At 58.7% G+C, this 57,355-nt stretch carries 48 protein-coding genes, 5 tRNA genes, 3 rRNA genes and 1 riboswitch (2 of these 57 only partly in view); of the genes, 36 read left to right on the top strand and 20 right to left on the bottom strand.

Features of this window, described 5'->3' with window-relative positions; all coding sequences use genetic code 11:
* The 4 genes from astD to astE all read left to right on the top strand — a co-directional run.
* Nucleotides 1-1,059, top strand: partial view of a succinylglutamate-semialdehyde dehydrogenase gene (gene astD / locus PMA3_RS05640; RefSeq protein WP_167355129.1) — the 3' portion only. 411 nt of this gene lie to the left of the window's left edge; 1,059 of the gene's 1,470 nt are visible here — the last part of the coding sequence; its start codon lies beyond the left edge, outside the window; the stop codon is at nt 1,057-1,059.
* Between the two features lie 180 nt (nt 1,060-1,239).
* Nucleotides 1,240-2,586, top strand: coding sequence for an N-succinylarginine dihydrolase (gene astB / locus PMA3_RS05645; RefSeq protein ID WP_064676250.1), 1,347 nt, complete (start codon nt 1,240-1,242; stop codon nt 2,584-2,586).
* Between the two features lie 48 nt (nt 2,587-2,634).
* A complete protein-coding gene (locus PMA3_RS05650; RefSeq protein ID WP_033056735.1) occupies nt 2,635-2,922 on the top strand; it encodes a hypothetical protein in 288 nt (95 codons plus the stop codon).
* An 11-nt stretch (nt 2,923-2,933) separates the two neighbouring features.
* Nucleotides 2,934-3,944: a succinylglutamate desuccinylase gene (gene astE, locus PMA3_RS05655; protein WP_064676251.1), complete on the top strand. Its 1,011-nt coding sequence runs from the start codon at nt 2,934-2,936 to the stop codon at nt 3,942-3,944.
* A 143-nt stretch (nt 3,945-4,087) separates the two neighbouring features.
* Here the strand turns inward: astE and PMA3_RS05660 are convergent, their stop codons facing one another.
* Nucleotides 4,088-4,600: a 6,7-dimethyl-8-ribityllumazine synthase gene (locus PMA3_RS05660; protein ID WP_064676252.1), complete on the bottom strand. Its 513-nt coding sequence runs from the start codon at nt 4,598-4,600 to the stop codon at nt 4,088-4,090.
* Nucleotides 4,601-4,702: 102 nt separating this feature from the next.
* Nucleotides 4,703-4,874: riboswitch (FMN riboswitch) on the bottom strand.
* Nucleotides 4,875-5,073: 199 nt separating this feature from the next.
* On the opposite strand from PMA3_RS05660, the gene ltaE reads away from it, so the two are divergent.
* From ltaE to mgtE, 8 genes are all read left to right on the top strand, one after another.
* A complete protein-coding gene (gene ltaE, locus PMA3_RS05665) occupies nt 5,074-6,078 on the top strand; it encodes a low-specificity L-threonine aldolase (protein ID WP_064676253.1) in 1,005 nt (334 codons plus the stop codon).
* 146 nt (nt 6,079-6,224) lie between these two features.
* Nucleotides 6,225-8,849: an alanine--tRNA ligase gene (gene alaS / locus PMA3_RS05670; RefSeq protein WP_064676254.1), complete on the top strand. Its 2,625-nt coding sequence runs from the start codon at nt 6,225-6,227 to the stop codon at nt 8,847-8,849.
* 91 nt (nt 8,850-8,940) lie between these two features.
* A complete protein-coding gene (locus tag PMA3_RS05675) occupies nt 8,941-10,182 on the top strand; it encodes an aspartate kinase (RefSeq protein ID WP_064676255.1) in 1,242 nt (413 codons plus the stop codon).
* A 186-nt stretch (nt 10,183-10,368) separates the two neighbouring features.
* A complete protein-coding gene (csrA, locus tag PMA3_RS05680) occupies nt 10,369-10,557 on the top strand; it encodes a carbon storage regulator CsrA (protein ID WP_002554426.1) in 189 nt (62 codons plus the stop codon).
* Between the two features lie 62 nt (nt 10,558-10,619).
* Nucleotides 10,620-10,710 (top strand) — tRNA-Ser (locus PMA3_RS05685).
* A gap of 107 nt (nt 10,711-10,817) precedes the next feature.
* Nucleotides 10,818-10,894, top strand: a tRNA-Arg gene (locus PMA3_RS05690).
* A 71-nt stretch (nt 10,895-10,965) separates the two neighbouring features.
* Nucleotides 10,966-11,042 (top strand) — tRNA-Arg (locus PMA3_RS05695).
* A 530-nt stretch (nt 11,043-11,572) separates the two neighbouring features.
* On the top strand, nt 11,573-13,015 hold the full coding sequence (mgtE, locus tag PMA3_RS05700; RefSeq protein ID WP_064676256.1) for a magnesium transporter: 1,443 nt from the start codon (nt 11,573-11,575) through the stop codon (nt 13,013-13,015).
* 206 nt (nt 13,016-13,221) lie between these two features.
* Here mgtE and PMA3_RS05705 read toward each other — a convergent pair whose 3' ends face one another.
* The 3 genes from PMA3_RS05705 to PMA3_RS05715 all read right to left on the bottom strand — a co-directional run bounded on the left by PMA3_RS05705 (nt 13,222) and on the right by PMA3_RS05715 (nt 14,514).
* A complete protein-coding gene (locus PMA3_RS05705; protein ID WP_064676257.1) occupies nt 13,222-13,548 on the bottom strand; it encodes an Arc family DNA-binding protein in 327 nt (108 codons plus the stop codon).
* Between the two features lie 530 nt (nt 13,549-14,078).
* Nucleotides 14,079-14,258, bottom strand: coding sequence for a PA3371 family protein (locus PMA3_RS05710; protein WP_064676258.1), 180 nt, complete (start codon nt 14,256-14,258; stop codon nt 14,079-14,081).
* Between the two features lie 22 nt (nt 14,259-14,280).
* Entirely contained in the window at nt 14,281-14,514 is a 234-nt protein-coding gene (locus PMA3_RS05715; protein WP_064676259.1) for a hypothetical protein, read from the bottom strand.
* A gap of 288 nt (nt 14,515-14,802) precedes the next feature.
* On the opposite strand from PMA3_RS05715, the gene PMA3_RS05720 reads away from it, so the two are divergent.
* The 6 genes from PMA3_RS05720 to PMA3_RS05750 all read left to right on the top strand — a co-directional run bounded on the left by PMA3_RS05720 (nt 14,803) and on the right by PMA3_RS05750 (nt 21,675).
* Nucleotides 14,803-14,879: transfer RNA gene (locus PMA3_RS05720), tRNA-Arg, on the top strand.
* Between the two features lie 808 nt (nt 14,880-15,687).
* Nucleotides 15,688-17,226 (top strand): 16S ribosomal RNA (locus PMA3_RS05725).
* Nucleotides 17,227-17,388: 162 nt separating this feature from the next.
* Nucleotides 17,389-17,465 (top strand) — tRNA-Ile (locus PMA3_RS05730).
* 354 nt (nt 17,466-17,819) lie between these two features.
* A 23S ribosomal RNA gene (locus PMA3_RS05740) occupies nt 17,820-20,711 on the top strand.
* A 152-nt stretch (nt 20,712-20,863) separates the two neighbouring features.
* Nucleotides 20,864-20,979, top strand: a 5S ribosomal RNA gene (rrf, locus tag PMA3_RS05745).
* Together the 16S, 23S and 5S rRNA genes with 1 tRNA gene alongside form the textbook arrangement of a ribosomal RNA operon.
* A 156-nt stretch (nt 20,980-21,135) precedes the next feature.
* Entirely contained in the window at nt 21,136-21,675 is a 540-nt protein-coding gene (locus tag PMA3_RS05750) for a hypothetical protein (protein WP_064676260.1), read from the top strand.
* Between the two features lie 3 nt (nt 21,676-21,678).
* Here the strand turns inward: PMA3_RS05750 and PMA3_RS05755 are convergent, their stop codons facing one another.
* Entirely contained in the window at nt 21,679-25,815 is a 4,137-nt protein-coding gene (locus PMA3_RS05755; protein ID WP_064676261.1) for a CheR family methyltransferase, read from the bottom strand.
* A gap of 308 nt (nt 25,816-26,123) precedes the next feature.
* Between PMA3_RS05755 and PMA3_RS05760 the strand changes: the two genes are divergently transcribed.
* Together PMA3_RS05760 and PMA3_RS05765 are read left to right on the top strand one after the other, a co-directional pair.
* The gene (locus PMA3_RS05760; protein ID WP_191637786.1) at nt 26,124-27,365 is read left to right on the top strand and encodes a glutamine synthetase family protein; all 1,242 of its coding nucleotides are present in this window, start codon (nt 26,124-26,126) and stop codon (nt 27,363-27,365) included.
* Nucleotides 27,366-27,435: 70 nt separating this feature from the next.
* Nucleotides 27,436-28,818 carry an MFS transporter gene (locus PMA3_RS05765; RefSeq protein WP_064676263.1) on the top strand — a complete coding sequence of 461 codons (1,383 nt, stop codon included), beginning with the start codon at nt 27,436-27,438 and terminating at the stop codon, nt 28,816-28,818.
* 65 nt (nt 28,819-28,883) lie between these two features.
* Here PMA3_RS05765 and PMA3_RS05770 read toward each other — a convergent pair whose 3' ends face one another.
* The 4 genes from PMA3_RS05770 to flgA all read right to left on the bottom strand — a co-directional run bounded on the left by PMA3_RS05770 (nt 28,884) and on the right by flgA (nt 31,492).
* The gene (locus tag PMA3_RS05770) at nt 28,884-29,630 is read right to left on the bottom strand and encodes a flagellar brake protein (protein ID WP_064676264.1); all 747 of its coding nucleotides are present in this window, start codon (nt 29,628-29,630) and stop codon (nt 28,884-28,886) included.
* Between the two features lie 92 nt (nt 29,631-29,722).
* Entirely contained in the window at nt 29,723-30,190 is a 468-nt protein-coding gene (locus tag PMA3_RS05775; RefSeq protein WP_064676265.1) for a flagella synthesis protein FlgN, read from the bottom strand.
* A 48-nt stretch (nt 30,191-30,238) separates the two neighbouring features.
* A complete protein-coding gene (gene flgM, locus PMA3_RS05780; RefSeq protein ID WP_064676266.1) occupies nt 30,239-30,565 on the bottom strand; it encodes a flagellar biosynthesis anti-sigma factor FlgM in 327 nt (108 codons plus the stop codon).
* A 165-nt stretch (nt 30,566-30,730) separates the two neighbouring features.
* Nucleotides 30,731-31,492 (bottom strand): flagellar basal body P-ring formation chaperone FlgA, encoded by a 762-nt coding sequence (gene flgA, locus PMA3_RS05785; RefSeq protein ID WP_064676267.1) that lies wholly within the window; start codon nt 31,490-31,492, stop codon nt 30,731-30,733.
* A gap of 81 nt (nt 31,493-31,573) precedes the next feature.
* Here flgA and PMA3_RS05790 point away from each other — a divergent pair, with 81 nt between their 5' ends.
* The 6 genes from PMA3_RS05790 to flgE all read left to right on the top strand — a co-directional run bounded on the left by PMA3_RS05790 (nt 31,574) and on the right by flgE (nt 36,791).
* Nucleotides 31,574-32,506 carry a chemotaxis protein CheV gene (locus PMA3_RS05790; RefSeq protein WP_064676268.1) on the top strand — a complete coding sequence of 311 codons (933 nt, stop codon included), beginning with the start codon at nt 31,574-31,576 and terminating at the stop codon, nt 32,504-32,506.
* 46 nt (nt 32,507-32,552) lie between these two features.
* Entirely contained in the window at nt 32,553-33,380 is an 828-nt protein-coding gene (gene cheR, locus PMA3_RS05795) for a protein-glutamate O-methyltransferase CheR (RefSeq protein WP_064676269.1), read from the top strand.
* 350 nt (nt 33,381-33,730) lie between these two features.
* Nucleotides 33,731-34,138 carry a flagellar basal body rod protein FlgB gene (gene flgB / locus PMA3_RS05800; RefSeq protein WP_064676270.1) on the top strand — a complete coding sequence of 136 codons (408 nt, stop codon included), beginning with the start codon at nt 33,731-33,733 and terminating at the stop codon, nt 34,136-34,138.
* Between the two features lie 3 nt (nt 34,139-34,141).
* Nucleotides 34,142-34,585, top strand: a complete 444-nt coding sequence (flgC, locus tag PMA3_RS05805; protein WP_064676271.1) for a flagellar basal body rod protein FlgC — start codon at nt 34,142-34,144, stop codon at nt 34,583-34,585.
* Nucleotides 34,586-34,600: 15 nt separating this feature from the next.
* Nucleotides 34,601-35,323 (top strand): flagellar hook assembly protein FlgD, encoded by a 723-nt coding sequence (gene flgD / locus PMA3_RS05810; protein WP_064676272.1) that lies wholly within the window; start codon nt 34,601-34,603, stop codon nt 35,321-35,323.
* A gap of 31 nt (nt 35,324-35,354) precedes the next feature.
* Entirely contained in the window at nt 35,355-36,791 is a 1,437-nt protein-coding gene (gene flgE, locus PMA3_RS05815; RefSeq protein ID WP_064676273.1) for a flagellar hook protein FlgE, read from the top strand.
* 166 nt (nt 36,792-36,957) lie between these two features.
* On the opposite strand, the gene PMA3_RS05820 is transcribed toward flgE, so the two are convergent.
* Complete coding sequence (locus tag PMA3_RS05820; RefSeq protein WP_064676274.1) at nt 36,958-39,852, bottom strand: ribonucleoside-diphosphate reductase subunit alpha; 2,895 nt, start codon at nt 39,850-39,852, stop codon at nt 36,958-36,960.
* Between the two features lie 739 nt (nt 39,853-40,591).
* On the opposite strand from PMA3_RS05820, the gene PMA3_RS05825 reads away from it, so the two are divergent.
* Nucleotides 40,592-41,305 (top strand): response regulator, encoded by a 714-nt coding sequence (locus tag PMA3_RS05825; protein WP_064676275.1) that lies wholly within the window; start codon nt 40,592-40,594, stop codon nt 41,303-41,305.
* Complete coding sequence (locus PMA3_RS05830; RefSeq protein WP_064676276.1) at nt 41,302-42,912, top strand: ATP-binding protein; 1,611 nt, start codon at nt 41,302-41,304, stop codon at nt 42,910-42,912. Before PMA3_RS05825 ends, PMA3_RS05830 begins: the two co-directional genes overlap by 4 nt.
* A gap of 145 nt (nt 42,913-43,057) precedes the next feature.
* Here the strand turns inward: PMA3_RS05830 and PMA3_RS05835 are convergent, their stop codons facing one another.
* Nucleotides 43,058-43,783, bottom strand: a complete 726-nt coding sequence (locus tag PMA3_RS05835) for a 4'-phosphopantetheinyl transferase family protein (protein WP_064676277.1) — start codon at nt 43,781-43,783, stop codon at nt 43,058-43,060.
* A 196-nt stretch (nt 43,784-43,979) separates the two neighbouring features.
* Here PMA3_RS05835 and PMA3_RS05840 point away from each other — a divergent pair, with 196 nt between their 5' ends.
* From PMA3_RS05840 to PMA3_RS05850, 3 genes are all read left to right on the top strand, one after another.
* Nucleotides 43,980-44,582: a hypothetical protein gene (locus PMA3_RS05840; protein ID WP_064676278.1), complete on the top strand. Its 603-nt coding sequence runs from the start codon at nt 43,980-43,982 to the stop codon at nt 44,580-44,582.
* Between the two features lie 118 nt (nt 44,583-44,700).
* Entirely contained in the window at nt 44,701-45,378 is a 678-nt protein-coding gene (locus PMA3_RS05845) for a response regulator (RefSeq protein ID WP_064676279.1), read from the top strand.
* Entirely contained in the window at nt 45,375-46,721 is a 1,347-nt protein-coding gene (locus PMA3_RS05850; RefSeq protein WP_064676280.1) for an ATP-binding protein, read from the top strand. The genes PMA3_RS05845 and PMA3_RS05850 overlap by 4 nt, the downstream gene beginning before the upstream one ends.
* A gap of 163 nt (nt 46,722-46,884) precedes the next feature.
* Here PMA3_RS05850 and PMA3_RS05855 read toward each other — a convergent pair whose 3' ends face one another.
* A complete protein-coding gene (locus tag PMA3_RS05855) occupies nt 46,885-47,883 on the bottom strand; it encodes an AraC family transcriptional regulator (protein ID WP_064676281.1) in 999 nt (332 codons plus the stop codon).
* Between the two features lie 338 nt (nt 47,884-48,221).
* On the opposite strand from PMA3_RS05855, the gene PMA3_RS05860 reads away from it, so the two are divergent.
* Nucleotides 48,222-49,556, top strand: a complete 1,335-nt coding sequence (locus tag PMA3_RS05860; RefSeq protein ID WP_064676282.1) for a dicarboxylate/amino acid:cation symporter — start codon at nt 48,222-48,224, stop codon at nt 49,554-49,556.
* 163 nt (nt 49,557-49,719) lie between these two features.
* Nucleotides 49,720-50,946, top strand: coding sequence for a CaiB/BaiF CoA transferase family protein (locus tag PMA3_RS05865; protein ID WP_064676283.1), 1,227 nt, complete (start codon nt 49,720-49,722; stop codon nt 50,944-50,946).
* Here PMA3_RS05865 and PMA3_RS05870 read toward each other — a convergent pair.
* Both PMA3_RS05870 and PMA3_RS05875 read right to left on the bottom strand, forming a co-directional pair.
* Nucleotides 50,921-51,415, bottom strand: a complete 495-nt coding sequence (locus tag PMA3_RS05870) for a SprT family zinc-dependent metalloprotease (protein ID WP_064676284.1) — start codon at nt 51,413-51,415, stop codon at nt 50,921-50,923. The genes PMA3_RS05865 and PMA3_RS05870 overlap by 26 nt on opposite strands.
* Nucleotides 51,416-51,576: 161 nt before the next feature.
* Complete coding sequence (locus PMA3_RS05875) at nt 51,577-52,179, bottom strand: Yip1 family protein (protein ID WP_017340184.1); 603 nt, start codon at nt 52,177-52,179, stop codon at nt 51,577-51,579.
* A gap of 324 nt (nt 52,180-52,503) precedes the next feature.
* On the opposite strand from PMA3_RS05875, the gene ttcA reads away from it, so the two are divergent.
* Both ttcA and PMA3_RS05885 read left to right on the top strand, forming a co-directional pair.
* Nucleotides 52,504-53,328 (top strand): tRNA 2-thiocytidine(32) synthetase TtcA, encoded by an 825-nt coding sequence (gene ttcA / locus PMA3_RS05880; RefSeq protein WP_064676285.1) that lies wholly within the window; start codon nt 52,504-52,506, stop codon nt 53,326-53,328.
* 147 nt (nt 53,329-53,475) lie between these two features.
* Nucleotides 53,476-54,150 carry a DNA-3-methyladenine glycosylase I gene (locus tag PMA3_RS05885; RefSeq protein WP_064676286.1) on the top strand — a complete coding sequence of 225 codons (675 nt, stop codon included), beginning with the start codon at nt 53,476-53,478 and terminating at the stop codon, nt 54,148-54,150.
* A 105-nt stretch (nt 54,151-54,255) separates the two neighbouring features.
* Here PMA3_RS05885 and PMA3_RS05890 read toward each other — a convergent pair whose 3' ends face one another.
* Genes PMA3_RS05890 through arsC form a run of 3 tightly spaced genes read right to left on the bottom strand, consistent with a single transcriptional unit; the run spans nt 54,256 to nt 55,629 of the window.
* The gene (locus PMA3_RS05890) at nt 54,256-54,681 is read right to left on the bottom strand and encodes a DUF2069 domain-containing protein (RefSeq protein WP_064676287.1); all 426 of its coding nucleotides are present in this window, start codon (nt 54,679-54,681) and stop codon (nt 54,256-54,258) included.
* A gap of 1 nt (nt 54,682) precedes the next feature.
* On the bottom strand, nt 54,683-55,279 hold the full coding sequence (gene wrbA / locus PMA3_RS05895) for an NAD(P)H:quinone oxidoreductase (RefSeq protein ID WP_064676288.1): 597 nt from the start codon (nt 55,277-55,279) through the stop codon (nt 54,683-54,685).
* Nucleotides 55,276-55,629 (bottom strand): arsenate reductase (glutaredoxin), encoded by a 354-nt coding sequence (gene arsC / locus PMA3_RS05900; RefSeq protein WP_064676289.1) that lies wholly within the window; start codon nt 55,627-55,629, stop codon nt 55,276-55,278. Before arsC ends, wrbA begins: the two co-directional genes overlap by 4 nt.
* 114 nt (nt 55,630-55,743) lie before the next feature.
* Here arsC and PMA3_RS05905 point away from each other — a divergent pair, with 114 nt between their 5' ends.
* Nucleotides 55,744-56,211: a TlpA family protein disulfide reductase gene (locus tag PMA3_RS05905; protein WP_064676290.1), complete on the top strand. Its 468-nt coding sequence runs from the start codon at nt 55,744-55,746 to the stop codon at nt 56,209-56,211.
* Between the two features lie 169 nt (nt 56,212-56,380).
* On the opposite strand, the gene PMA3_RS05910 is transcribed toward PMA3_RS05905, so the two are convergent.
* From PMA3_RS05910 to PMA3_RS05920, 3 genes are all read right to left on the bottom strand, one after another.
* Nucleotides 56,381-56,785, bottom strand: coding sequence for an META domain-containing protein (locus PMA3_RS05910; protein WP_064676291.1), 405 nt, complete (start codon nt 56,783-56,785; stop codon nt 56,381-56,383).
* Complete coding sequence (locus tag PMA3_RS05915; RefSeq protein ID WP_064676292.1) at nt 56,785-57,219, bottom strand: hypothetical protein; 435 nt, start codon at nt 57,217-57,219, stop codon at nt 56,785-56,787. The genes PMA3_RS05910 and PMA3_RS05915 overlap by 1 nt, the downstream gene beginning before the upstream one ends.
* 77 nt (nt 57,220-57,296) lie before the next feature.
* A protein-coding gene (locus PMA3_RS05920) for a 2-hydroxyacid dehydrogenase (RefSeq protein WP_064676293.1) crosses the window boundary here: on the bottom strand, nt 57,297-57,355 show its 3' portion. The gene runs 934 nt beyond the window's last position; only the last 59 of its 993 coding nucleotides appear in the window; the start codon falls outside the window, past its right edge; its stop codon occupies nt 57,297-57,299.

Here is a 57,355-nt window from a genome sequence, read left to right on the forward strand (position 1 = left end):
GGCGTGGTGGCGGTGTTCGGGCCTTACAATTTCCCTGGTCACTTGCCCAACGGTCACATCGTGCCGGCACTGCTGGCCGGTAACAGTGTGCTGTTCAAGCCGAGCGAGTTGACGCCGAAGGTCGCCGAGCTGACGGTCAAGTGCTGGATCGAAGCCGGCCTGCCGGCGGGCGTGTTGAACCTGCTGCAAGGCGCGCGCGAAACCGGGATCGCCCTGGCGGCGAACCCGGGCATCGATGGCCTGTTCTTCACCGGTTCCAGCCGCACCGGCAATCACCTGCACCAGCAGTTTGCCGGCCGCCCGGACAAGATCCTCGCGCTGGAGATGGGCGGTAACAATCCGCTGGTGGTCGACGAGGTGGCTGATCTGGATGCCGCTGTTTATACCATCATCCAGTCGGCATTCATTTCTGCCGGCCAGCGTTGCACCTGTGCCCGGCGCTTGCTGGTGCCGCAAGGCGCCTGGGGCGACACGTTGCTGGCGCGTCTGGTGGCGGTCAGCGGGGCGATTGAGGTCGGTGCGTTCGATCAGCAACCGGCGCCGTTCATGGGCTCGGTGATTTCCCTTGGCGCGGCGAAAGCCCTGATGGAAGCGCAAGAACATCTGTTGGCCAATGGCGCCGTGGCGCTGCTGGAAATGACCCAGCCGCAGGCCCAGGCCGCTTTGCTGACCCCGGGTATCCTGGACGTCACCGCAGTGGCCGATCGTCCTGACGAAGAGCTGTTCGGCCCCTTGCTGCAAGTGATCCGCTACGCTGACTTTGAAGCGGCGATCGCTGAAGCCAACGATACCGACTACGGGCTGGCTGCCGGCTTGCTGTCTGATTCCGAAGCGCGTTATCAGCAGTTCTGGCTGGAGAGCCGCGCGGGCATCGTCAACTGGAACAAACAGCTGACCGGTGCCGCGAGCAGCGCGCCATTCGGCGGCGTCGGCGCCTCGGGCAACCACCGGGCCAGCGCCTACTATGCCGCGGATTACTGCGCGTATCCGGTGGCCTCGCTGGAAACCCCGAGCCTGACTTTGCCAGCGACCCTGACGCCCGGCGTGAAAATGGCGTAACGCCCATTCGCGGGCAAGTCGGATCGCCGCCCGCTCGCTCCTACAGGTTTTGTGTCGTTCAACGTGAGCGGCGCACACCACAAACCTGTAGGAGCGAGGCTTGCCCGCGAAGGCCGCGCCTCGGTCATATTGAATTGTTACCCGATGCCTATAACAACAGATTCCCGTGGAGCCTCGCTGATGAAATCCTATGAAGTCAATTTTGACGGTCTAGTGGGGCCGACTCATAACTACGGCGGCCTGTCCTACGGCAACGTCGCCTCCCAGAGCAACAGCCAGCAGTCTTCGAACCCGAAGGAAGCGGCGCTGCAAGGCCTGGCGAAAATGAAAGCGCTGATGGAAATGGGCTTTCAGCAAGGCGTCCTGGCACCCCAGGAACGCCCTGACGTGGCCGCCTTGCGCCGCCTGGGTTTCAGCGGCACCGACGCGCAAGTGATCGAGTACGCCGCCAGGGACGCCATGCCGCTGCTGGTTGCCAGTTGCTCGGCGTCGAGCATGTGGGTGGCCAACGCCGCCACGGTCAGCCCAAGTGCCGACACGGCAGACGGTCGCGTGCATTTCACCGCCGCCAACCTCAACTGCAAATATCACCGCAGCATCGAACACCCGACCACCAGCCGCGTGCTGGGGGCGATGTTCGCGAATCAGCAGCATTTCGCTCACCACGCCGCGTTGCCGGCCGTGGCGCAGTTCGGTGATGAAGGCGCCGCCAACCACACCCGTTTCTGCCGTGAATACGGCGAGGCCGGCGTCGAATTCTTCGTGTTCGGCCGCAGCGCGTTCGATACCCGTTACCCGGCACCGCAGAAGTACCCGGCGCGCCAGACCCTCGAAGCCTCCCAGGCGGTTGCCCGCCTGCACGGTTTGAGCGATGAAGGCGTGGTGTACGCCCAGCAGAACCCGTCCGTCATCGATCAGGGCGTGTTCCACAACGACGTGATCGCGGTGGGTAACGGCGAGGTGCTGTTCTATCACGAGGACGCGTTCCTCGACACCGAGCAGATGCTGGCCGAACTGCAGGGCAAACTCGCCAAAGTCGGTGGGAAATTTCAGTCGATCTGCGTACCGCGTTCCGCGGTCAGCGTGGAAGACGCGGTTCGCTCCTACTTGTTCAATAGCCAACTGCTGACGCGTCCTGACGGCACCATGCTCTTGATCGTGCCGGAGGAGTGCCGTGGCAACGAGCGGGTCTGGCAGTACCTGCAAGGCTTGACCGGTTCCGGTGGCCTGATCCGCGAAGTCAAGGTTTTCGATCTCAAGCAGAGCATGCAGAACGGCGGTGGCCCGGCTTGCCTGAGGTTGCGCGTCGCGCTCAACGAAACCGAACTGGCAGCCGTCAACCAAGGGGTTATCATGACGGCACCGTTGTATGGCACGTTGACCGAATGGGTCGACAAGCACTACCGCGACCGCATGACCGAAAACGATCTCGCGGACCCGCAATTGCTGCTTGAATGCCGGACGGCACTGGATGAACTGACGCAAATCCTTAAACTGGGCGCGGTTTATCCATTCCAGATCAATTGAAAGCCGGCGCTGCATGCGCCGACTCATCTCTAGAGAGCGTAAAAAAACATGAGCGATACCCTGCAGCTGATCCTTGAAGACACCGACGGCACGCAACTGGAAACGTCCTGCACCCGCGTCGCGGTCATGTGGCAAGGCAAAGAGCTGTGGATCCAGCAGGATGGCCGCGGCCAACTGCTGATCGGGGTGGACGTCGAAGAAGGTGACGCTGAATACGCCAACCTGCTGCTGCGCCCATTGGCAACTAATCTGGTAAGTCTGCAACTGGAAATGGAACCGGCCGAAGTCGGTGACGAAGACCACGTGCACGGCCCGGATTGCGCACACGACCACTAAGGAAGCCGCTTATGCTCGCCCTCGGCAAACTGCTTGAACTGACCCTCGCCGGCCGCGAACCGGCGGAGAAGACTCAACTGACTGTCGAAGGCGTGCGCATGCGCTGGTTGAGCGAGGGTGCGCTGGAAGTCCGGCCACCCGAAGCCCGCGACAATGGCCTGGACCTGCTGCTGTCAGCCGGCATCCATGGCAACGAGACAGCGCCGATCGAGCTGCTCGATCGCCTGTTGCATGACATCGCCCGCGGTGACGTCAAACCGCGCGCACGTATTCTGTTCCTGTTCGGCAATCCCGAAGCGATTCGCAAAGGCGAGCGTTTCGTCGAGCAGGACGTCAATCGGCTGTTCAACGGCCGTCATGAACAAAGCAGCGGCTCCGAAGCCCTGCGGGCGTGTGAACTGGAGCGGCTGGCGGCCAGTTTCTTCAGCCTGCCGGATCGCAACCGCCTGCACTATGACCTGCACACAGCGATTCGTGGCTCGAAAATCGAGCAGTTCGCGTTGTATCCCTGGAAAGAAGGTCGTCAGCATTCTCGCCAGGAACTGGCTCGCCTGCGCGCCGCCGGCATGGAAGCGGTGCTGCTGCAGAACAAGCCGTCCATCGTCTTCAGTTCCTATACCTACGACAAGCTCGGTGCCGAAGCCTTTACCCTTGAATTGGGCAAGGCGCGGCCGTTCGGGCAGAACGACGGGGTCAACGTCGACCTGCTGGAAACCCGCCTCAAGCAGATCATCGAAGGCAAAGAACCGCCGGCGAGCGAAGCAGCGCTGGATGGCCTGCAGTTATTCAGCGTGGCGCGGGAGATCATCAAGCACAGCGATAGCTTCCGCCTGAACCTGCCAGCGGATATCGAGAATTTTTCGGAGTTGGAAGTGGGTTATCTGCTGGCCGAAGACATTGCCCAGACGCGCTGGATCATCGAGGAAGAGGGCGCCCGGATCATCTTCCCGAACCCCAAGGTGAAGAACGGCCTGCGTGCCGGCATCCTGATCGTGCCGACCACCGACGAAAACCTGGCCTGACTACAATCTTAGGTTGAACATAAGACCCCTGTAGGAGCGAGCTTGCTCGCGATGGTCGTCAACGGTAACGCGGGGATCCTGAAACCCCGCGGCGTACCGAAGCCTATCGCGAGCAAGCTCGCTCCTACAGAGGGGCGCGGTGTTTAGACCGCCATCGCGCGGGGCTCACTACGACGCAACGCCCGCATCTTGTGCAATGTATCCGCGCACGTCTTCGCCGCTTCCTGCCCTTTATGCACGAAATGCTCGAAGAAGAACTTATGGTGCAGTTCTTCACCGGCATGGAAGTGGTGCGGGGTCAAAGACACCGAGAACACGGGCACTTCGGTTTCCAGCTGAACCTGCATCAGGCCGCTGACCACCGACTGGGCGACGAACTCGTGACGGTAGATCCCGCCATCCACCACCAGGGCTGCGGCAACGATGCCGGCATAACGTCCGGTCTTGGCGAGTAACTTGGCGTGCAGCGGCATTTCAAACGCACCGCCGACTTCGAAGAAATCGATCTCCGATTCCTGATAACCCTGCGCAATCATTTCGGCGACGAAGCCTTTACGGCTCTGATCGACGATATCCTTGTGCCAGCAGGCCTGGATGAACGCAACGCGTTCGCCGTGATGGTTTTTGCTTTTGCTATCGATTGCGGTGGGTTGCATGTTCTGATTCCTGTTTGTGTAAAAAACAGGGCTTATGAATCGAATGGGATTTAAGGGTACGTACGCTCGCACGAATGCTGGCGGGCGGCCCTTTGGCGCCAATCCCGTTCTCTCTTCATCCGGACTATGACCGTCGGCCCCGGGATCACACCGGGTCTGCTGACCTTGTTGCCAATCACCGCCGAAGCCGTGACTGTCGCCAAGCGCTCGCGGGCTATGCACGTTGCGTGCAATTACCGCCGGTGGGGAGTTGCACCCCGCCCTGAGAACGTTGTGCCGCCAGATTATTTGGCGACGCAGCGTTTTTAACACATATTTCTCAGCTGTGCATCGCTGCCATTTGATGATTGCGATCGACTTTTTTGTTGGTTCAGGCAGCCTTTTCCCGTCCAAGGGTTGATTATTAATCCGTATGACCGCAGTAATTCCGGATTGAAAGGGATTTTCCCCTGTTTATTACCGAGGCCAGATTCATGAGCGTTATCGATCTTCGCAGCGACACTGTCACCCAACCGACCGCCGGAATGCTCCACGCAATGGCCACCGCGGCCACCGGTGACGACGTTTACGGCGAAGATCCGACGGTCAATCGTCTGGAAACCGAGCTGGCAAAACGGCTGGGTTTCGCTGCCGCGCTGTTCGTGCCGACGGGCACCATGAGCAACCTGCTGGGCTTGATGGCGCACTGCGAGCGCGGTGACGAATACATTGTCGGCCAGCAAGCGCACACCTATAAATACGAAGGTGGCGGTGCGGCGGTGCTGGGGTCGATCCAGCCGCAACCTCTGGAAGTGCGGGCCGACGGTTCGCTGGACCTGTCCCAGGTAGCCGCCGCGATCAAACCGGACGACTTCCATTTCGCCCGCACTCGCTTGCTGGCGCTGGAAAACACCATGCAAGGCAAAGTGTTGCCGCTGGAGTATCTGGCCCGGGCTCGAACCTTTACCCAGGAACAAGGCCTGGCCCTGCACCTGGACGGCGCGCGGTTGTACAACGCAGCGGTCAAGCTGGGCGTGGACGCGAGGGAAATCACCCGGCATTTCGATTCCGTGTCGGTCTGTTTGTCCAAAGGCCTGGGCGCTCCGGTCGGCTCTGTACTCTGTGGTACGGTGGAGTTGATCGACAAGGCGCGACGCCTGCGCAAGATGGTGGGTGGCGGCATGCGTCAGGCCGGGATCCTGGCGGCAGCGGGGCTGTATGCGCTGGATCACAACGTTCAGCGTCTGGCCGACGATCACGCCAATGCCCAGATTCTGGCTGACGGCCTGCGAAAGGCCGGTTATGACGTGGAACCGGTACACACCAACATGGTGTACGTGCAGATGGGCGACAAGGCCGAGGCGATCAAAGCCTTCGCCGCCGAACGCGGGATCAAGCTCAGTGCGGCAGGCCGCCTGAGGATGGTCACGCACATGGACGTCAGTCGCGTCCAGATCGGGCAGGTCGTCGCGGCATTCGTCGAATTTTCGCGCAACTGACAGCGTTAGCCGTCCAATTGACCGTTTCTATCGTATAAACACGCTGTACCCCGCGCGCAGGGCCGATATAATGCGGCCCTTTGCCGTTGCTTCGTCTGTTGACGTTTTGCACAGGCCTTTGGCCGCAGCCTCCGTGGAAGAACCTAATGAAAAGCGCAGAAATCCGTGAAGCCTTCCTTCGCTTCTTCGAAGAGCAAGGCCACACCCGTGTAGCCTCCAGCTCTTTGATTCCGGGCAACGACCCAACCCTGCTGTTCACTAACGCGGGGATGAACCAGTTCAAGGACTGCTTCCTGGGCCAGGAAAAGCGCGCGTACACCCGCGCGGTAAGCAGCCAGAAATGCGTGCGCGCCGGCGGCAAGCACAACGACCTGGAAAACGTCGGTTATACCGCACGTCACCACACCTTCTTCGAAATGCTGGGTAACTTCAGCTTCGGCGATTATTTCAAGCGCGACGCGATCAGCTACGCCTGGAATTTCCTGACGTCCGAGAAGTGGCTGAACCTGCCGAAAGAAAAGCTCTGGGTCACTGTCTACGCCAGCGATGACGAGGCCTACGACATCTGGACCAAGGACATCGGCGTTCCAGCCGAACGCATGGTTCGCATCGGCGACAACAAAGGCGCGCCGTATGCGTCTGACAATTTCTGGACCATGGGCGATACCGGCCCGTGCGGTCCTTGCACCGAGATTTTCTACGATCACGGCGCCGACATCTGGGGTGGCCCGCCAGGCTCGCCGGAAGAAGACGGCGACCGTTACATCGAGATCTGGAACAACGTGTTCATGCAGTTCAACCGCACCGCCGATGGCGTGTTGCACCCGCTGCCAGCCCCGTCGGTGGACACCGGCATGGGTCTGGAGCGGATCAGTGCCGTGCTGCAGCACGTTCACTCGAACTATGAAATCGACCTGTTCCAGAGCCTGCTGAGCGCAGCGGCCAAGGCCGTCGGCTGCACCAACGACAATCAGGCTTCCCTGAAAGTGGTGGCCGACCATATCCGTTCCTGCGGTTTCCTGATTGCCGATGGCGTGCTGCCGTCCAATGAAGGCCGCGGCTATGTGCTGCGCCGTATCATCCGTCGCGCCTGCCGTCACGGCAACAAGCTGGGCGCCAAGGGCAGCTTCTTTTACCAGATCGTTGCGGCGCTGGTCGCCGAGATGGGCGAAGCCTTCCCTGAGCTGAAAACCCAGCAGGCGCACATCGAGCGCGTACTGAAAGCTGAAGAAGAGCAGTTCGCCAAGACCCTGGAGCAGGGCCTGAAAATCCTCGAGCAGGACCTGGCCGAACTCAAAGGCGACGTGGTGCCGGGCGATGTAGTGTTCAAGCTCTACGACACCTATGGCTTCCCGATGGACCTGACCGGCGACATCGCTCGCGAGCGCAGCCTGACCATCGACGAAGAAGGCTTCGAGCGCGAAATGGAAGCCCAGCGCGTCCGTGCCCGTTCCGCCAGCTCCTTCGGCATGGACTACAACAGCCTGGTCAAGGTTGACGTGGCCACCGAGTTCACGGGCTACAAAGCCACCACCGGCTCGGCGAAAATCGTTGGCCTGTATAAAAATGGCCAGTCGGTCGACGTCTTGAGTGAAGGCGAAGAGGGCGTGATCGTCCTCAACCAGACGCCGTTCTACGCCGAGGCGGGTGGTCAGATCGGTGACTGCGGCTACCTGCAGGCCGGTGCTTCACGCTTTGACGTGCGCGACACCACCAAGACCGGCGGCGCGTTCCTGCATCATGGCGTGCTGGCATCGGGCAGCCTGATCGTCGGCGCGCCGGTCGAGACGCATGTCGATGCCGACGTGCGTCACGCCACCTCGCTGAACCACTCGGCGACGCACTTGCTGCACGCCGCGTTGCGCCAGGTGCTGGGCGAGCACGTGCAACAGAAAGGCTCGTTGGTCGACAGTCAGCGCCTGCGTTTTGACTTCAGCCACTTCGAAGCCATCAAGCCCGAGCAGTTGAAGGCGCTGGAAGACATCGTCAACGCCGAGATCCGCAAGAACACCGCGGTTGAAACCGAAGAAACCGACATCGAAACCGCCAAGCAGAAAGGCGCCATGGCGCTGTTCGGCGAGAAGTACGGCGACAGCGTGCGCGTGCTGAGCATGGGCGGCGATTTCTCCGTCGAGCTGTGCGGTGGGATCCACGTCAACCGTACCGGCGACATCGGCCTGCTGAAAATCATCAGCGAAGGTGGCGTGGCCTCCGGCGTGCGCCGTATCGAGGCAGTGACTGGCGCAGCAGCGCTGGGCTACTTGAACGCGGCGGAAGAACAACTCAAGGAAGCGGCCAACCTGGTCAAGGGTAGCCGCGACAACCTGATCGACAAGCTGTCGGCTGTGCTGGAGCGCAACCGCCTGCTGGAGAAGCAACTCGAGCAGTTGCAGGCCAAGGCGGCCAGCGCGGCGGGCGACGATCTGTCGGCTTCTGCGCTGGATGTCAAAGGCGTGAAAGTGCTGGCCGTGCGTCTGGACGGTCAGGATGGCAAGGCGCTGTTGGCGCTGGTCGATCAACTGAAAAACAAACTCGGCCGCGCAGTGATCCTGCTCGGCAGTGTCCATGAGGAAAAGGTCGTGCTGGTTGCAGGCGTGACCAAGGACCTGACTGGCCAACTCAAAGCCGGTGATTTGATGAAGCAAGCCGCTGCGGCAGTGGGCGGGAAGGGCGGTGGTCGTCCAGACATGGCGCAAGGCGGTGGTACTGACGCTGGCGCACTGGATGCGGCATTGGCCCTGACTGTTCCCTTTGTAGAGCAGGGTTTATAAGGCCGTGTGTCCGGCCCGCAGTCTAGTGGCGGGCCGGCAGGCTGTTTGAGTGATTATTTGGGCGCCCTTCATGGGCAGAGGCGGCTTTGAAATGGCTTTGATCGTACAGAAATTTGGAGGCACCTCGGTCGGCACTGTCGAGAGAATCGAACAGGTCGCCGACAAGGTTAAGAAGTTCCGCGAAGCCGGCGATGACCTGGTGGTTGTGCTGTCAGCAATGAGCGGCGAAACCAACCGTCTGATCGATCTGGCCAAAAAAATCAGTGGCGATGGCCAACCGGTTCCCCGAGAGCTGGATGTGATCGTCTCCACCGGTGAGCAGGTGACGATTGCCTTGTTGGCCATGGCGCTGATCAAGCGTGGCGTGCCAGCGGTGTCCTACACCGGTAACCAGGTGCGGATCCTGACGGACAGCGCGCACAATAAAGCGCGAATCCTGCAGATCGATGACCAGAAGATTCGCGGTGACCTGAAAGCGGGCCGTGTAGTCGTTGTCGCCGGTTTCCAGGGCGTCGACGAACACGGCAACATCACCACCCTCGGTCGTGGCGGTTCCGACACCACCGGTGTGGCGCTGGCGGCAGCCCTGAAGGCTGACGAATGCCAGATCTACACCGATGTCGACGGTGTCTATACCACCGACCCGCGCGTGGTGTCCGTGGCTCAGCGCCTGGACAAGATCACCTTCGAAGAGATGCTGGAAATGGCCAGCCTCGGGTCCAAGGTGTTGCAAATCCGTGCGGTCGAGTTCGCCGGCAAGTACAACGTTCCGCTGCGCGTACTGCACAGCTTCAAGGAGGGTCCGGGCACCCTCATTACTATTGATGAAGAGGAAACCATGGAACAGCCGATCATTTCCGGTATCGCTTTCAACCGCGATGAAGCCAAGCTGACCATCCGTGGCGTGCCAGACATCCCGGGCGTTGCTTTCAAGATTCTCGGCCCTATCAGCGCCGCGAACATCGAAGTCGACATGATCGTGCAGAACGTTGCGCACGATAACACCACCGACTTCACCTTCACCGTGCACCGCAACGACTACCAGGCGGCGCAGACCGTGCTGGAAAAAACCGCTGGCGAGCTGGGTGCCCGTGAAGTCATTGGCGACACCAAGATCGCCAAGGTGTCGATCGTCGGCGTTGGCATGCGCTCCCACGCAGGCGTCGCCAGCCGCATGTTCGAAGCACTGGCCAAGGAAACAATCAACATCCAGATGATCTCGACCTCGGAAATCAAAGTCTCCGTGGTGATCGAAGAGAAGTACCTGGAACTGGCTGTGCGCGCGCTGCACACGGCTTTCGAACTGGACGCGCCGGCCCGCCAGGGCGAGTGATGCGTTTGCCAAGGGGCGCGGTCTGACCGCGCCCTTTGTTTTTTCGAATGGCGCGACTCCGAGCTGTTCTTTTGCTCGCGCTGGTCAATACTCAGGCATGTAGGGCTACGATCGCTCCGGTTGTAGGTCGGGTGCCTTTTTTTTGCAGATTGTTGTCCCTGAAATGAATTGCGTGAGGAGAAAGGTATGCTGATTCTGACTCGTCGGTGCGCAGAAAGCCTGATTATCGGTGATGGAGAAATCACCGTGACTGTGCTCGGCGTCAAAGGAAATCAAGTGCGTATCGGTGTCAACGCCCCGAAAGAGGTTGCGGTCCACCGTGAGGAAATTTACCTGCGTATAAAGAAAGAGAAGGACGAAGAACCAAGCCATTAATTTTTATCGTTTTTTATGTTTGCAAACGGGGAAAAGGTTGGTTAAGATACGCCCCGTGTTGCGGAGAGCTGGCCGAGTGGCCGAAGGCGCTCCCCTGCTAAGGGAGTACACCTCAAAAGGGTGTCGGGGGTTCGAATCCCCCGTTCTCCGCCATTATTTGCGTAGTACGTTGTAATCTGGCTTCTTCGGTAAGTTGTTGAAATTACTAGAAAAAGTGCTTGACATAGAGATTAGACGGCCTATAATGCGCGGCAACAAATGCACTCGTAGCTCAGCTGGATAGAGTACTCGGCTACGAACCGAGCGGTCACAGGTTCGAATCCTGTCGAGTGCACCATTTAAGAGTTGTTTGCAGCAATGCGAATGACTTGGCTCCAACCAGTTGTGATCTGGTATAAAAACACAAATGCACTCGTAGCTCAGCTGGATAGAGTACTCGGCTACGAACCGAGCGGTCACAGGTTCGAATCCTGTCGAGTGCACCAAACACCAAAAAGCCTGCGTCTAACGCGGGCTTTTTGCTGTCTGGGATCTGGCTTTTTCCTGTTGCATCCTATCTCCTCTAATCTGGCCTTTGCGCTACGACCTCGCCCTGGGGTTGTGATGGCTGCGCGTGTTCGAATTCATTGCCGATCTTCTCCGGTTTGCCGGGGACGCTTTTGATGTCCTGTTGTCTCATGCGGTGACGATGCGTTGGGAGATGGTCTTCCGTGAGGGCTGCTCAAGGCGATCACTGCATTTTTGACGGTAGTGTGTTTTCTTTCCAGGATAAGTCGTCGCATTTTCATGGATCAGGACAGGGCTCAGGTTTATCTCGCAACCGCTTGTTTCCAGCCGCGATTTTTTAACGTTTAAAACGGTCGGGCGGTGTATCATTGCGCCCGTCAGCCCCGCCGGGGCTTGTGGAATACCTCCATGGACTTACCCAGTAGTTACTCAGTAAACCGTTTTTCCAATCATGAATTGACTGATTGATCCTTCCGGCGCGCTCCGCTGCTGGGAGTGGAGTTCGCCTATGTCTGAAGTAGAAGTAAAGAAAACGCAAGAAAGCCTGCAGGACCGCCTCGCTCAAGTCGTTGAGCTGTTGCAGCGTCAGCGGGTGGTCGAAGACCTGACTCATCGCCAGGAAGGTCCGCATCATGAACGGGTCGAGAACCTGGTTCACCGGCAGAATCTCGTCGAGCTGCAACGCAAGCTCGATGACCTGCACTCCGCCGACGTTGCCTACATCCTTGAAGCCTTGCCGCTGGACGATCGCCTGACGCTTTGGCAGTTGGTCAAGGCCGATCGCGACGGCGACATCCTGCTCGAAGTCTCCGATTCGGTGCGTGAAACCCTGATCGCCGACATGGACGATCACGAGCTCTTGGCTGCCGCCAAGGATATGGATGCCGACGAACTTGCTGACCTGGCTTCCGAGCTGCCGCGAGACGTCGTCCATGAGCTCATGGAAACCCTGGATAACCAGCAACGTGAGCGCGTGCGATCGGCCCTTTCCTATGACGAGGAGCAGGTCGGTGCGCTGATGGACTTCGAGATGGTGACGATCCGAGAGGACGTCAGCCTCGAGGTGGTCTTGCGCTACCTGCGTCGCCTGAAGGAGCTGCCGGGCCATACCGACAAGTTATTCGTGGTCGATAATGACGGCGTGCTCAAGGGCGTGTTGCCGATCAAGCGTTTGCTGGTCAACGATCCGGAAAAACAGGTGGCTGAAGTCATGGCCAGCGATCCGGTGAGTTTCCATCCGGATGAAGATGCCTACGATGCCGCTCAGGCGTTTGAGCGTTACGACTTGATCTCGGCGCCCGTCGTCGACAAGAACGGCAAGTTGATCGGTCGTCTGACCATCGATGAAATGGTCGACCTGATCCGTGAAGAGAGCGAAAGCGAAATGCTCAACATGGCGGGTCTGCGCGAAGAAGAAGATATCTTCGCCTCGGTCTGGAAGTCCCTGCGCAACCGCTGGGCCTGGCTGGCTGTGAATCTGGTTACTGCCTTCGTCGCCTCCCGCGTGATCGGTCTGTTCGAAGGCTCCATCGAGAAACTGGTGGCGCTCGCGGCATTGATGCCGATCGTGGCGGGTATCGGTGGCAACTCCGGTAACCAGACGATCACCATGATCGTTCGCGCCATGGCGCTGGACCAGGTGAGTACGGGCAACACTTCGCGCCTGATGCGCAAGGAGTTGGCGGTAGGCCTGATCAATGGCCTGGTGTGGGGAGGTGTGATCGGTGTCGTCGCCTATCTGCTTTACGGCAGCTGGTCCCTTGGCGTGGTAATGACCGCTGCCATGACGCTCAACCTGTTGCTTGCTGCCTTGATGGGGGTATTGATCCCCATGACCCTGGCGCGGCTTGGCCGTGATCCGGCGATGGGGGCCAGCGTGATGATCACCGCCATGACCGACAGCGGCGGCTTCTTCATCTTCCTTGGGTTGGCGACGATTTTCCTGCTCTGATTTCCATTGCCTGAAATCCGCCAATCCGATTGGCGTCCCCCGTAGGGGCCAGGCTTGCCGGCGAAAGCGACCTTGGGACCGCCTTCGCCGACAAGCCTGGCTCCTACAGGAAAACCCCATAACCCGCTGTTTGGCGGGTTTTTTTACGCCCGAATTTCAGGCAAAAAAAAGCCAGCGATTACGCTGGCTTGGGGGGTTCGTATAAATCAGGACGCGTCCGCGGCCATTTCGGTGTCATGGGCAATCAGCGAAACAAGAGCGTTCTGCTGGCGGTGGGAAAGCTGACGGAAGCGTTGCAGCAGTTCGCGCTCGTGCAATGACAGCTCCGGGCTGTCCAGGCGCATGCTCAGTTCTTCGCTCAGGGCACCTTCCTGAATAAGGCTCTGCTCAAGGCGCGCGATGATTTCGGAGTTCATGCTGCGGTGATGATTGCGAGCCACCTCGGCAATGCGTTCACGCATTCCGTCTGGCAGACGTACGACAAACTTGTCAGCCGTACGGCTGGAATAAATTGCCTGTTTCAATGGGCGCATATATTTAACCGGTTAGTTCAGGGGAGCGGTTTTCGGGATTGGCCGCAGGATGTCTGATAGGACAAGCGCCCTGGCCAAATGTTCAACCTGAATTGATAGAGGCCCACATCATGCCTCAAGGTAGCCAGTTCATTGGCGTCAATTCTGTGACAAATATTGAACTGGATAAAGGCGTTCTGCCAGCACCTATTATCAGAAATGCGGACTGGTTGGAAAGTTTGACTGTCCGCATCGCTGGCCGCGTCCGGTATCCCAGCTGGTGATGTCCGTGGACGCCAGGAAGGGTATTTCATGCGGATTCGTTCAATGTTCCTTAGTAATACAGGATAGTGGCAAATGGCCGATTTGCTAGGGCGAGTCCGTACTGATAAGCAATTACAGGACGGATGGCAGCTTGGATTGTTTTTAGCGGGGGGCTGACTGAATCTTGCAAGGAGGGGCGGGTCGATTGAGCGCGAGCCTCGGTGCCCATCTAATGACGAAGGCCGCGCCGGATTGCCCGGCGGCGGTCATTGCAATAAGAGGAGTTGTCAGCGTAAAACAGGATCGAACTTGATTTTGCGCCCCGCAACCAGCGCCGCCATAAACAATGTGCCAAATACACCGCAAGCAATGAGCGGCAAGGTGAGAATCCTGTCCTCAACCAATGAAAAATGAAGAATGCCGCACAGTAAAGTCAGGACGAAAAGCCCTGCTGCTGATTTGGACATACTGTGCTCCTGACGGGGGGATTCAAAATACCAGGCGTTCTGAAGTGGGTGCCGGCAACAGGATCTTTTCCTGGCTCACGTCCTGGCCTGCAAAGCCGCGCTGATCGTTCATGACTGCCAGCTGCGGCGCTTTCTGTAGCTGGAGGTAGTGGGGCGTTCGTTGGGCAACGGGTTCAGTGCCATTCTCTGGAGCAAAATGAAAACCCAGCAGGACTGCCAAGGCGATCGCGTTCGAGAGTAAAAGGGCGCTGTTCATGAGGGCTGACCTCCGTTGTTCTATGAAAGAACTGAAGCAGCCGGCATGCCAAGACTCTATTGGTTATTAAAGTCTTTAAAATCAAATAGATAGAGTAACATCTGGTGCAAGGTGCCTTGCATTTTGCAATGATGGCTTTTTGCGGTGATGCAATTTGCACGGTCAGCGATGCCGCGCGGCCTTGAAGTATCTGCCTACACTTAAAAAGCCTACGGACGACATGACAAATGCAGGCCTGGCCGTTAACATGCTCGCCGTCCTTAGCGCCGCGAATGCGGGGCGACTTGTGTCTCAGTAGCTCAATTGGATAGAGCATCCCCCTCCTAAGGGGAAGGTTGGCAGTTCGAACCTGCCCTGGGACACCATATTCAAAGAAGCAGATGTTCATCCGTTCTCAAAAGCTCCGTGGCTGGTGGGTAGGAATTTGCTTCAGGCATGGAAAGCTCCGTTCAGGAATTCAATTCTGGCGGGGCTTTTTTGTTTTGGGCGGCAGGCATCTCGACAGCGTTGCAGGGATTGCTTTCGAGGGTTGAAGGATCCTTCTATATAGAAGGCGGTTTCCTTGCCGAATCGAGGGCTGGTTGGGCTGTTTTCCAGCCTTCGACAAGTTATTGATAGCAGAACGGAATTAACGCTTGACGGCAGAATCTGGAAGTCTATAATTCGCCCCACTTCCGGCGCAGTCGAAACGGAAAACTCCTTGGTAAACAAAGAGTTACGCAGTTTTCGACAGCGAGTTGCTTCAGGTCATCGAGGCCCAGAAGGAGTTGATAGGGCAGTGTTGTTTGGCTCTGTTGACGGTTCGATCTTCTCGGTCGAAAGCGGAGAAAAAGAGGTGTTGACAGCAGCGACTAACGCTGTAGAATTCGCCTCCCGCTGACGAGAGATCGGAAGCGCCAAGTGGTTGAAGTTACAAAGGAAACTTTGAAAACTTCTGAAAATAACCGCTTGACAGCAGCAGAGGAAAGCGTAGAATGCGCGCCTCGGTTGAGACGAAAGATCTTAACCAACCGCTCTTTAACAACTGAATCAAGCAATTCGTGTGGGTGCTTGTGGAGTCAGACTGATAGTCAACAAGATTATCAGCATCACAAGTTACTCCGCGAGAAATCAAAGATGTAACCAACGATTGCTGAGCCAAGTTTAGGGTTTCTTAAAAACCCAAAGATGTTTGAACTGAAGAGTTTGATCATGGCTCAGATTGAACGCTGGCGGCAGGCCTAACACATGCAAGTCGAGCGGCAGCACGGGTACTTGTACCTGGTGGCGAGCGGCGGACGGGTGAGTAATGCCTAGGAATCTGCCTGGTAGTGGGGGATAACGCTCGGAAACGGACGCTAATACCGCATACGTCCTACGGGAGAAAGCAGGGGACCTTCGGGCCTTGCGCTATCAGATGAGCCTAGGTCGGATTAGCTAGTTGGTGAGGTAATGGCTCACCAAGGCGACGATCCGTAACTGGTCTGAGAGGATGATCAGTCACACTGGAACTGAGACACGGTCCAGACTCCTACGGGAGGCAGCAGTGGGGAATATTGGACAATGGGCGAAAGCCTGATCCAGCCATGCCGCGTGTGTGAAGAAGGTCTTCGGATTGTAAAGCACTTTAAGTTGGGAGGAAGGGCAGTTACCTAATACGTATCTGTTTTGACGTTACCGACAGAATAAGCACCGGCTAACTCTGTGCCAGCAGCCGCGGTAATACAGAGGGTGCAAGCGTTAATCGGAATTACTGGGCGTAAAGCGCGCGTAGGTGGTTTGTTAAGTTGGATGTGAAATCCCCGGGCTCAACCTGGGAACTGCATTCAAAACTGACAAGCTAGAGTATGGTAGAGGGTGGTGGAATTTCCTGTGTAGCGGTGAAATGCGTAGATATAGGAAGGAACACCAGTGGCGAAGGCGACCACCTGGACTGATACTGACACTGAGGTGCGAAAGCGTGGGGAGCAAACAGGATTAGATACCCTGGTAGTCCACGCCGTAAACGATGTCAACTAGCCGTTGGGAGCCTTGAGCTCTTAGTGGCGCAGCTAACGCATTAAGTTGACCGCCTGGGGAGTACGGCCGCAAGGTTAAAACTCAAATGAATTGACGGGGGCCCGCACAAGCGGTGGAGCATGTGGTTTAATTCGAAGCAACGCGAAGAACCTTACCAGGCCTTGACATCCAATGAACTTTCCAGAGATGGATTGGTGCCTTCGGGAACATTGAGACAGGTGCTGCATGGCTGTCGTCAGCTCGTGTCGTGAGATGTTGGGTTAAGTCCCGTAACGAGCGCAACCCTTGTCCTTAGTTACCAGCACGTAATGGTGGGCACTCTAAGGAGACTGCCGGTGACAAACCGGAGGAAGGTGGGGATGACGTCAAGTCATCATGGCCCTTACGGCCTGGGCTACACACGTGCTACAATGGTCGGTACAGAGGGTTGCCAAGCCGCGAGGTGGAGCTAATCCCAGAAAACCGATCGTAGTCCGGATCGCAGTCTGCAACTCGACTGCGTGAAGTCGGAATCGCTAGTAATCGCGAATCAGAATGTCGCGGTGAATACGTTCCCGGGCCTTGTACACACCGCCCGTCACACCATGGGAGTGGGTTGCACCAGAAGTAGCTAGTCTAACCTTCGGGAGGACGGTTACCACGGTGTGATTCATGACTGGGGTGAAGTCGTAACAAGGTAGCCGTAGGGGAACCTGCGGCTGGATCACCTCCTTAATCGACGACATCAGCTGCTCCATAAGTTCCCACACGAATTGCTTGATTCATTGAAGAAGACGATAAAAGCAGCCCGAAATTGGTTGTAGCTTGGTTGGTTAGAGCGCACCCCATGCTTTGTGGTAAAGAGCAGGGTGAGGTCGGCCGGAACAGCTCGAAATTGGGTCTGTAGCTCAGTTGGTTAGAGCGCACCCCTGATAAGGGTGAGGTCGGCAGTTCGAATCTGCCCAGACCCACCAATTTTGCTTGTGTGGGAAACGCCTGTAGAAATATGCCATAGCTCAGCTGGAGAGCGCCTGCCTTGCACGCAGGAGGTCAACGGTTCGATCCCGTTTGCTCCACCACTATGCTTCTGTTTGTTGAAAGCTTAAATGAGCATTTCCTTCGCATGAAGGCTAAATGTTGATTTCTAGTCTTTGATTAGATCGTTCTTTAAAAATTTGGGTATGTGATAGAAAGATAGACTGAACAACACTTTCACTGGTGTTGGATCAAGCTAAGGTAAAATTTGTGAGTAGCTCTTAATTGAGAATGCATGCGAATTTTCGGCGAATGTCGTCTTCACAGTATAACCAGATTGCTTGGGGTTATATGGTCAAGTGAAGAAGCGCATACGGTGGATGCCTTGGCAGTCAGAGGCGATGAAAGACGTGGTAGCCTGCGAAAAGCTTCGGGGAGTCGGCAAACAGACTTTGATCCGGAGATGTCTGAATGGGGGAACCCACCTAACATAAGTTAGGTATCTTAAGCTGAATACATAGGCTTAAGAAGCGAACCAGGGGAACTGAAACATCTAAGTACCCTGAGGAAAAGAAATCAACCGAGATTCCCTTAGTAGTGGCGAGCGAACGGGGACTAGCCCTTAAGTGGCTTTGAGATTAGCGGAACGCTCTGGAAAGTGCGGCCATAGTGGGTGATAGCCCTGTACGCGAAAATCTCTTAGTCATGAAATCGAGTAGGACGGAGCACGAGAAACTTTGTCTGAATATGGGGGGACCATCCTCCAAGGCTAAATACTACTGACTGACCGATAGTGAACTAGTACCGTGAGGGAAAGGCGAAAAGAACCCCGGAGAGGGGAGTGAAATAGATCCTGAAACCGTATGCGTACAAGCAGTGGGAGCCTACTTTGTTAGGTGACTGCGTACCTTTTGTATAATGGGTCAGCGACTTATTTTCAGTGGCGAGCTTAACCGAATAGGGGAGGCGTAGCGAAAGCGAGTCTTAATAGGGCGTCTAGTCGCTGGGAATAGACCCGAAACCGGGCGATCTATCCATGGGCAGGTTGAAGGTTGGGTAACACTAACTGGAGGACCGAACCGACTACCGTTGAAAAGTTAGCGGATGACCTGTGGATCGGAGTGAAAGGCTAATCAAGCTCGGAGATAGCTGGTTCTCCTCGAAAGCTATTTAGGTAGCGCCTCATGTATCACTGTAGGGGGTAGAGCACTGTTTCGGCTAGGGGGTCATCCCGACTTACCAAACCGATGCAAACTCCGAATACCTACAAGTGCCGAGCATGGGAGACACACGGCGGGTGCTAACGTCCGTCGTGAAAAGGGAAACAACCCAGACCGTCAGCTAAGGTCCCAAAGTTATGGTTAAGTGGGAAACGATGTGGGAAGGCTTAGACAGCTAGGAGGTTGGCTTAGAAGCAGCCACCCTTTAAAGAAAGCGTAATAGCTCACTAGTCGAGTCGGCCTGCGCGGAAGATGTAACGGGGCTCAAACCATACACCGAAGCTACGGGTATCACTTAGGTGATGCGGTAGAGGAGCGTTCTGTAAGCCTGTGAAGGTGAGTTGAGAAGCTTGCTGGAGGTATCAGAAGTGCGAATGCTGACATGAGTAACGACAATGGGTGTGAAAAACACCCACGCCGAAAGACCAAGGTTTCCTGCGCAACGTTAATCGACGCAGGGTTAGTCGGTCCCTAAGGCGAGGCTGAAAAGCGTAGTCGATGGAAAACAGGTTAATATTCCTGTACTTCTGGTTATTGCGATGGAGGGACGGAGAAGGCTAGGCCAGCTTGGCGTTGGTTGTCCAAGTTTAAGGTGGTAGGCTGGAATCTTAGGTAAATCCGGGATTCTAAGGCCGAGAGCTGATGACGAGTGTTCTTTTAGAACACGAAGTGGTTGATGCCATGCTTCCAAGAAAAGCTTCTAAGCTTCAGGTAACCAGGAACCGTACCCCAAACCGACACAGGTGGTTGGGTAGAGAATACCAAGGCGCTTGAGAGAACTCGGGTGAAGGAACTAGGCAAAATGGCACCGTAACTTCGGGAGAAGGTGCGCCGGTGAGGGTGAAGCATTTACTGCGTAAGCCCATGCCGGTCGAAGATACCAGGCCGCTGCGACTGTTTATTAAAAACACAGCACTCTGCAAACACGAAAGTGGACGTATAGGGTGTGACGCCTGCCCGGTGCCGGAAGGTTAATTGATGGGGTTAGCTAACGCGAAGCTCTTGATCGAAGCCCCGGTAAACGGCGGCCGTAACTATAACGGTCCTAAGGTAGCGAAATTCCTTGTCGGGTAAGTTCCGACCTGCACGAATGGCGTAACGATGGCGGCGCTGTCTCCACCCGAGACTCAGTGAAATTGAAATCGCTGTGAAGATGCAGTGTATCCGCGGCTAGACGGAAAGACCCCGTGAACCTTTACTATAGCTTTGCACTGGACTTTGAATTTGCTTGTGTAGGATAGGTGGGAGGCTTTGAAGCGTGGACGCCAGTTCGCGTGGAGCCAACCTTGAAATACCACCCTGGCAACTTTGAGGTTCTAACTCAGGTCCGTTATCCGGATCGAGGACAGTGTATGGTGGGTAGTTTGACTGGGGCGGTCTCCTCCTAAAGAGTAACGGAGGAGTACGAAGGTGCGCTCAGACCGGTCGGAAATCGGTCGTAGAGTATAAAGGCAAAAGCGCGCTTGACTGCGAGACAGACACGTCGAGCAGGTACGAAAGTAGGTCTTAGTGATCCGGTGGTTCTGTATGGAAGGGCCATCGCTCAACGGATAAAAGGTACTCCGGGGATAACAGGCTGATACCGCCCAAGAGTTCATATCGACGGCGGTGTTTGGCACCTCGATGTCGGCTCATCACATCCTGGGGCTGAAGCCGGTCCCAAGGGTATGGCTGTTCGCCATTTAAAGTGGTACGCGAGCTGGGTTTAGAACGTCGTGAGACAGTTCGGTCCCTATCTGCCGTGGACGTTTGAGATTTGAGAGGGGCTGCTCCTAGTACGAGAGGACCGGAGTGGACGAACCTCTGGTGTTCCGGTTGTCACGCCAGTGGCATTGCCGGGTAGCTATGTTCGGAATAGATAACCGCTGAAAGCATCTAAGCGGGAAACTAGCCTCAAGATGAGATCTCACTGGGACCTTGAGTCCCCTGAAGGGCCGTCGAAGACTACGACGTTGATAGGTTGGGTGTGTAAGCGCTGTGAGGCGTTGAGCTAACCAATACTAATTGCCCGTGAGGCTTGACCATATAACACCCAAGCAATTTGCTTGCTCGTAAGAGCACCAGATTGCGGTGTGTGAAGACGCAATGAACCGAAAGTTCGCCAGCAACACACAAATCTATTACATACCCAATTTGCTGAAGCGAGGCCATCAGGTCACGACTCAGTACCCGAATTTCTTGACGACCATAGAGCATTGGAACCACCTGATCCCATCCCGAACTCAGCAGTGAAACGATGCATCGCCGATGGTAGTGTGGGGTTTCCCCATGTGAGAGTAGGTCATCGTCAAGATTAAATTCCGAAACCCCTATCTGCGTATGCAGGTAGGGGTTTTGTTTTTGTCCGCCAAAAATGCACCGCGATTTAAATGCAACCGCCCGACGACCTACGTGGAAAGTCTATCAGTGCTGTGCCTTAATCCAGAGGACCACTGAGGGAGGGATATAGATGCGACGTAGAGGCGCCCAATTCTGGCTATGGACCAATACAAGATTACCCCTCCACACCCATGAGGAAGTCCTCAACGATGGCGTGCACATCGAGGTGCAGGCTCGGGTCAACCACGGAGGGATTACCCAGGTTTTCGTAGGCGTCTACGGCTCGAATGGCTGGGCGATCGGCGAGGAATTTTATGACCGGCGTGTCGGGGAACATCACTGCACGGCGTTGAAATGGGGCACCCAGCGGGCACGGGAGATTGTTGCGGGTACTCAAGGATTCGTAGCGCCGCACCGGGTGCAGTTGACCCTGAGTACGGTGATCACCGATGAGTCGGTATTGGCCTTGAGGCGCATGGAGATGACCGAGCGTGAACATCTGAAGCTCAGGTCCGAGGATGCATGGACGGAGTACTGTGCCGCCAAGACCGCCATGTTGGCCCTGATGCGCTTGACCAAGGTGGATCCCGGGATGTGGGCCGATCACAAGGAGCGACTCAGGCAGGCCATCGATAGACGCGCCTGTGTACAGCGCGCCTATCTCGATTGATTTTTACCGCGGTGACTGACGCAAGGCCTCGATGGTTTCGATCAGTTCATCGTAGGACACCGGCTTTCCAATATGCTGGTCAAAGCCTGATTGCCGTGACTTCTGAATGTCGCTGTGGGCGCCGTAGCCGGTCAGGGCAATGGCCGGCACATCCTTGATCAGCGGCAACTGACGCAAGGCGCTCATCAACTCATGGCCGCTCATGACCGGCATGCCCAAGTCCGAAATGATCAGATCGAAACGGGTATTTTTGGCCGCGTCCAAAGCCGCCACCGGACGATCGAAGGCAATCACCTGCGCGTCCTCCATCTCCAGCAGCATCTTCAAGGTTTCCAGTACCTCGGCGGAGTCGTCCACCAAAAGGATCGTCAATCCGCTCAGGCGTCCCGAAACGATTTCGACCGGCTGCGCCGATTGAATCACACCAGGGGTGAGTGCCAGTGGCAGGCTCACCGTAAAGGTACAGCCCGTTCCGACGCCGCCAGAGCTGACCTCAACCGTTCCGCGTTGCGCCTCGGTCAACTGGCGGACCAAAGAAAGCCCGATACCCAGGCCTTCCCGGTGGTGGGTGGCGTGCTGCTGTTCGGCCTGACCAAAGAGGTCGAACACATGATTGAGGTTTTCGGGGGCAATGCCGGCACCGTCGTCTTTGATATCCAGCCGGGCCATACTCCCGACTTTGCTGGCAATTAACTGCACGCGGCCCTTGGGCGGGGTGAATTTCAGTGCATTGTTCACCAGATTCCAGATGATTTGCTCCAGGCGAGTCGGGTCGGCCTGGACGATCAGCGGCTCAGCGGGCACCAACAGTTCAACCGTAAGATCGTGCTGTTCATTGAGAACGACGGTGTGGATGTCGCGCAACACGCTGATCAGATCCACGGCGACCGCTTGCAGCTTGAGCTTGCCCGTGCGAACCCGTGCGACATCCAGCAGGTCATCGATGATCCGTGCCTGGCTGTTGACGGCATCGCAGATGGTATTCACGGCCTTGGTGGCCGGCGCCAGCGACTTGGTGACCGGCAAGCGCCGCAGCAGCTCCGCGTTGAGCTGGATCAGGTTCAGCGGATGCTTGAGCTCGTGGGACATGACCGCGAAAAACTCATCCTTGAGGTAATTGGTGTTGCGGGTCTCGGCCAGCTGTTGGCTTTGCTCCTCATGCTGACGTTTGTGGCCGGTCAGGTCCCGGGCAATTTTCACATAGCCCTTGAGATTCTCACCCTTGAGCAGCGACACCTCGCCGCTGCAGAAGAAGCGGCTGCCATCCTTGCGCAGGTGCCAGCGTTCATCTTCGCTGCGGCCATGGGTGCGCGCCGATAACAGTTCGTTTTCCGGCACCCCTGACGCGCGATCCTCGGCGGAGAAAATGAAGTCGTAATAAGCGCCTTCGGCCTCGGTCTTGCTGTAGCCGAAGATCAGCTCGGCGCCTTTGTTCCAGCTGGTGATGATGCCCTGTTCGTCGAGGGTGATGATCGCGTAGTCGCGGGTGCTTTCGGCGACCAGGCGCATGCGTTCTTCGCCCAGGCGCAGCTCTTCTTCGGCGGCGCGACGTTTGCTGATGTCGATGAAGGTCAGCACGGTGCCGTCGATGTGGTCTTCGCTGGAGCGATAGGGCAGCAGGCGTGCGATGTACCAGCGATTGTCGGTGCTGCTGACTTCGCGCTCGATCATGTTCAGCGACTCGAACACCTGCGCCGCATCGGCGGCCAGGTTGTCGTAGTGCAGGCGATGGGTGATGTCGAGCAACGAGCGCCCGGTATCCACCGGCAACATATTGAAGATGTCGGTGGCGCGCGGGGTGAACCACTTGATGCGCATGCTGCGGTCGACGAACACCGTGGCAATGTCGGTGGAGGCGATGAGGTTGGTCAGGTAGTCGTTGATCTTGTCGGTCTCTTCGACCTTGGTTTTCAGCTCGAAATTGACGGTCAGCAATTCTTCGTTGATCGACTGCAGTTCTTCCTTGCTGGTTTCCAGTTCTTCGGTGGCCGAGCGCAGTTCTTCGTTGATCGCCTGCATCTCTTCGTTGGAGGCCTTGAGCTCTTCGCTGGAGACTTCCGACTGTTCGATGGTGTCCTGCAGGTGCAGTTTGGTGCGTTGCAGTTCGCGCTCGAGGTTGGACAGCACCTGGCTTTCCGTTTGCAGCACGGTGGTCGCCGCCAACTCCGAAGGGTCGACCTCCACCTCCTCGAAGATCACCAGCACGTAGTCGCCGTCCGAGTCTTCATCCTTGTAGGGGTGGGCGACGAGATCGATCAGGTAGCGCCGGTCGTCGCGCTGGATCGGTACTTCGCGGGATTTGACCGGCTGGCCGCTCTGCTGGGCCTGGAACAGGGTGGTGCGGATTTCCAGGCGCAATTGCGGAAGAATCAGGGTCAGCAAATTGCGCGACAGTTCACCGCCGACATGCCGCAGGAAACGCCCGGCACTTTCGCTCATGTGCAGGATGTCGGCATTGGCATCGACAATCATGCTCGGTGGTGCGGACTGTTCCAGGGCCCGCTGATGGATATCGGCGACGGACAGCTTACGCGGCAGGCTGTTTTGGGGCGCTTGCCGGGAAACACTGGTGCGCACGTAGCCCCCGCGGGGCATGGTCGGGGTGCGACGGCTATTGGCCGTGCCGGTTTTGGCGCGGAAGATCCGGTTACGTTTGTCTACTGGGGCGAATAATTCATGGCACGCGTCCGCGCTTTCCGATGAACCGAGAAACAGAAAGCCGCCCGGACGCAGGGCAAAGTGGAACATCTGCAGGATTTCGCGCTGCACTTCTCGATCCAGATAGATCAGCAGGTTGCGGCAAACGATCAGGTCGATTTGCGAGAAGGGCGGATCGGACAACAGGCTGTGTTTGGCGAACAACACCTTTTCGCGGATTTCCTTGCGAATTCGGTAGTGGTCGTTTTCCTTGGCGAAGTAATGCCGCAATCGCGTCGGCGGTATGTCGGTAATGATCGCTTGCGGGTACAGCCCAGCCCGACCGACGCTGATGGCGCGCTCGTCGATGTCGGTGGCGAACAGCTGGAACGAGGCCGCGCTTCTGTCCAGTTGCAGTTGATCGTTCAGCAGCATCGCCAGGCTGTAGGCTTCTTCGCCCGTGGAGCAGCCAGCGGACCAGACCCGGATCTCTTCTTTCTCGGTATGCGCCGAGACGGCGGCGCTGACCAGTTGCGGCACCACATCCCGTTCCAGGGCTTCGAAGGCCTCGCGGTCGCGGAAGAAGTTGGTCACGCCGATCAGCATATCGCCCAGCAGTGCCTTGGTTTCCTCGGGGTTGCTTTGCAGAAAGCGGTAGTAGCCGGCCAGGTCCGGCTGGGCCGTCACCTGCATGCGGCGTTCGATCCGGCGCAATACGGTGGCGCGCTTGTAGTGTTTGAAATCATGGCCGGTGCCGGTGCGCAACAGGATAAGAATGTCGTGCAACAATTGTTCGGCCACCACGGCTTCGCGTTCGGAGATGGCGGCAATGGTCTGTAATTCGGGATCGTTGGCGGTAGGCAAGCTGATTTCCTGAGCGTTACGCCACAATTCCAGCAACTTTTGTGGCATCTCGACGACGGGCAATACCAGGTCCACCAGGCGAGTGTCGATGGCCGCACGGGGCATGCTGTCGAATTCGGCGTCTTCCGGTGCCTGGGCAAGGGTGACGCCGCCTTGTTCCTTGATACGGGACAAACCGACAGCACCGTCCGAACCGGAACCTGACAGCACCACACAAAAAGCACGCTCGCGGTGTACATCGGCCAGATCACGAAAGAACAGGTCGATGGACGCATGGCGCCCTTGATCCGGGTCGCAGGCGCGAACTTCAAGAACCCCGTCTTTCATCGTCAGTCGTTGCGCCGGTGAAATGACGTACACCCGGTTTTTCTCGATGGGCACCGTTTCGGTGACCTGCAGCACCGGCATACGGGTCGATTCCTGGATGATCTGGTCGGCGATGCTTTGGTGGTCGGGAGATAGATGAAGAATGATCACGAACGCCATGCCGTTGTCCTGGGGCATGTTTTCAAAGAACAGTTTGATCGCTTGCAGCCCCCCGGCCGACGCGCCAATGCCCACCACCGGAAAATCCAGGGTGCTGGGGCTCAAGGCCTTTGGCCCGGAAACGGTGTCCGAGCGTTTGGAAGTGGTGGTCATGACTTCGGCCTTTGGCAGCGACGGAAAGCGTCTTGAGTTCAAGCGACGGGCGGGGCACTTCAATGAGTCAGGATAATCCCGTTTTTCAATAACGCCTTCAAATATTTAGCTTACTATTTGTACACCGCTGCTTGAAATTCCGAACACGCGGAGCCTATTTTGTACGGGTCGCCGTTCGCGGCTCGCACAACAACAAGGATTGCGTCATGACGACCGATGGCCAGCGTTCACTCGCCCAGCGATTGACGGGCATTGATGAGATTGAATGTGTCACGCCGGACTTGAATGGCGTGCCCCGTGGCAAGGTGATGACCGCCGAAGGTTTTCTCGAAGGGCGACGTTTGCAGATGGCGCGGGGCGTGCTGCTGCAATGCATCATGGGCGGATATCCGCCAGCGCGTTTCTACGGCAGCGATGACAGCGACCTGGCGTTGGTGCCCGATCCTGCGCAGATCCACCGTTTACCCTGGAGCAAGCAACCGCGCGCTTTTGCCATTTGTGATGCGGATGAGTTGACCGGCGAGAGCTCGAATCTGTCGACCCGCGGCCAGCTCAAGGCCGTCATCGCGCGTTACGCCGCCCTCGGCCTGGCCCCGGTGGTGGCGACCGAACTGGAGTTTTTTGTCTTCGCGCCCAACACCGACCCGACTCGACCCTTCCAGCCACCGGTAGGCCTGGACGGACGTCGCGAGGACGGTCATTCGGCCTTCAGTGTCAGTTCCAACAACGGCTTGCGGCCGTTCTTCAGTGAGGTTTACGAGTGCATGGCGGCCTTGGGCTTGCCGCGCGATACCTTCATGCACGAGATGGGCGTCAGCCAGTTCGAGATCAACCTGCTGCACGGCGATCCCTTGCTGCTGGCCGACCAGACGTTGCTGTTCAAGCATCTGCTCAAGGAAGTCGCGCTCAAGCATGGCTTGGCCGTGGTTTGCATGGCCAAGCCGCTGGCGCACACGCCGGGCAGTTCGATGCACATTCACCAGAGCGTCGTCGAGATCGGCACCGGGCGTAACGTGTTCAGCGACGAGGCGGGAGAGCCCACTGCGATCTTCCGTCATTTCATCGGCGGCCAGCAGGCGGGCATGGCGGATTTCACTGCGTTGTTCGCGCCTAACGTGAACTCCTATCAGCGTTTGTGTCATCCGTTTGCGTCACCGAACAATGCCTGCTGGTCCCACGACAACCGTGCGGCCGGCTTGCGCATTCCGGCCAGTTCGCCGGTCGCCCGTCGGGTTGAAAACCGTTTGCCGGGCGCTGATGCCAATCCGTATCTGGCGATTGCCGCGAGCCTGGCTGCCGGGTTATATGGTATCGAAAACCAACTGGAGCCGAGCGAGGCGATTCAGGGCGAATTCGAGGTGCCGGATAATCTTTCATTGCCGTGTACCTTGCATGCCGCTCTCGAGCGTCTGACACGTAGTCAATTGGCGAAGGAACTGTTTGGCGAGGAATTCATCGAAGGCTACGTCGCTTCGAAGACCCTGGAGTTGACCAGCTTCCTTGATGAAATTACTCCCTGGGAGCGGCGTGTTTTAGCGGCCCAGGCCTGACGATTCGTCGACACCGGGCTATCTTTTCGGATAGTCCGTTACTCACTGCAAGGAGCCGCTCGGAACGCCGATGCGCCAAATCTGGAAACCCTTTCGAGCGCTTTATTTTGCCTCGCTGATGATGTTGATCGGCTCGGGCTTGCTGAGTACTTACCTGGCCTTGCGCCTGGCTGCCGATCATGTCGACAGCCTGTGGGTCGGTGCGTTGATGGCGGCCAACTATTTCGGCCTGGTGCTGGGTGGCAAGATCGGCCATCGGCTGATTGCCCGGGTCGGGCATATTCGCGCCTATTCGGCCTGTGCCGGGATCGTCGGTGCGGCGGTGCTGGGCCACGGCCTGGTGGACTGGCTGCCCGCGTGGCTGTTTCTGCGGGTCATCGTCGGTCTCGGCATGATGTGCCAGTACATGGTCATCGAAAGCTGGCTCAATGAGCAGGCGGAAGCCAAGCAACGGGGCATCGTGTTCAGCGGGTACATGATCGCCTCCTACCTGGGGCTGGTCTTGGGTCAGCTGATTCTGGTCATGCACCCGGGGCTGGGTCTGGAATTGCTGATGCTGGTCGCCCTGTGCTTCGCACTGTGCCTGGTACCGGTGGCCCTGACCCAGCGGATTCACCCGGCGGCGATGCACCCGGCGCCGATGGAGCCGAGGTTCTTCATCAAGCGCGTGCCGCAATCGTTGAGCACGGTGCTGGGGGCGGGGTTGATCGTCGGTTCGTTCTACGGTCTGGCGCCGCTGTACGCCTCGCAGCAAGGCTTGTCCACGGAGCAAGTCGGTTTGTTCATGGGTAGCTGCATTTTCGCCGGCCTGCTGGTGCAATGGCCGTTGGGCTGGCTGTCCGATCGTTATGACCGGGCGCTGTTGATCCGTTGTTTTGCCTTCAGCCTGGCGCTGGCTGCATTGCCGCTGGCGATCATGAAGCAGGTGCCGCTGGAGGTGTTGTTCATCGCCGGTTTCCTCTGCTCGTTGGTGCAGTTCTGCCTGTACCCGTTGGCGGTGGCGTTCTCCAATGACCATGTCGAGGGTGACCGTCGGGTGTCCCTGACTGCGATGTTGCTGGTGACCTATGGCGTCGGCGCCAGTATCGGGCCGTTGGTGGCGGGGGTGCTGATGAAACTGTTCGGCAGCCAGATGCTTTACGCCTTCTTCAGTTTCTTCGCGTTGGTGCTGGTCTGGCGGATTCGTCCGAAAGCGGTCACCAATCTGCACCAGGTGGACGATGCACCGCTGCATCACGTCGCCATGCCGGACAGTATGTCGAGTTCACCGCTGGTGGCTTGCCTTGACCCACGGGTCGATGAGCAGGTGGTGCAGGAGCAGATGCAGAATCCGGTCGAACCCGAGCCGGACCCCGAGCCTGAGCCTGAGCGTGAACCGGTGACCGAAACCGATTCGTCCGCGGATGACGAAGACCTGGGCCGTGAGCAAAGCTTTACCGAGGCCAGGCCTTAACTTCGGGCACAAAAAAAACGGGCAGTCACCGCAAGGGGCTGCCCGTTTTTTATTGGAGCGTTGTATCAGAAGTCGTCTTTGTCGAAGCGCCGCGCTTCGCGCTGAAGCTGATAGACGAACCGCTCGACCTGACGCTGCACCAATCCGCTCATGTTGTGAAAGCGTACGCCGGCGAAGGTGGTGGAGATTCTTTCTTCGAAGTGCAGGTACCGCAGCTCGACCGGTGCGGTCATTTTGCCAAAGGGCAGGGCGGCGGCGAAGCGATCGTAGACCTGGCCCAGCTGCAAGCGGCTGCTGATGTCGCCTTCGAAGCGCAACTTGCAACCGGTGGCGGAAATGTCCAGCAATTTGCCGCTGATCGGCGCCTTGAGCTTTTCACCGTCCAGATCGACGTTGACCAGTTGTGCCAGCTTCAACGCTGCGCGAAAGGCATTGCGGCGCTGGTGATAGACCACTTGATCGGGCAGCGGGCCGCGGTAGCAGCGGGTATCGCCGGACTCGTCGATGGTCAGTGGGCCGTTGCTGTCCCAGGCAATGCGCACGCCGTCGTGGAAGCCTTCGACCTTGAAGGGTTCGCCGGCCAGCAGAAAGCGTTCGCCATCACGGGGAATCATTTCATCCAGGACGATCGTTTTACGCTCACGGTCGATGTCCACCAGATAGCTCTGGAAGCGCTGACTGCGCTCGTGGAACGTGATAATCAGCGGATCATGGCTGTCTTGCAGCTGGCGCAGGTTGCCGGAGATCTCCAGAGGCGTGGTAAGCACCTTGGGTGGCTGCGGAGCATCTTCCGCATTTAAGGCATTGGACACGGTTCATCAATCTCCGGACAAAATATGACTGCGGCTGGCCAGTATTTTGCCAGCATGTTTCGCGTCTTGATAGGGCGCGCTTATCGGCAGGCTCATGCCTGACTGAGGGGGCGTGGCTTTACCAGCGTGGAGAAGGATCCGCTGGCATTGTAAAGCGCTGGCGGCTCGCCGCCGGTGAGGATTTTCAGCTGGGTGGCCGTGGCGGCCTGCTGCATCACAATCGACTGGCCATTTTTCAGGTTGGCGCTCTGGCATTGAGCCAGGAGGTCGGTCAGCACATCGCTTTGTGTCAGCAACTGTTCACCGACGCTCGATTGGCTGGCCAGTTGCTCAAGACCCTGGCGATTGATGGGCAAATTGAAACTGGCGAGGATTTCACTGCGCTTGCGGCCATGCTGCTCGAGTAGAACGATCAATGCCTGTTTCTGCGCCAGAATGTCTTCGAGCAGCGGCATGTCGCGACCGTGCAAGGCGATGGATTCGGTTTGCAGTAACTGCAGCAAGTGTTGCGCAGGCGCAAAGTCGTCGGTAATCAATTGCAGCAGATTCGTGTCGTGCATGGCTGGCCTTGGGTTTTAAGCGTCCAAAAGCCTGGCGCGGGCCGTGGCCTAGCGCTGGGCTTCGAAGTTGAGCAGTTTGCTGGCGACACGGTTGCTGTCGACTTTGTAGCTGCCATCGGCAATCGCTGCTTTCAACTCGGCCACTCGGGCTTTGTCGACGGCGGGCTGATCGCGCAGCGTGTCAGTGACCTTCTGCAACTGTTGAGCCTCATTGCTGATGTGTACCGATTCCCCGCTTTTGACGGTGCTGGCCTGTTCGGCCGGGGTATTGAGCGGCGCGGATTTGCCGGCGTCGGCGGTTTCCCTGGCGGCGGCAGTACGGGTACTGCCCATCGGTGGCGAGGAGCTGTTCAATCGGTTGAAATCGATGACCATGATAAAAAACCTCTGGGTATTTGGACGCTTGCCATGTTTTCGGCCATACCCGGGAAAACTTTAGGCCCATTTCTCAATGAGCTGCGCGCGTCAGCGCTTGCCCTGCATGCAGCACAGTTTAGGGAACAGTCGGGTGGCGCGCCACTTCCTCACACATACACTGCCCTACATGGCCACTTCCACCTGACCCGGTGCGATGACTTGCGCCTTGATGACCCGCTGGGAGTTGAGGTTTTTCACTCGAATCTGGTCACGCAGGCCGCCGTTGGACAGTGCTTCACCGGGCATGCGCACGCTGAGTGTACCGCTGCGGGCGGTAATCACCACCTGATCGCCTTTGCTGATGACTTCAGCCTGTTCCAGATGCACCAGGGTAATGACCTGGTCGGCGACCATTGGTCGGGTCAGTTTCTGTCCGATCGCCTGGTCGACCGAGGTCAGGTAACCCTGGTTGATCAGACTGATGTCCCGCTCGCGCAAGCTCACGTCCTCGGGCTCGACAATACCCATGCGGCGCAGAGGGCGGGTGGTGGTCACAATGTCGCGAAACAGGCGTACTTGAGCGGGTACGAACACTGTCCAGGGCGAGGTGCCCTCGCAGCGAACCTTGACCGTGACCCGGCCCAGTGGCCTGGCCGGGCTCTCGAGGGAGGCTGTCAATTCCTTGTCGCACATTGGCATGCGCAATCGCGGGTCGAGCGGGTTGACCTGGATCTCGTAACGGCCTTCCGTTTGACTGCTCGCCAGATAGTCTTCCACGGAGAATTCAAGAAAGCCTTGAGTGACGCCGATAAGCATGTCAGGCAAGGTGAGCGTGTCAGCAATGGCCGGGCTGCCGGCGTTGAACAGGCACACGGCCGCCAGCACGCCGCACCCTTGTCGGCAGTTGGAGGTCAGGCGTCGGAAAAATGTCGGGTCTGGGTTCATACGGGTTAAAAAGCAAGCGCCGTGCCGTTTAGTGATGAATGTGCGTCGCAACACACTTAGCGTTGGAGTAGGAGTCTGGGCATGGCTGGTGTAATGGATTCGGTAAACCAGCGCACGCAACTGGTGGGGCAGAATCGCCTTGAGCTGTTGTTGTTCCGTCTCGACGGCCAGCAACTGTATGGGATCAACGTATTCAAGGTTCGTGAGGTGCTGCAATGCCCCAAGCTGACCCTGATGCCCAAGTCCAATCCTGTCGTGTGCGGTGTGGCGAGTATTCGTGGGGCGACTATTCCGATTCTCGATCTGGCGATGGCGACCGGATCCGGTCGGTTGCGTGATCAAAGCAATCCCTTCGTGATCATCACGGAGTACAACACCAAGACCCAGGGTTTTCTGGTGCGCTCGGTGGAGCGCATCGTCAACATGAATTGGGAGGAGATTCACCCGCCGCCCAAGGGCACGGGCCGCGATCATTACCTGACGGCGGTGACCCGAGTCGACAATCAGCTGGTCGAAATCATCGATGTGGAGAAGGTGCTGGCGGAAGTGGCGCCGACCCCGGAGGCCATTTCCGTCGGCGTGGTGGATGGCGACACCCGGCACAAAGCGCTGTCCTTGCGCGTGCTGACGGTCGACGACTCGTCGGTGGCGCGCAAGCAGGTCTCGCGTTGCCTGCAAACGGTCGGCGTCGAAGTGGTGGCGCTGAACGACGGCCGGCAAGCGCTCGATTACCTGCGCAAGTTGGTCGAGGAGGGCAAGAAGCCGGAAGAAGAGTTCCTGATGATGATTTCCGATATCGAGATGCCGGAAATGGACGGGTACACCCTGACGGCCGAGATCCGCAACGACCCGCGCATGCAAAAGCTGCATATCATCCTGCATACTTCGTTGTCGGGTGTATTCAATCAGGCGATGGTCAAGAAAGTCGGTGCCGATGACTTCCTGGCCAAATTCCGTCCTGATGACCTGGCATCCCGGGTAGTCGACCGGATCAAAGCAGCAGACATCAGCTAGGGGCCTTCTGCCCCTGGCGGTCAACACGATTTAAGAGGCGGTATCTTTGTCTACGGGTAATTTGGATTTCGAACAGTTCCGGGTCTTCCTGGAAAAAGCCTGTGGCATTTTGCTCGGTGAAAACAAGCAGTACCTGGTCGCGAGCCGTCTCAACAAACTGATGGAGCAGCAAGGCATCAAGTCCCTGGGTGAGCTGGTCCAGCGCATCCAGACCCAGCCACGCAGTGGCCTGCGCGAGATGGTGGTGGATGCCATGACCACCAACGAAACCCTGTGGTTTCGTGACACCTATCCGTTTGAAGTCTTGAAGAACAAGGTGCTGCCCGAAGCGATCAAGGCCGCCCCTGGTCAGCGCCTGCGGATCTGGTCGGCGGCTTGCTCGTCGGGTCAGGAACCGTATTCGTTGTCGATGTCGATCGATGAGTTCGAGCGGGTCAACCTGGGCCAGTTGAAAATGGGGGTGCAGATCGTTGCCACCGACCTGTCCGGCACCATGCTGACCAACTGCAAGAGCGGCGAGTACGACAGCCTGGCCATCGGCCGCGGTTTGTCACCCGAGCGCCTGCAGCGATATTTCGACCCCAAGGGACCGGGGCGCTGGGCCATCAAGGCACCGATCAAGAGCCGGGTGGAGTTTCGCTCGTTCAACCTGCTGGACAGCTACGCGAGCCTCGGCAAGTTCGACATCGTGTTCTGCCGCAATGTGCTGATCTACTTCTCCGCCGAGGTGAAGAAAGACATCCTGTTGCGTATTCACGGCACGTTGAAGCGCGGCGGTTATCTGTTCCTCGGCGCGTCCGAAGCGCTGAACGGTTTGCCGGATCATTACCAGATGGTTCAGTGCAGTCCGGGGATTATTTACCAGGCGAAGTGATTCGTAGGCGGTGCCAAAAAACGGGAGTCCTCAGGGCTCCCTTTTTTATGCCTGATGATTTCCCACATACCCCTGTAGGAGCGAGCTTGCTCGCGATGGTGTGTCAGGTACACCGGTGTCGACTGATGCACCATCGCGAGCAAGCTCGCTCCTACAGGGTATGCGGCGTGCTTGCGAACGTGTGAAGCGGCAGAAAAGCGGCAGACAGCGGAAACCGGTTGCCGCTTTTCTGGCATTGCCAGCTTCCCCCTGCCCGCAAAGCCCCGGTTTACGGGCTTTTTTGAATTGGCACGACGCTTGCTTTTGTAAAAGTCAAGTTACGAAAATCAGGTCACCCGAAGGTATCCGACATGAGCATCAGCTTCGATAAAGCGCTCGGTATCCACGAACAGGCCCTGGGCTTTCGCGCCAAGCGCGCCGAAGTCCTGGCCAACAACATTGCCAACGCCGACACCCCGAACTACAAGGCTCGGGACCTGGACTTTTCGGCAGTGCTCGCCGCGCAGAACGAGAAGACCAAGGGCGGCTCTTTCGCTTTGAACATGACCAACAACCGTCATATCGAAGCCGAAGGCCTGGGTAACGGAGATGAGTCGCTGCTGTATCGCACGCCGATGCAAGCGTCGATCGACCAGAACACCGTGGACGCTCAGCTCGAGCAATCGGCCTACGCGGAAAACTCGGTCAACTTCCAGGCCAGCTTCACCCTGCTCAACAGCAAATTCAAAGGGTTGATCTCAGCCCTTCGTGGAGAATGATTCATGTCCCTCGCCAGCGTTTTCAACATTGCCGGTAGCGGTATGAGTGCCCAGACCACTCGCCTGAACACCGTCGCCAGTAACATCGCCAACGCCGAGACCGTCTCTTCGAGCATTGACCAGACCTACCGCGCGCGTCACCCGGTATTCGCCACCATGTACCAGGGTGCCCAGAGTGGCGGCGGCGATTCGCTGTTCCAGAACCAGGACGCCGCCGGCCAGGGCGTGCAAGTGCTGGGCGTCGTCGAAGACCAGAGCAATCTGGACGCACGGTACGAGCCGAACCATCCGGCAGCCGACGCCAAGGGCTACGTCTATTACCCCAACGTCAATGTGGTGGAAGAAATGGCCGACATGATCTCCGCGAGCCGTTCGTTCCAGACCAACGCCGAAATGATGAACACGGCCAAGACCATGATGCAGAAGGTCCTGACCCTGGGTCAGTGATAGGGGACGACTCAGATGAGTGTGATTGATACCACCAGTGGCTTGAACCTCAACGACATCCTGGCCAACTCCTCGATCAAGACCAATACCGCTACCGGCGGCCTGGCGTCGGCAACGGACAGCGCCACCGGCAAAAAAGCCCTGGGCAAGGATGCATTCCTGCAGTTGCTGGTCACCCAGCTGAAAAACCAGAACCCGCTGGAGCCGCAGGACAACGGCGAGTTCGTCGCGCAATTGGCGCAGTTCAGCAGTCTGGAAGGGATCACCTCGCTTAACGACACGGTGACGGGCCTCGCCAGCAACTACAACTCCTCCCAGGCATTGCAGGCGTCGTCGCTGGTGGGGCGTTCGGTCATTGCGCCGGGCGACAAAGCCGTGGTCGACACTTCAAAGAGCATGACCGGCACGGTGGTGATCCCGGATTCGGTGGCCGGTGCCACCTTGAAAATCAGCGACAAGGACGGCAAGACCGTTCGCACCATCGACCTGGGCAGTCAGTCGGCCGGCAATGCCAGCTTCATCTGGGACGGCAAGGACGATGCAGGCAAAACGGTTGAGTCAGGTACTTATAGCTTCGCCGCTGCGACCACCATCGATGATCAGGCCGTGGCACTGATCACCCATCTGCCGGCGACCGTCAACAGCGTGACCATCAGCCAGACCGGCGGTGAGTTGATGCTCAACCTGGCCGGGCTGGGCAGTGTCGCCCTGTCCAAAGTACAAACCATTGGTATGTAGAGCCGACTAACACGGCACAAAGGAGTGGATTATGTCTTTCAATATCGGCCTTAGCGGTCTCTATGCAGCCAACAAACAACTGGACGTGACCGGCAACAACATCGCCAACGTCGCGACCACCGGTTTCAAATCGTCCCGTGCCGAATTCCAGGACGTTTACTCGGCGAGCAAGCTGGGTACCGGCAGCAAGGCCGTTGGAAGCGGAGTGCGCCTGGCCAACGTCGCCCAGCAGTTCACCCAGGGCGACATCAACAACACCGGCAACGTGCTGGACATGGGCATCAACGGTTCAGGCTTCTTCGTACTGAATAACAGCGGTTCGCTGTCCTACACCCGTGCCGGTACGTTCAAGGTCGACAAGGAAGGATACGTGACCAACACTGACGGCTCTGCGCGTCTGCAGGGCTACGGTGTGGACGCCAATGGCAAGATTCAGAACGGTGTGTTGACCGACCTGCGCATCGATACTTCGAACCTGGCGCCCAAGTCCACCAGCACGATTTCGTCGACGATCAACCTGAACTCCACGTCTGATGTGATCGATCAATCGATTGCCGCCAACCGGTTCGATCCGTCCAAGCAGGCCACCTTCACCAAGCAATTCAGTACCCCGGTATTCGACAGCCAGGGTAACCAGCACGTCATGGATCAATACATGGTCAAGACGGGCCCCAATACCTGGGACACCTATACCCTGATCGATGGCCGCAACCCGGATGGCAGCGACCCTGCTGTGGTTGCTACCCCTGCTACCCCTGATATTCCTGCCATCCCGGCTGACCCTTCTATCCCAGGGGACACTGGCACCCCAGCCATCCCTGGTACCCCTGCGATCCTTGCCAACCCTGCGATCCCTTCGACCATGACGTTCGATTCGAGCGGCAAGCTGGTTTCGGTCAGCACGCCGGTGACGCCGCCGACCACGCCACCCACCGCGACAATCGGCAACGATCTGAAGATCACCGGCTGGACTCCCGGCAAGGTGACCAATGGCGTGTGGGCAGCCAACGGAGCCGCCGCCAACCCGGAGGGCTTGACCATCGCCATGGGCAGCACGACGCAGTTCAACGCCGATACCGCACGTTCGATTCCTGCGCAGGACGGTTACGCCACCGGCCAGATCACCAGCCTGAGCATCGACGGTAGCGGGGTGCTGCTGGCCAACTTCAGCAACTACCAGACCAAGGCTATCGGTCAGATCTCGCTCGCCAGCTTTACCAACGAACAAGGTTTGCAGCCTATTGGCGGCTCCAGCTGGAAAGAATCCTATGCGTCGGGCATTCCCGGCTTCGATGCGCCGCAAAGCGGTACCTTGGGGATGATCGAATCCAACTCCCTGGAAGAGTCCAACGTCAACCTGACCAACGAACTGGTCGACTTAATCAAGGGGCAGAGCAACTACCAGGCGAACGCCAAGACCATCTCCACCCAGAGCACCATTATGCAGACCATTATTCAGATGGCGTGATGGTGGAGGGTTGGTAGTGCGACACAAAGAGCCCCTCGCGAGTGGGGCTTTTGTTTGTGTGTAGGAGCAAGCTCGCTCCTACAGGCAAAAGAAAACCCCCGACAATCCAGAGGACTGATCGGGGGTTTTCCAGGTAAAGCGCCTTTCGGCGGATTACCGGCTCAGCTTATTGGCAAGCTTCGCAATCCGGCTCGTCGATGGCGCAAGCCTTCGGCACTGGAGCAGGGCCGGCAGGTGCTGCCAGGACCGAGTCGTCACCGTGGTTGCCGCCGCTGGAAACCGCGTTCAGCTTGCCGGTGTTGATGGTCGACTTCTCGGTGCTGGTCGCGGCCAGGGCACGGAGGTAGTAGGTGGTTTTCAGACCACGGTACCAGGCCATGCGGTAGGTCACGTCCAGCTTCTTGCCCGAGGCGCCAGCGATGTACAGGTTCAGCGATTGAGCCTGGTCGATCCACTTCTGACGACGGCTGGCCGCGTCAACGATCCACTTGGTGTCCACTTCGAACGCCGTCGCGTAGAGCGCTTTGAGTTCTTGCGGGATGCGCTCGATCTGTTGCACCGAACCGTCGTAGTACTTCAGGTCGTTGATCATGACCGAGTCCCACAGACCGCGAGCCTTGAGGTCGCGAACCAGGTACGGGTTGATCACGGTGAATTCGCCCGACAGGTTCGATTTCACATAGAGGTTCTGGTAGGTCGGTTCGATCGACTGCGAGACGCCAGTGATGTTGGCGATGGTCGCGGTCGGTGCGATGGCCATGATGTTGGAGTTACGAATGCCTTTCTGCACGCGGGCACGAACCGGCGCCCAGTCCAGGGATTCGTTCAGGTCAACGTCGATGTACTTCTGGCCACGTTGCTCGATCAGGATCTGTTGCGAGTCCAGCGGCAGGATGCCTTTGGACCACAGCGAACCCTGGAACGTCTCGTAGGCGCCGCGCTCGTCGGCCAGGTCGCAGGATGCCTGGATCGCGTAGTAGCTGACCGCTTCCATCGACTTGTCGGCGAATTCGACCGCGGCATCGGAACCGTAAGGGATGTGCTGCAGGTACAGCGCATCCTGGAAGCCCATGATGCCCAGGCCGACCGGACGGTGCTTGAAGTTGGAGTTCTTCGCTTGCGGCACCGAGTAGTAGTTGATGTCGATCACGTTATCGAGCATGCGAACGGCGGTGTTCACGGTGCGTTCCAGCTTGGCGGTATCGAGCTTGCCGTTGGTGATGTGGTTCGGCAGGTTGATCGAGCCCAGGTTGCAAACGGCGATTTCGTCCTTGTTGGTGTTCAAGGTGATCTCGGTGCACAGGTTCGAGCTGTGGACCACGCCGACGTGCTGCTGCGGGCTGCGCAGGTTGCACGGGTCTTTGAAGGTCAGCCATGGATGGCCGGTTTCAAACAGCATGGACAGCATTTTGCGCCACAGGTCTTTGGCCTGGATGGTCTTGAACAGCTTGATCTTGCCCGGGTACTGGGACAGGGCTTCGTAGTACTCGTAGCGCTCTTCGAAGGCCTTGCCGGTCAGGTCGTGCAGGTCCGGCACTTCGGACGGCGAGAACAGGGTCCACTGACCGTCGTCGAAGACGCGCTTCATGAACAGGTCAGGGATCCAGTTGGCGGTGTTCATGTCGTGGGTACGACGACGATCATCACCGGTGTTCTTGCGCAGTTCGATGAACTCTTCGATGTCCATGTGCCAGGTTTCCAGGTAGGCACAGACAGCGCCTTTGCGCTTGCCACCCTGGTTGACGGCCACTGCGGTGTCGTTCACCACTTTCAGGAACGGAACAACGCCCTGGGACTTGCCGTTGGTGCCCTTGATGTACGAACCCAGCGCGCGCACCGGGGTCCAGTCGTTGCCCAGGCCGCCGGCGAATTTGGACAACATGGCGTTGTCGTGGATCGCGTGGTAGATGCCCGACAGGTCATCCGGCACGGTGGTCAGGTAGCAGCTCGACAGCTGTGGACGCAGGGTGCCGGCGTTGAACAGGGTCGGGGTCGAGGACATGTAGTCGAAGGACGACAACAGGTTGTAGAACTCGATCGCACGGTCTTCCTTGTTCTTCTCTTCGATCGCCAGGCCCATGGCCACGCGCATGAAGAAAATCTGCGGCAGTTCGAAACGGATACCGTCCTTGTGGATGAAGTAACGGTCGTACAGGGTTTGCAGGCCCAGGTAAGTGAACTGCTGATCGCGCTCGTGGTTGATCGCCTTGCCGAGTTTTTCCAGGTCGAAGGTGGCCAGGACCGGGTTCAGCAATTCGAATTCGATACCCTTGGCGATGTACGCAGGCAAGGCCTTGGCGTACAGGTCGACCATTTCGTGGTGGGTCGCGCTTTCGGCCACTTCCAGGAAGTTCAGGCCTTCGGCACGCAGGGTGTCCATCAGCAGGCGGGCGGTCACGAACGAGTAGTTCGGCTCACGCTCGACCAGCGTACGGGCAGTCATCACCAGGGCGGTGTTGACGTCGGTCAGGGCCACGCCGTCGTACAGGTTCTTCAGGGTTTCGCGCTGGATCAGGTCGCCGTCGACTTCTTCCAGGCCTTCGCACGCTTCGGTGACGATGGTGTTCAGGCGACCCATGTCCAGCGGTGCAAACGTGCCATCGGCGCGGGTGATGCGGATCGACGGGTGAGCGTCGACCGCGGCCTCGGCCGGTGCGTGGGCGGCGCGTTCTTTGGAGCGGCCGTCACGGTAGATCACGTAGTCGCGAGCCACTTTCTGCTCGCCGGCACGCATCAGGGCCAGTTCGACCTGGTCCTGGATTTCTTCGATGTGGATGGTGCCACCCGATGGCATGCGACGCTTGAAGGTCGCGGTGACCTGTTCGGTCAGGCGGGCAACGGTGTCGTGGATTCGCGACGAAGCGGCAGCGGTGCCGCCCTCAACTGCGAGGAACGCTTTGGTGATGGCGACGGTAATCTTGTCATCGGTGTAAGGAACGACAGTGCCGTTACGCTTGATCACGCGCAGTTGACCCGGCGCGGTCGCGGACAGATCCGAAGTCGAATCAGCGGCCTGCGGCAAGGTACCCTGCGGGTTCTCGCGAGTTGTGTCGGTTTGCATGGGGGGTTGTCTCCACATTCTCTATGTTTGTTTGGGCACCATCACGGTGCCCACCGTTCCGTCCTGAAGCACTACAACCGGCCAGGGGCCGGGCATACCCACTTCGGGACAGATCAGGAAGGGCTACAGGGCGCCGCTTCCATGCCGAAGTATTTCGGTCCCGGGCCTTGAGCCTGGAACCGGGATCCTTTTGAGTGACAGCAACTGACTGCAACACCCGTACCGTTATCGCCGTTTTCGGCTCAAGAACAGTAGCCATCCGCATGCGCGGTTTGGTCTTTCGAAAATACGTTTGGTTCAACCGGACAGAGGCAATAAAAGCGCTTGAATTCGGTGTCTGGTTTGTGTTTGGTTTTTGATGCAAAACCCTACATGTAGGGTTTTTTTCGCGCCGGGGTACAAGATAATGCGTTTTAGGGGGGGTTGCAACGTACTACCTGTGGATAACCCTGTGCGTAAATTGTGTGTGAAAGTTGGAACGGGCGTGTAGGCCGCGACTCCACTGGAGCGGACCGTTTTTCACGGATTTTCAATGTTTGAAAACGGTCTGCCGGATTTTTAAGGGCGCGAACCCTACCACAAAAAACCGGCTTGGCCGAACGCATTTACCGGCTTGTGTTCTCGACGGGTGGCGTTTATACAATCGGCCACTGCAGACGCATTCTTATCCCCCTGGATCATTACAAAAAGACGGGCGGATCCTTCCTTATTTCGAGTTGTTGGCAAGCAGAGGTCACCCGTGGAGCAAGAAGCCTGGCAGGTATTGATTGTGGAAGACGACGAGCGTCTGGCCGAATTGACCCGCGAATACCTCGAGGCCAACGGTCTGCGTGTGTCGATCGAGGGCAATGGCGCCTTGGCCGCGGCCCGCATCATCAATGAGCAGCCGGATCTGGTGATCCTCGACCTGATGCTGCCGGGCGAGGATGGCCTGAGCATCTGCCGCAAGGTCCGCGAGCGTTTTGATGGCCCGATCCTGATGCTCACTGCCCGAAGCGACGACACCGATCAGATTCTGGGCCTGGACCTGGGGGCCGACGATTATGTCTGCAAACCGGTTCGCCCTCGTTTGCTGCTGGCGCGCATCCAGGCCCTGCTGCGGCGCAGTGAAGTGCCCGAAGCCATTCCGGAAAAGCTTCGGCGCCTGCAATTCGGCCCGCTGGTGGTGGACAACGCGTTGCGCGAAGCCTGGCTCAATGACAACGGCATCGAGCTGACCAGCGCCGAGTTCGACCTGCTCTGGCTGCTGGTGGCCAATGCCGGGCGCATTCTGTCCCGGGAAGAAATATTCACCGCGCTGCGTGGCATCGGTTATGACGGCCAGGATCGTTCCATCGACGTGCGGATCTCGCGTATTCGCCCCAAGATTGGCGATGACCCGGACCATCCGCGGCTGATCAAGACCATCCGCAGCAAAGGCTATTTGTTCGTTCCCGAGGCCTGCACGCTGTGAATTCGATCTTCCTGCGCATCTATGGTGGCATGTGCGCGGCGTTGATTCTGGTGGCGGTCCTGGGCGTACTGGCCTTGCACCTGCTCAACCAGGTGCGCGGCGAGCAATACCGCGAACGCCTGGCCCACGGCACGTTTGCGCTGATGGCCGACAATCTGCAACCGATGAACCCGACGGAGCGCCACCGAACCTTGCTGGTGTGGGAGCGACTGCTCGGGATTCCCCTGGCATTGAAGACCTTCGACCAGACCGGCCTCGACCTCACGCAGCGCACCCGCGTGCTGCGTGGTCAGGCGCTGGTGGAGCAGACTGGCCCGCACGCGGCGAAGGTCTACCGCCTGGTCAGTGACAAGGAGCAGTTGGTGCTGACGGGCGAGGTGCAGCAGATCAGCGAACAATTGGCGCGGGCGACTATCTACCTGCTGGCGGATGAACTGGTGCGCGTCCCGGTGGCCGAGCAGCCCAGGCGCCTGGCGCAATTGAAGGAGGAGAAGGGTTTCGGCTTCGATTTGCAGCTGGTCACGGTCGACCAGGCCGACATGGACGAAGACCAGCGTCGCCGGGTGGCCGAAGGCGATACGGTGATGGCCCTGGGCAAGGGCGGCGATTCGATCCGGGTGTTTGCCGGCATGGTCGGCACGCCCTGGGTCCTGGAGATCGGGCCGCTGTACCAGATGAATCCTTACCCGCCGGAATGGCTGGTGCTGATCGCGGCGCTCGGCTTGAGCCTGATCGGCTTGATCGTCTATTTATTGGTGCGGCAGCTGGAGCGCCGCTTGCGTGGCCTGGAAGCCGCGGCGACTCGCATTGCCAAGGGCAGCCTGGAAACCCGGGTGCCGACGCGTGGTGCCGACTCGGTAGGGCGCCTGGCCTCGGCGTTCAACGGCATGGCCGAGCACTTGCAGCAATTGTTGGCGATTCAGCGGGAACTTGTGCGCGCCGTGTCCCATGAGTTACGCACACCGGTGGCGCGCCTGCGTTTTGGCCTGGAGATGATCGGCTCGGCCACTACCCCGCAAGCGTTGGAGAAGTACCGCGAAGGCATGGACCATGACATCGAGGACCTCGATCGACTGGTGGACGAGATGCTGACTTATGCGCGGCTGGAGCAGGGCTCGCCGGCGTTGAACTTCCAACGCATCGATCTGGATGCCTTGGTCAATCAGGTGATCGAGGAACTGGCACCGTTGCGGGCCGAAGTCACGGTGCGGCGCGGCCTGTGCCTGTCGGCCGCCGATTGCGACGACGCCTGGGTCGAGGCCGAGCCACGCTACCTGCATCGGGCGTTGCAGAACCTGGTGAGCAATGCCATGCGCCACGCTCAATCGCGGGTGACGGTCAGCTATCAAGTGGGTCAGCAGCGCTGTCGGGTGGATGTCGAGGATGACGGGCCGGGTGTGCCGGAATCTTCGTGGGAGAAGATTTTTACCCCCTTCCTGCGTCTCGATGACAGCCGCACCCGTGCTTCGGGCGGGCATGGGCTGGGGTTGTCCATCGTGCGACGGATCATTCATTGGCATGGTGGGCGGGCGTTGATCAGCAAGAGCAAGAGTTTGGGCGGGGCGTGTTTCAGTTTGAGTTGGCCGAGGAATCAGGAGAGGCGTTGAGATTTTTGTTGAATGTTCGACCGCTTTCGCGAGCAAGCCCGCTCCCACATTGGATCTGTGTCGGGCACATATTCCAGGTACACCTCAGGTCCAATGTGGGAGCGGGCTTGCTCGCGAAGAGGCCCTCACAGGCATCTCAAAATGTTCAGGCCTTGATACTGACCAGACTCAACAACTGCCCATCCATCACCCCGAACTGTGCATCCAGTTCGGTGCCACTGCGCCAGTCGCTGGACAGGTCGGTGAGCAACCGCAGCCGCACGTCACCCCCCTCGCTCCACTCCAGCACTTGCGCATGTTCAAAATAGAACCGTTGCCGAACGATCGGGTACAGCGCCTTGAACAAACTTTCCTTCACCGAAAACGTCAGCGTAACCAGCAGCGCCAACTGATCCCGACGGCCTGCGCGCATGCGTTGTAACTCCGGCTTGGTCAGTATTTCCCCGGACAGGCGTTCGGCCCGGTCAGGGTCGAGCAGGTTTTCCAGGTCCATGCCCAACCCGCGCCAGTGGCTTTTCTTCGCGACGATCGCCGCCGCCCGGCCGGTACTGTGGGTGATCGACCCGGCGATATGTGCCGGCCACACCGGTGCCCGGTCTTCACCGATTGCCGGGACACAGTTCAGTCCTTCCAGTGCTTGCAACGCTGCCCGGGCGCAGATCCGTCCGGCGAGAAACTCCGCCTGGCGCTTGGCGACCGAGCGCTGGATGCTGGCCGGCGGCTCGATGGCACTGCGTTGAAAATCATCGCTGGCCAATTGTGCGGTATCGAAGTGAGTGCCCAACAGGACGGTATCGGGCAGCGCAAAGGGTAGCGGCCAATCGGCATCGAGTGGGGTGCAGCAGACGGGTAGGGCGGGAACGGGATTCATGTCGGCATTTTGCCGGGTTGGCCGGGTGCTGGGTAGTCCTGTCGTAAAACTGCGGTGCCGCCATTGGAAAGTCATCGAAACAGTCGGGTGGATCTGGTTCAGCTCAGGTTAAGCGCGTGTTCAGGGGGCGTTCAGGGCAGGGTCCGTAATCTTGCCCCGTAGCCATACAACACCTCACTCACTAGGAGTTTCACCCATGACTGGATTCAAAAAACTGCTTCTGGCAATGACCGTAATGGGCGCGAGCACGGCAGCGTTCGCCTCCGATGACAATTTCGCCAGCCTTACTTTTGGACAGACCAGCGACAAGATCAAAAAGTCCCACGCCCTGAACGATAACCTCGATCGTCCGAACGCCGACGGCGTGATCGGCAAGGACAACACCTGGGGTGTGCGCCTCGGTCGGCAAAACAGCGACGGCCGCTACTACGCCACTTACGACAACGTGTCGGGCTCGCACAATGGCATTAAACTGCGTCATGAAAACCTGCTGGGCAGCTACGATCTGTTCTACCCGGGGGGTGGCAGCACCAAGCTGTTCGGCGGTCTCTCGGCCGGGTTGACCAAAATGACCCAGGAATCGTCAGGCTTCAGCCGCGACACCAACATGGGTTACGCCTTCGGCGGACAGGTAGGTGTTTTGCAACAGGTTTCGCGAAACACGTCGGTTGAACTGGGTTACCGTTACCTGCGCCACAATGCCAGCACCGAGGTGAGCGAGCGCGGCAGCGGCAAGCAGGGTTCGCTGGGCATGAACAGCAGCGCCCAGACGTACATTTCCGCTAACTACGCTTTCTAAAAAGCGTTCGGGACAGGCCGGTACCGGATCAACCCTGGAGGCTGATCCGGCATCGCCCTGTCAGTCATCGAGGTGCGCCGTTCATGCCTCACGATGTTGATTGGCCCGGGAGGGCGATATGAAACTGCTGGTCGTCGAAGATGAAGCGCTGTTGCGCCATCACCTGCAAACCCGTTTGAGGGATAGCGGTCATGTGGTCGAGTCCGTGGCCAATGCCACCGAGGCGCTGTATCAGATCGAGCAATTCAACCATGACCTGGCGGTGATCGATCTCGGCTTGCCGGGCATGGGAGGGCTGGACCTGATCCGTCAACTGCGCTCGCAGGGCACGACCTTTCCGATCCTGATCCTCACCGCGCGCGGCAACTGGCAGGACAAGGTCGAAGGTCTGGCGGCCGGCGCCGACGATTATGTGGTCAAGCCGTTCCAGTTCGAAGAGCTGGAGGCTCGGCTGAATGCCTTGCTCCGTCGCTCCAGCGGGTTCACCCAGTCGACGATAGTTGCCGGGCCGCTGCTGCTGGACCTCAATCGCAAGCAGGCGACGCTCAATGAACAGCCGCTGGCGCTGACTGCGTTCGAATACCGGATTCTCGAGTACTTGATGCTCCATCACCAACAGGCGGTGCCCAAGGACCGCCTGATGGAGCAGTTGTATCCGGACGACGACGAGCGCGATCCGAACGTGATCGAAGTGCTGGTGGGCCGTCTGCGCCGGAAACTGGAGGGACAGTCGTGCTTCAAGCCGATCGATACCGTGCGTGGCCGTGGTTATCTGTTCAATGAGCGCTGCACTTGATCAGTTCTCTTCGAATTCGTCTGATGCTCGCCGCCACGGTCCTGGCGGTATTGTTCATGCTCGCGTTGCTGCCGGCAATGCAGGGCGCATTCAGCCTGGCATTGCAGGACGCCATCGAGCAGCGCCTGGCGTCGGACGTCACCACGTTGATCTCTGCCGCCCGGGTAGAGAACAACCGCTTGCAGATGCCGGCACAATTACCCGATGAGCGCTTCAACCTGGCCGACGGTCGTTTGCTCGGTTACATCTACAACCGTGAAGGTCGCCTGGTCTGGCGCTCAAAGGACACCCTCGAAGAGAACATCAATTACACACCGCGTTACGACGGCCACGGCAACGAGTTCGCGAGGATTCGCGAAGCCAATGGCAAGGAATTCTTTGTCTACGACGTCGAGGTCAAACTGCTCGGCGGAAAAAGTGCGGCGTTCAGCTTTGTCGCGCTGCAACCGCTGCGGGACTACGAAACCACCCTTGAAGGCCTGCGGGAAAACCTTTACCTGGGCTTCGGCGCGGCCTTGCTGGTGTTGCTGGCGTTGCTATGGATCGGTCTGACCTGGGGCTTGCAGGCGTTGCGCCGGCTGAGTCAGGAACTGGACGAGATCGAAAGCGGCGCCCGCGACAGCCTCAGCGAACAACACCCTAGCGAATTGCTGCGCCTGACCGGTTCCCTGAACCGTTTGCTGCACGGCGAGCGTGAACAGCGCAGCCGCTATCGCGATTCCCTGGATGATCTGGCCCACAGCCTGAAAACGCCGCTGACAGTGTTGCAAGGCGTCAGCGAGGACATGGCTCTGCGGCCGGCGGATCGCGATCAGGCCTGGGTCCTGCAATCCCAGATCGAGCGCATGAGCCAGCAGATCGGTTACCAGCTACAGCGCGCCAGCCTGCGCAAAAGCGGGCTCGTGCGCCATCAGGTGCGCTTGCGTCCGGTGTTGCAAAGCCTTTGTGACACGTTGGACAAGGTCTATCGCGACAAGCAGGTACGGGTGAACCTCGATCTGCCGGAGCCGTGTTATGTGCCGATCGAGCAGGGCGCCCTGCTGGAGATGTTGGGCAATCTGCTGGAAAACGCCTATCGCCTGTGTCTCGGCGAAGTGCGGGTCAGCGTACGGCAGACTCTGGGCGGGATCGAGCTGTGCGTCGAGGATGACGGCCCCGGTGTGCCGCCGGATCAGCGTGCGCGGATCCTGCAGCGCGGCGAACGCCTGGACCGCCAGCATCCGGGGCAGGGCATTGGCCTGGCGGTGGTCAAGGACATCATTGAAAGCTACAGCGCGAAGCTGACCCTGGATGATTCGCCTCTGGGTGGGGCGGCGTTTCGGATTCAGATTCCGGTGGTATGACCTGAGTTTGATGGTGTTCTTTCGGGCCCCATCGTCGGAACGCCGCCCGGACCAAGCCCGCTCCCACAAGTACTGCGTACTCAAGGTGAACTCCGTCCACTGTGGGAGCGGGCTTGCCCGCGAAGGGGCCGGTAAATACACCGAAGATATTGGCTTTGAAAATTCAGTTCTCCCGGGCGCGGTAGGCCCCCGGCGTCAATCCCGTCCACTTCTTGAACGCCCGATGAAACGCCGAAGGCTCGGAAAACCCCAACTGCTCGGCGATTTGCTGCAACGACAGATCCGCACGCCCCAGGTGATAAATCGCAATGTCCCGGCGCAACTGGTCTTTGAGTTCCTGAAAGCTCGAACCCTCTTCACGCAAGTGCCGACGCAGCGTCTGCGGGCTGACGTGCAGGTGCGTGGCCACCGATTCCAGGTCAGGCCAGCGTGAACGGTCGCGGCTGAGCAAACGCCGCAGCTGGCTACTCAGGCTGTCGCCGTCGTCGGGGCGCGACAACAGGTCGGCGGGAGACCGTTCGAGAAATCGCTTGAGGGTTCGCTCGTCCTGCAACAGCGGCATATTCAGGTAGCGGCTGTGAAACAGCAGGCTGCTCTGCGCCGCCTTGAACTGCAGCGGGCAGGAAAACAGCAAATCGTATTCCGCGCCGTGTTCGGGCCTTGGATAGCTGAAAGTTGCCTGCTCCAGACGGATGCGCTGGCCGATCATCCAGCTGCCAAGCCGATGCCAGATCAGCAGCAGGCTCTCGCTGAGGAAATGGTCCGGGTCCCACAGCTGTGCATCGTCGAGGCTCAGGCGCACCCATTCGTCTTCGCGGGTCAGGCTCAGGCGGGGAGCGCCGGGGAACAGGCCGTAAAACAACAAGCCGCGATTGAGCGCGCTTTCCAGGTTGCGGCAGTGGATCACCGCATGACACATCATCGCGAAACTGCCGGGTTTGCTCGGGGCCGATCCGAAACCCAGGTATTCGTCGTCCAGTGCCAACCACAATCCCTGGATCAACCGGGTGAACTGCTCGGGCGCGATGCGTGCACGCGGTTCGTCGAGCAGTTCGGCGCTGATACCCAATCGCTGCAGCAGGTTCGAATAATCGTACCCACGCTGGCGCGCCCCTCCCAGGGCAGCGCGGGCGAAATGACTGGCGATGGTGCGTTCGCGCATAGAGGCAGGTCCGTCCGGTGAGCAGCGGATGGTAGCGGGGCGCACGGGCCATCAACAAGGCGGATATCCGCCAAATTGCAGGACGCGACTTGGCCGATTGGCGGGATTCCGCCACGGTGCTGTGGCTGTTCAGAGTCCAGGAAAAACCTGCAACCCTTGATGTAATAAGGCTGTAGGACATTTCGCCGAAGGTGGCACGGGCCTTGCGATACAACCAGCAGATGCCTGCCGATGCGCAGCTCGACAAAACAAATCCCTCCAGTGCAGGAGGGTTCGCAAATGAGGTGTCGTCGACAACAGATGGAGGTTGTCGCGGGACGCTCTTGAGGAACTTTGCAATGACGACTCGTCAGCCACTGTATAAATCCCTGTACTTCCAGGTAATCGTTGCTATCGCCATCGGCATCCTGCTTGGTCACTTCTACCCGCAGACTGGTGTGGCCCTCAAGCCGCTGGGTGACGGGTTCATCAAACTGATCAAAATGATCATCGCGCCTATCATCTTCTGCACAGTTGTCAGCGGTATCGCCGGCATGCAGAACATGAAGTCGGTCGGCAAGACCGGCGGTTACGCGCTCTTGTACTTCGAAATCGTTTCGACCATCGCATTGCTGGTTGGTCTGGTGGTGGTCAATATCGTGCAGCCCGGTGCCGGCATGCACATCGACGTCACTACCCTGGATGCCTCCAAGGTCGCTCAGTACGTATCCGCCGGTGCCGATCAAAGCGTTGTTGGCTTCCTCCTGAATGTCATCCCGTCCACCATCGTCGGTGCGTTCGCCACGGGTGACATCCTGCAAGTGCTGATGTTCTCGGTGATCTTCGGTTTCGCCCTGCATCGCCTGGGTGCCTATGGCAAGCCGATCCTGGACTTCATCGATCGTTTCGCCCACGTGATGTTCAACATCATCAACATGATCATGAAGCTCGCGCCAATCGGTGCCTTCGGTGCCATGGCGTTCACCATCGGCGCCTACGGTGTCGGCTCGCTGGTGCAACTGGGTCAGTTGATGGCCTGCTTCTACATCACGTGCCTGCTGTTCGTCCTGGTGGTGTTGGGCGGTATCGCTCGCGCCCACGGTTTCAGCGTGCTGAAAGTGATCCGTTATATCCGTGAAGAACTGCTGATCGTGCTGGGGACTTCCTCTTCGGAATCGGTGCTGCCACGCATGCTGATCAAGATGGAGCGTCTGGGTGCGCAGAAATCCGTTGTAGGCCTGGTGATCCCGACCGGTTACTCGTTCAACCTCGACGGCACTGCGATCTACCTGACCATGGCGGCGGTGTTTATTGCCCAGGCCACTGATACTCACATGGACCTCTCTCACCAGATCACGCTGCTGGTGGTGTTGCTGCTGTCCTCCAAAGGCGCTGCGGGCGTGACCGGTAGTGGCTTCATCGTACTGGCTGCGACCCTGTCTGCGGTCGGCCATCTGCCGGTTGCCGGCCTGGCGCTGATCCTGGGTATCGACCGTTTCATGTCCGAAGCCCGTGCCCTGACCAACCTGGTGGGCAACGCCGTGGCTACTCTGGTAGTGGCCAAGTGGGTCAAGGAACTGGATGTCGACGTGATGCAAACCGAGCTGGCTTCCGGTGGTCGCGGCATCGCCGATGAGCGTGAAGAAGACGATCTGGGCGTGGCCGAAGGCCCAACCCCGAACAGCGTCAAGTAACGCTCGCTTCACCGCTGCTCAGGCTGCAACGAAAAACCCGCTTCGGCGGGTTTTTTGTGGGCGGCGATATGAGCGTAACGGTCAGCGCAACTGACGTAAAAGGTGATTGCCGCAATGCCGATGGCTGCCTAGTCTGGGGGTATGGTTTACGGAGAAGCATCCCATGCTCGGTCCACTGGCATCACTCAAGGTTCTGGATTTCTCTACATTGTTGCCGGGGCCGTTTGCCTCGTTGTTGCTGGCGGACATGGGCGCCGAAGTGTTGCGTATCGAATCGCCGGCCCGCATGGACCTGTTGCGGGTGCTGCCGCCCCATGACCAGGGTGTCTCGGCCAGCCACGCCTACCTCAATCGCAACAAGCGCAGCCTGGCGCTGGACCTCAAGCAGCCTGAAGCGCTGGAGGTGATCAAGCAGTTGCTGCAGGACTACGACATCGTGCTGGAGCAGTTCCGCCCCGGCGTGATGGAGCGTCTGGGCCTGGGTTATGAAGCCTTGAAGGCGATCAATCCGAAACTGATCTATGTCTCGATCACCGGTTACGGCCAGACCGGCCCGTACAAGGACCGCGCCGGCCATGACATCAATTACCTGGCGCTGGCAGGGCTGGCCAGTTACACCGGTCGCGCCGACAGCGGCCCCTTGCCCTTGGGCATGCAGGTGGCGGATGTCGCCGGAGGCTCTTTGCACGGAGTGATTGGCCTGTTGGCAGCGGTGATCGCCCGTCAACAAAGCGGGTCAGGGCAACATCTGGATGTGAGCATGACCGATTGCGTGTTCAGTCTCAACGCCATGGCCGGCGCCGGGTACCTGGCCTGTGGCGCGGAGCCGCACTGTGAGGATCAGATGCTTAATGGCGGCAGCTTCTACGACTATTACCGCACGCGCGACGGCCGTTGGTTATCCGTGGGGAGCCTGGAGCCGGTGTTCATGAAACAAATGTGTACGGCACTGGGGCTGGAGGAGCTGGCGACCTTGGGCTTGTCGCCTGAACCGGCGCTGCAAAAGAAACTCAAGGAAGCGCTGAGGACCGAATTCGAGAAACACGACTTTGGTGAATTGTGCGCGCTGTTTGCCGAACTCGATGCCTGTGTCGAACCGGTATTGAGTCTGGGCGAAGCGGCCCGGCATCCTCAGTTGCGATCGCGGCAGCTGGTCACTGAAGTGCCGCGCAACGATGGTTCGACCCAGGCGCAGATGGCCTGTCCGTTGAAATTTTCGGACGGGTTACCCGAGCCGCGACATATCGGCGCGGTGCTGGGTGAGCATACCGATCAGGTGTTGGGGGAGTTGGGGTATGGCGTTGAGCGGATCGAAGAGTTGCGGCGTTCCGACGAAGAGGCCGGGACAAGCACCACAAATTCCACTATTCGACCCGCATCTCCCCACTGAACACCAACGTACTCCGACAGCGCCGGCACAAATACCGCCGCCCTTGCCGCACCAGCCCATGGCGTTGCGCCGAAAACGGGAAATCGCTGTCGGCGCAGGGGCATTTGTAGATGTAGCGGGTCACGCTGCGGCGTTTGACGTCATAGGTATGGCAGCGATTGGGCGGCAGTTCGTACACGCCACGCATGATCAATTGCCACTCTTCGCCATGGGGCTGGATGCGGTCGCCGAACAACTGATGGGCGATCAGGTGGGCGACTTCGTGGGCCACGGTCTGTTTAAGAAAGTCTTCGGTGTTTTCGCGGTACAGCTGGGGATTGAAACGCAACATGTTCTCGTGCAAGTGCGCGACACCGGCTTTTTGCCCGCGCAGCTTGAGACTCACCACGGGGCGTTTGAAAGGTCGTTTGAAAAAGGATTCAGCTTGTTGGAAACAGTCTTCGACGCGGGTTTTGAGGTGCTCGGGCATGCTTGATGGATCTCCAGAGACGTCGAGTATGCCGCAACCCTCGGGGCATGCGAATCGTCCAGGCGCCGAATGGTCACTACCGCCCACTATTTTGCGCACGTTAAAAGGCCGCCTGGTGGCGGCCTGTGTTGGCAGATCTGGTTTTTAGGTAAACAGCCTTGTCAGTTGGTATAGACCGGCCCCACGCCGAGTCCCCAGACAATCACGGTGAACGCCATGATGGCTACCAGCACCACCAGGCCCACGGCGAGCACCGAACTCGAAAACAGGAATCCTTCGTCCGACGGAATGTTCATGAAGGTCGGTAGCCCGACATAGAGCAGGTACACCGTGTAGCAAATGGCCGCGGTGCCGACGATCATCCCCAGCCACATGTGCGGGTACAGTGCCGCCAGTCCACCAATGAACAGCGGCGTCGCGGTGTAGGTCGCAAACGCGACGCAGCGGGCCAGGCTCGGGTTGGCATCATAGGTACGGGCCATCCAGTGGATGAACGCGCCCATCACCGCTACGCCGCCAAGCATCGCCAGGTACGACATGATCGTCATCCATAGCGCGCTCTCTGTCGTCAGCATCACCGGCGCTCGATTGCCGATGACCCAGCCGACCTGGGTGGTACCGATAAACGCCGACACCGCCGGGATTGCCGCCAGGATGAGCGTGTGGGTCAGGTACATGTGGCTGATGCTTTCCTCCTGGTCGCCACGAATTTCTTTCCATTCTTGGTCAGGGTGGGTGAATAGGCCCACTACGTGATGGATCATGCCAGTCACTCCTCTTGTTTTACCGTCGCCCCCCAGTGGAGCGCCTACAGGCCAAGGTGGCCGAGTAAGGAAAGGTCTGGATATGTGTGCGACCTTATGTCGCAGTATAGAAAGGTCTTATCCGCGCAGGTACGGGGGGCTTAGAGCAAATCGCGCTGTAAAAGCGGAGGGTAATCGCTGATGGGTCTGTCACATCAATCCCTGTGGGAGCAAGCGCGCTCCCCCAGTGGATTGTGGGTATTTCAGGGGATGATGGGCACTTCGCCCCCGGCGGGTTTTTGCGTAAAATGCCGGGCTTTCGTCACACCTCACGGATTTCGCGTCATGGGCACTCTCACGGTCAACCAGAACAAACTGCAAAAGCGCCTTCGCCGCCAGGCCGGTGAGGCTGTCGCCGACTTCAATATGATCGAAGACGGCGACAAGGTCATGGTCTGCCTGTCCGGCGGCAAGGACAGCTACACCATGCTCGACGTGCTGATGCACTTGCAGAAGGTTGCACCTATCCGGTTCGAGATCGTAGCCGTGAACATGGACCAGAAGCAGCCGGGCTTCCCGGAGCATGTACTGCCGGCTTACCTCAAGACGCTGGGTATCGAGTACCACATCGTCGAGAAAGACACCTACTCGGTGGTCAAGGAGCTGATCCCGGAAGGCAAGACCACCTGTTCGCTGTGCTCACGCCTGCGTCGTGGCACGCTCTACACGTTTGCCGACGAAATCGGCGCGACCAAAATGGCGCTCGGTCATCACCGCGACGACATCGTCGAGACCTTCTTCCTCAACATGTTCTTCAATGGATCGCTCAAGGCCATGCCGCCGAAGCTGCGGGCCGACGACGGTCGCAACGTGGTAATCCGCCCGCTGGCCTACTGCAACGAAAAAGACATCCAGGCCTATTCCGACTTCAAGCAATTCCCGATCATTCCGTGCAACCTCTGTGGCTCCCAGGAAAACCTGCAGCGTCAGGTGGTCAAGGACATGCTCCAGGAGTGGGAACGCAAGACACCGGGCCGCACTGAAAGCATTTTCCGCAGCCTGCAGAACGTGATCCCGTCGCAATTGGCGGACCGCAACCTGTTCGACTTCACCAGCCTCAAGATCGACGAATCCGCCGCTTCGCGGTTCGTCAACGTCGTAAACCTCTGACACAAATTGTGTGGGAGCGAGCCGGCTCGCGAAAGCGGAGTGTCAGTCAACAACGATGTGGCTGACGCTCCGCTTTCGCGAGCAAGCTCGCTCCCACAGTTTTTGTGTTTCCAGTGGTCGGTTTCATTTCAATCCTCAGGAGAGGGCATGCGCGATTACAAGTGGCTGCACGAATACTGTCTGAACCGCTTCGGTTCAGCGGCTGAACTGGAAGCCCATCTGCCCGTTCCCAAGACTGCGGCGCAATTGCGCAAGATCAGTGATGACCGTTACCTGTCGACCATGGCGCTGCGCGTGTTCCGTGCCGGGCTCAAGCACAGCCTGGTGGACGCCAAATGGCCGTCGTTCGAAGAGGTGTTCTTCAAGTTCGACCCGGAAAAAGTCGTGCTGATGAGTGCCGAACACCTGGAGCGGTTGATGCAGGATGCGCGGATTATCCGGCACCTGGGCAAGCTCAAGAGCGTGCCGCGCAATGCGCAGTTCATCCTTGATGTGGCGCATGAGAAGGGCAGCTTCGGCGCCTTGATCGCCGAGTGGCCGGTGACCGATATCGTCGGCCTGTGGACTTACCTGAAAAAGCACGGGCATCAGTTGGGTGGGTTGTCGGCGCCGCGATTCCTGCGCATGGTCGGCAAGGATACCTTTGTGCCGAGCTATGACGTGGTGGCAGCGTTGAATGCGCAGCAGATCGTCGACAAGGTGCCGACCAGTCTGCGGGACCTGGCCACGGTGCAGAAAGTGTTCAACCAGTGGCATGAAGAGAGTGGCGGGCGGGCGATGAGCCAGATTTCGATGATGCTGGCTTACACAGTGAATCATTGAGACCGAGTTGTGGCCTTCGCGGGCAAGCCTCGCTCCTACAGGGGATTTGGGAACGGCGAAAATCCCCTGTGGGAGCGAGACCGGCTTGCCGGCGAAGGGGGCCTGTCAGGCGACGCTGATCTCGCCTTCGCCAGCCAACCGGCGATTCAACTGAAACCGCCACCGCACATACAACAGCGCCGAACAGAACACCGCCAGGCTCGCCCCCATCTCCAGCAACCCGAACAACTGCCGGTTCGGGTCGAACGCGGCCAATGCGCCCTTGATGAAATACAGGTTCACCACAAAGCACATCCACGAATGCCCGCGCGGGCTACCGATGATCATGCCCGGCGCCAGCAACAGCAGCGGCACCAGCTCGATCAGCAGAATGACCCAGGGCCGTGCGCCGTGCAGATCGGCGATAACCAGGTAGTAGGCGCACAGCAGCCCCAGCAGGCTGAAAAAACACAGCAGGCTGATGACTCGCATCGCTCGAACGCGAGGTTCCAGCCATTGGATGGAGGGCAGAATCTTCGGCTTTTTGGCCACCTCAGCTCTCCAGTTTCTGTGCAGTGCGGGCCAGGCGCAGCCCCAGGGCCCGGCATAGCGCCACTTCATGTTCATTCAAGCCGCTTTTGCCATCGGCCCCGGCGTGGTGACTCGCGCCATAAGGCGTGCCGCCGCCGCGTGTTTCCAATAGGGCCGATTCGCTGTAAGGCAGGCCGGTGATCAGCATGCCGTGGTGCAGCAATGGCAGCATCATCGACAGCAGCGTGGTTTCCTGGCCACCGTGCAGGCTCGCGGTGGAGGTGAACACCCCGGCCGGCTTGCCCACCAGTGCGCCGGTCAGCCACAGGTTGCTGGTGCCGTCGAGGAAGTATTTGAGCGGCGCCGCCATGTTGCCGAACCGGGTCGGACTGCCCATGGCCAGGCCCGCGCAGTTTTTCAGGTCGTCGAGGCTGGCGTACAGCGCGCCTTCGTCGGGGATGTCCGGCGACACGGCTTCGCATTCGGTAGAAATCGCCGGCACCGTGCGCAAACGGGCTTCAAGCCCGGCCTGCTCGACGCCCCGGGCAATCTGCCGGGCCATTTCATTGGTCGATCCGCTGCGGCTGTAGTACAGGACGAGGATATAGGGTGCGCTCACGGCAGCAGCTCCAGCACATTCTCCGGCGGACGGCCGATGATGGCTTTGTCGCCGACTTCGAGAATCGGGCGCTCCATGAGTTTGGGGTGCGCGGCGATGGCGGCGATCAATTGCGCCTCGCTGAGTTGGCTGTCGGCCAGGTTGAGGGTTTTGTAGTCGTCCTCGCCGGTGCGCAGCAGTTGCCGGGCGCTGATGCCGAGCTTGGTCAGCAGGCGCTGGATTTGTACGGCGTCCAGCGGGGTTTCCAGGTAGCGGACCACGGTAGGCGCCAGGCCACGGGCTTCGAGCAATTCGAGCGCACCGCGGGATTTCGAGCAGCGCGGGTTGTGATAAAGCGTCAGATCGGTCATGTGCGGGTCGCATCTTGCGTAAGGTGGCGGCTATTCTAACTGGGCAGCGCGTAATCCAGAACCTTGGGAGGCAATGGGTCGCGGCAGTATTCTTTTTTTGACAAGGATCACGACATGACAAGACGACTGGCAGCGGCGTTGGCGATCATCGGGGCGTTAGTGCTGGGGGGCTGTGGCAACGACTATGGCATCGACCAGAACGGTCAGAAGATCGCTGCCGAGCGCCTGGACAAGCAATGGCTGGTGCTCAACTACTGGGCCGAATGGTGCGGGCCGTGCCGTACCGAAATCCCGGAGTTGAACGCGCTGGCCGAGCAGCTCCAGGACAAGCAGATCGGTGTGTTCGGGGTCAACTTCGACAATGTGCAGGGTGAAGAGCTCAGGAGCGCCAGCGAGAAACTGGGGATCAGGTTCACGGTGCTGGCTCAAGACCCGGCCGACCTGTTCGAACTGCCGCGCAGTGAGGCGTTGCCGGTGACCTACATCATCGATGACAAGGGCAAGGTGCGGGAGCAGTTGATGGGTGAGCAGACGGCGGCGATGGTGATGGCGAAGCTGGAGGCGTTGCAGGCGACTAACTGATCGTCCGTGCGTAGCTGCAATCCCCTGTAGGAGCGAGCTTGCTCCGGGCGGCGTTCCGACGATGGGTTCAAGGACTCCGCGTTTATCCAGAAAAAACGCATTATCGTTAACGTCCATCGTCGGAACGCCGCCCGGAGCAAGCTCGCTCCTACAGGGGGGTTGCGTCGGATCAACCTTCTTCCAGCCACCAGCGCAACGGCTTGCCTTGGGCCGGCCAAAAACGCATCTGGTCGATCGGCGAAACATCCCAGCGCTGCACACTTTCCAGCGCCTGGAGAAAACGCTTCTCTTGCTCCATCAACGCCGGCGCACACATTTTGCGGGTGCTGCCGACCTTGCCGAAGCTCAGCTTGTCGCCGTCCAGGGTATAGGGCGCGAACCAATGGTTGCAGCCGCCGTTGCCGTAGGCCCGACCGTCTTCACCGAGGGTGATGGTCAGGTGGCTGTAATCCATCAACGGACGTTCGCCGATCCATTCCAGTATGTAGCTGCGGTTCTGTTGCAACTTTACCGGTTCGGCGGCGCAGCCCAACAGGCTGGCGCCAACCATGGCGCTCAGAACAAGGCGTTTCATCACGCAGGCTCCTGGCAGGTCGGGCACAGGTGCTTCTCGCCAACAGTGGTCCAGCCCAATTCGGCAATCCGCGCAGTGGCGGCTGGCTTTTCGGCCTTGTTGCCCAGCTTGGCGTCGACCGCGAATTCGAAACTCAGCGCTTTGGCGCAGCTGTCGCAGTTGACGTTCCAGGTGTGGATCGCCAGTTCGCCGAACACCGGACCGCTGGCCACCGCGACCCATTGGCCCGGCGGGTTGATCAGGTGGCGAACCGTTTCGACGGTCAGGCGCATGGACAAGTCCTTGCTGCCTTTGAGGGTCACGACCAACACGTCGTTATTGCGAATCGAGCCGCCGTTGCCGGTGACTTGATAACGCCCCGGGACCAGGGCGCGGCATTCGGTGAGGGTGTGTTGCGGGTTCATCAGGCTATAGCGGAAATCGTGTTCGACCATGGGTCCTCCAAATATGCGCGGCATGCTAGCACAGACATCAACGCAGCACTGCGCGGGCGAATGACCTTCGATCTGGTTCAGCCGGCATCAACTTGATTCCGGGTATTTCCGCCGGCCCAGTCTGCGATGTTCTGCA

This window comes from Pseudomonas silesiensis (assembly GCF_001661075.1).
Taxonomy (GTDB): domain Bacteria; phylum Pseudomonadota; class Gammaproteobacteria; order Pseudomonadales; family Pseudomonadaceae; genus Aquipseudomonas; species Aquipseudomonas silesiensis.

Excerpts from the sequence above, each read along its gene's own strand:
- astB (WP_064676250.1), top strand. The coding sequence starts at position 1,240 with ATGAAATCCTATGAAGTCAATTTTGACGGTCTAGTGGGGCCGACTCAT.
- PMA3_RS05650 (WP_033056735.1), top strand. The coding sequence starts at position 2,635 with ATGAGCGATACCCTGCAGCTGATCCTTGAAGACACCGACGGCACGCAA.
- astE (WP_064676251.1), top strand. The coding sequence starts at position 2,934 with ATGCTCGCCCTCGGCAAACTGCTTGAACTGACCCTCGCCGGCCGCGAA.
- PMA3_RS05660 (WP_064676252.1), bottom strand. The coding sequence starts at position 4,600 with ATGCAACCCACCGCAATCGATAGCAAAAGCAAAAACCATCACGGCGAA.
- ltaE (WP_064676253.1), top strand. The coding sequence starts at position 5,074 with ATGAGCGTTATCGATCTTCGCAGCGACACTGTCACCCAACCGACCGCC.
- alaS (WP_064676254.1), top strand. The coding sequence starts at position 6,225 with ATGAAAAGCGCAGAAATCCGTGAAGCCTTCCTTCGCTTCTTCGAAGAG.
- PMA3_RS05675 (WP_064676255.1), top strand. The coding sequence starts at position 8,941 with ATGGCTTTGATCGTACAGAAATTTGGAGGCACCTCGGTCGGCACTGTC.
- csrA (WP_002554426.1), top strand. The coding sequence starts at position 10,369 with ATGCTGATTCTGACTCGTCGGTGCGCAGAAAGCCTGATTATCGGTGAT.
- mgtE (WP_064676256.1), top strand. The coding sequence starts at position 11,573 with ATGTCTGAAGTAGAAGTAAAGAAAACGCAAGAAAGCCTGCAGGACCGC.
- PMA3_RS05705 (WP_064676257.1), bottom strand. The coding sequence starts at position 13,548 with ATGCGCCCATTGAAACAGGCAATTTATTCCAGCCGTACGGCTGACAAG.
- PMA3_RS05710 (WP_064676258.1), bottom strand. The coding sequence starts at position 14,258 with ATGTCCAAATCAGCAGCAGGGCTTTTCGTCCTGACTTTACTGTGCGGC.
- PMA3_RS05715 (WP_064676259.1), bottom strand. The coding sequence starts at position 14,514 with ATGAACAGCGCCCTTTTACTCTCGAACGCGATCGCCTTGGCAGTCCTG.
- PMA3_RS05750 (WP_064676260.1), top strand. The coding sequence starts at position 21,136 with ATGCGACGTAGAGGCGCCCAATTCTGGCTATGGACCAATACAAGATTA.
- PMA3_RS05755 (WP_064676261.1), bottom strand. The coding sequence starts at position 25,815 with ATGACCACCACTTCCAAACGCTCGGACACCGTTTCCGGGCCAAAGGCC.
- PMA3_RS05760 (WP_191637786.1), top strand. The coding sequence starts at position 26,124 with ATGACCGCCGAAGGTTTTCTCGAAGGGCGACGTTTGCAGATGGCGCGG.
- PMA3_RS05765 (WP_064676263.1), top strand. The coding sequence starts at position 27,436 with ATGCGCCAAATCTGGAAACCCTTTCGAGCGCTTTATTTTGCCTCGCTG.
- PMA3_RS05775 (WP_064676265.1), bottom strand. The coding sequence starts at position 30,190 with ATGCACGACACGAATCTGCTGCAATTGATTACCGACGACTTTGCGCCT.
- flgM (WP_064676266.1), bottom strand. The coding sequence starts at position 30,565 with ATGGTCATCGATTTCAACCGATTGAACAGCTCCTCGCCACCGATGGGC.
- flgA (WP_064676267.1), bottom strand. The coding sequence starts at position 31,492 with ATGAACCCAGACCCGACATTTTTCCGACGCCTGACCTCCAACTGCCGA.
- PMA3_RS05790 (WP_064676268.1), top strand. The coding sequence starts at position 31,574 with ATGGCTGGTGTAATGGATTCGGTAAACCAGCGCACGCAACTGGTGGGG.
- flgB (WP_064676270.1), top strand. The coding sequence starts at position 33,731 with ATGAGCATCAGCTTCGATAAAGCGCTCGGTATCCACGAACAGGCCCTG.
- flgC (WP_064676271.1), top strand. The coding sequence starts at position 34,142 with ATGTCCCTCGCCAGCGTTTTCAACATTGCCGGTAGCGGTATGAGTGCC.
- flgD (WP_064676272.1), top strand. The coding sequence starts at position 34,601 with ATGAGTGTGATTGATACCACCAGTGGCTTGAACCTCAACGACATCCTG.
- flgE (WP_064676273.1), top strand. The coding sequence starts at position 35,355 with ATGTCTTTCAATATCGGCCTTAGCGGTCTCTATGCAGCCAACAAACAA.
- PMA3_RS05820 (WP_064676274.1), bottom strand. The coding sequence starts at position 39,852 with ATGCAAACCGACACAACTCGCGAGAACCCGCAGGGTACCTTGCCGCAG.
- PMA3_RS05835 (WP_064676277.1), bottom strand. The coding sequence starts at position 43,783 with ATGAATCCCGTTCCCGCCCTACCCGTCTGCTGCACCCCACTCGATGCC.
- PMA3_RS05840 (WP_064676278.1), top strand. The coding sequence starts at position 43,980 with ATGACTGGATTCAAAAAACTGCTTCTGGCAATGACCGTAATGGGCGCG.
- PMA3_RS05845 (WP_064676279.1), top strand. The coding sequence starts at position 44,701 with ATGAAACTGCTGGTCGTCGAAGATGAAGCGCTGTTGCGCCATCACCTG.
- PMA3_RS05855 (WP_064676281.1), bottom strand. The coding sequence starts at position 47,883 with ATGCGCGAACGCACCATCGCCAGTCATTTCGCCCGCGCTGCCCTGGGA.
- PMA3_RS05860 (WP_064676282.1), top strand. The coding sequence starts at position 48,222 with ATGACGACTCGTCAGCCACTGTATAAATCCCTGTACTTCCAGGTAATC.
- PMA3_RS05865 (WP_064676283.1), top strand. The coding sequence starts at position 49,720 with ATGCTCGGTCCACTGGCATCACTCAAGGTTCTGGATTTCTCTACATTG.
- PMA3_RS05870 (WP_064676284.1), bottom strand. The coding sequence starts at position 51,415 with ATGCCCGAGCACCTCAAAACCCGCGTCGAAGACTGTTTCCAACAAGCT.
- PMA3_RS05875 (WP_017340184.1), bottom strand. The coding sequence starts at position 52,179 with ATGATCCATCACGTAGTGGGCCTATTCACCCACCCTGACCAAGAATGG.
- ttcA (WP_064676285.1), top strand. The coding sequence starts at position 52,504 with ATGGGCACTCTCACGGTCAACCAGAACAAACTGCAAAAGCGCCTTCGC.
- PMA3_RS05885 (WP_064676286.1), top strand. The coding sequence starts at position 53,476 with ATGCGCGATTACAAGTGGCTGCACGAATACTGTCTGAACCGCTTCGGT.
- arsC (WP_064676289.1), bottom strand. The coding sequence starts at position 55,629 with ATGACCGATCTGACGCTTTATCACAACCCGCGCTGCTCGAAATCCCGC.
- PMA3_RS05905 (WP_064676290.1), top strand. The coding sequence starts at position 55,744 with ATGACAAGACGACTGGCAGCGGCGTTGGCGATCATCGGGGCGTTAGTG.
- PMA3_RS05910 (WP_064676291.1), bottom strand. The coding sequence starts at position 56,785 with ATGAAACGCCTTGTTCTGAGCGCCATGGTTGGCGCCAGCCTGTTGGGC.
- PMA3_RS05915 (WP_064676292.1), bottom strand. The coding sequence starts at position 57,219 with ATGGTCGAACACGATTTCCGCTATAGCCTGATGAACCCGCAACACACC.